The following is a 54,621-nucleotide window of genomic DNA, read 5'->3' on the forward strand; positions in this document are numbered from 1 at the left end:
CGGGGGCTTGGAGCGCGGCTCGCCCCGGTGGCCCTCGATCGAGTTGAACAGGGCCGTCTCCTCCCCGCAGACGTAGGCGCCCGCGCCGCGCCGGATCTCGATGTCGAAGGCGTAGCCCTGCCCGAGGACGTCGTCGCCGAGCAGACCACGGGCGCGGGCCTGGGCGACGGCGTGTTCCATGCGGCGCAGGGCGCGCGGGTACTCGCCGCGCAGGTAGAGGTACCCCCGGTGGGCGCCGACCGCGTACGCCGCGATCGTCATCGCCTCCACCAGCGCGTACGGGTCGCCCTCCATCAGCACCCGGTCCTTGAAGGTGCCGGGCTCGGATTCGTCGGCGTTGCACACCAGATAGTGCGGGTGGTCGGGCTGGGACGCGGTGGCCTGCCACTTGCGGCCGGTGGGGAAGGCGGCGCCGCCACGCCCGAGCAGCCCCGAGTCGGTGACCTCGCGGATGACCCCGGCCGGGCCGAGCGCGAACGCGCGGCGCAGCGCCGTGTAGCCGCCGTGGGCGCGGTAGTCGTCGAGGGAGGCCGGGTCGACGACGCCGACCCGGCGCAGCAGGACCAGCCCGGCCTCGCCCGCCTGCGGTACGGCGTCGACGGCCGCCGGCTCCTCGGGCGCCGAGTCGGGGGCGGTCGCGGCCAGGGCGGCGCCGTCCACGCTCGCAGGTGCCGCCACGGCCGTACGCACCGCCTCACCCGCCCTGATCGCCAGGGCGGCCGGGGCCCGCTCGCACAGGCCGAGGCAGGGGCTGCGCTCGACGTGGACGCCGCTGCCCGGGCCGCCGAGCCGGGACTCGACACCGGCGCACAACTGCTGCGCCCCGGCGGCCGTGCAGGCCAGGTCGGTGCACACGTGCAGCACGGTCGCCGGCCGGGGTCGCACCGAGAACATCGCGTAGAAGGTGGCCACGCCGTACGCCTCGGCCGGCGGCACGGTCAGCCGGCGGCACAGGTAGTCCAGGGCGCCCGGGCTGATCCAGCCGATCCGGTCGTTGAGCGCGTGCAGCCCCGGCAGCAGCAGGTCGCGGCGCTCCCGGGCCACGCGCCCGCCCCGCGCCCAGCGCAGGTCCGCGTCGGTGCGGCCGGCGCCCTCCCAGGAGGACTGCGGTGGGCCCAGCAGGGCGTCCACGGCGGCGCGTTCGTCGTCGGTCGGTTCGCTGTCGCCGAAGTGCAGGTCCACGTGCGCTCACCTCACGTAGGTCACGACCGGAAGCTTCTCGATGCGGATCGCCGACGCCTTGAACTCCGCCGTCCCCGCGATCGGGCAGTTCGCCTCGATCGTCAGCCGGTTGGTGTCCACCTCGTCGGGAAAGTGGAACGTCATGAAGGCGAGCCCCGGCCGCAGCGCCGGGTCGACCCAGACGGGCGCCTCCACCGACCCGCGCCGCGAGGTCACCCGTACCCGCTCACCGACCACCACGCCGTACCGCTCGGCGTCCTCCGGGCTCAGCTCGATGGACTCGCCGCGCCGGAGCGGGGAGGCGTAACCGCCGCTCTGCACCCCGGTGTTGTAGGAGTCCAGCCGCCGGCCGGTGGTGAGCCGGATCGGGTAGGTCTCGTCGGTCAGATCGACCGGCGGGTCGTGCCGCACGATCCCGAACGGTGCCGGCCTGCCCCGCAGGGCGGGGTCCTGTTCCCACAACCTGCCGTGCAGATACGTCGGTTCCAGCCGGTCGGTGCTCGGGCACGGCCACTGGATCCCCTGGTGCTCCTCCAGCCGCGCGTACGTCATGCCGTGGTGGTCCGGGGACAGGGCGCGCAGCTCGTTCCACACGGCCTCGGCGTCGGCGTACTTGAAGTCGTGGCCGAGGCGGGCGGCCAGGTCGCACAGGATGTCGATGTCCTCGCGCGCCTCGCCGGGCGGGGTCACCGCGCGCCGCACGCGCTGCACCCGGCGCTCGCTGTTGGTGGTGGTGCCCTCGGTCTCCGCCCAGCCGGCGGTCGCGGGCAGCACGACGTCCGCGAGCTCGGCGGTCCTGGTCAGGAAGATGTCCTGGACGACGAGGAAGTCCAGCGCGCTCAGCCGCCGTACCGCCTGCTCGCTGTCCGCCTCGGACTGGGCCGGGTTCTCGCCGACGCAGTACACGGCCCGCAGCGAGCCGTCCTCCATCGCCTCGAACATCTCGGTCAGGGTCAGCCCGTAGTGCGGCTGGATCACGGCGTCCCAGGCCGACTCGAACTTCGCCCTGATGTCGGCGTCGAGGATGTCCTGGAAGCCGGGAAGCCGGTTGGGGATCGCGCCCATGTCGCCGCCGCCCTGCACGTTGTTCTGCCCGCGCAGCGGCTGCAGACCGGAGCCGTAGCGGCCGACGTGACCGGTCAGCAGGGCCAGGTTGATCAGCGCGCGGACGTTGTCGGTGCCGTTGTGGTGCTCGGTGATGCCGAGCGTCCAGCACAGCTGGGCGCGCTCGGCGCGGGCGTAGGCGTGGGCCAGCTCGCGGATCGCGCCGGCCGGTACGCCCGTCACCTTCTCGGCGAGGGACAGGGTCCAGGGCTCGACCAGGGCCCGGTACTCGGCGAAGCCGGTCGTCGCCCGCTCGATGAACGCCTCGTTCGCGAGCCCCGCGTGGATGATCTCCCGGCCGACGGCGTGCGCGAGCGCGATGTCGGTGCCGACGTTCAGGCCGAGCCAGCCCTCCGCCCACTCGGCGGTGGAGGTGCGGCGCGGGTCGACGGCGTACATCCGGGCGCCGTTCCTGATGCCCTTCAGCACGTGCTGGAAGAAGATCGGGTGTGCGAAGCGGGCGTTGGAGCCCCACATCACGATGACGTCGGTGTGCTCGACCTCCTCGTACGACGACGTGCCGCCGCCGGAGCCGAACGCCGCTGACAGGCCGGCGACGCTGGGGGCGTGGCAGGTGCGGTTGCAGGAGTCGACGTTGTTGGTGCCCATCACGACCCGGGCGAACTTCTGCGCCACGTAGTTCATCTCGTTGGTGGCGCGGGAGCAGGAGAACATCCCGAAGGCGCCCCGGTTGCGGGCCAGTCCGCGGGCGGTGCGGTCCAGCGCCTCCTCCCAGGTCGCCCGGCGCAGCGGCTCGTCGCGGGAGTCGCGCACCAGGGGGTGGGTGAGGCGGGTGTAGGTCTTCGGTTGCCGTTTCCTCATGCGGCGCTCCTCAGCGCGAGCAGGTCCGACAGGGCGTGCACGGTGCGCAGGGTGGGCACCGGCACACCGGTGATCTCCGCGAGTTCGACGACGGCCGCGAGCAGCACGTCGAGTTCGAGCGGCTTGCCGCGCTCCAGGTCCTGGAGGGTGGAGGTGCGGTGGTCGCCCACGCGTTCGGCGCCGGCGAGGCGGCGTTCGACGGAGACGCCCGGTTCGCAGCCGAGGGCGCGGGCGACGGCGAGCGTCTCGCTCATCATGATCTCGATGACCCGGCGGGTGCCGCCGTGCCGGCACATCTGCGCCATGGTCGCCCGGGACAGGGCGCTGATCGGGTTGAACGAGATGTTGCCGAGCAGCTTGACCCAGATGTCGTCGCGCAGGTCGGGTTCGACGGGGCACTTCAGGCCGCCCGCCCGCATCGCCTCGCTGAAGCGGACACAGCGGTCCGAGACGCCGCGGCCGGGCTCGCCGACGGAGAACCGCGTGCCCTCCAAGTGCCGTACGACACCGGGGGCTTCGAGCTCGGTGGCCGCGTAGACCACGCAGCCGACGGCCCGCTCGGGCGCGAGCACCGCACTGACCGCGCCGCCGGGGTCCACGCTCTCGATGCGGCGGCCGTCGTGGGGGCCGCCGTGCCGGTGGAAGTACCACCAGGGGATGCCGTTCTGGGCGGCGACGACCGCCGTGCTCTCGTGCAGCAGCGGCCGGATCAGCGGCCCGCACGCCGCGTAGGAGTTGGCCTTCAGACCCAGGAAGACGTAGTCGGCGGGGCCGACCTCGGCCGGGTCGTCGGTGGCGTGCGCGCGGGCGGTGAAGTCGCCGCGCGGGCTGCGCACCCGTACGCCGTGCCGCCTCATGGCCGCCAGGTGCGGTCCACGGGCAATGAGATGGACATCGGCGCCCGCGCGGTGCAGAGCGGCGCCCACATAGGCGCCGATCGCTCCGGCGCCGAGGACTGCGACTTTCACGTGGGGCTCTCCGTTCGGTCGAGGGATACCGCGGAGGGGAGGCGGACGGACGGCTGAGGAGAGGCACATCCCCGCATCCTGTCGACGAAATATTGTCTACAGTATGGAAGGAGGGTGGGCAAGGGTTCGCGCAGCGGCTGCCCGGGACCGCCCCGCACGTCTGACGGAAGCCGACAACCCCCGCGTCCGTTTCCTGTCGCTTCGCCTGCCCTCGTACCCGCGAGTCACTGATCAGACTGGGGGGTCCGTGTCCGAGGCAACGAGGGGGACCCATCCAGATGAACGGCTCGCGGATCGCCGCCGTCGGCCACTACCAGCCCGCCAAGGTGCTCACCAACGAGGACCTGGCCGGTCTGGTCGACACCAGCGACGAGTGGATCAGGAGCCGGGTCGGCATCCGGACGCGGCACATCGCCGGGCCCGACGAGCCCGTCGACGAACTCGCCGCGCACGCCGCCGCCAAGGCGCTCGCGGCGGCCGGCCTCACGCCCGGCGACATCGACCTCGTCCTGGTCGCCACCTCCACCGCCGTCGACCGCTCCCCGAACACGGCCGCCCGGGTCGCCGCCCGGCTCGGCATCCCGCAGCCCGCCGCCATGGACGTCAACGTGGTCTGCGCCGGCTTCACCCACGCGTTGGCCACCGCCGACCACACCGTGCGCGCGGGCGCCGCCCGGCGTGCCCTCGTCGTCGGCGCCGACAAGATGTCCGACGTGACCGACTGGACCGACCGCAGCACCTGCGTCCTGGTCGGCGACGGGGCCGGGGCCGCCGTGGTGGAGGCCTGCGCCGAGGGGGAGGAGCCCGGCATCGGGCCGGTGCTGTGGGGATCGGTGCCCGAGATGGGGCACGCCGTGCGCATCGAGGGCCAGCCGGCCCGGTTCGCCCAGGAGGGGCAGGCCGTCTACCGGTGGGCGACGACCCAGCTGCCGCCGCTGGCCCGGCAGACCTGTGAACGCGCCGGCATCGCCCCGCGGGACCTCGCGGCTGTCGTCCTCCACCAGGCCAACCTGCGCATCATCGAACCGCTCGCCGAGCGCATCGGCGCCCCGCAGGCCGTCGTCGCCCGGGACGTGACCGAGTCCGGCAACACCTCCGCCGCGAGCATCCCGCTGGCCCTGTCGAAGCTGGTCGAGCAGGGCCGGATCACGACCGGCGACCCCGTCCTGCTGTTCGGCTTCGGCGGCAACCTGTCGTACGCGGGGCAGGTCGTGCGCTGCCCCTGACCAGGGGAAGCGCAGGGGGCGTGGCACGGGGGACCCGGGGGGCTCGTGCCGAGGGGACCGCACGCCGCGGTGGCCATTGTGCGCCGTAGACTGTAGACGAAAGACAATCGATACTGATGGTCTTCCGGCGTGCCGTCCCACCGAGTCCCGCGAGGGGGAGCGATGTTGTCGACCGGACTGCCGCAGGGCGCGGTGCCCCGACTGGAGCGGCCCGGCCCGCTGCGCGAGCGCGTCTACGAGGCCCTGCTCGAACTCATCACCACCCGTGCCCTGCGGCCCGGCCAGCACCTCGTGGAGAGCGAACTCGCCGGGCATCTCGGCGTCTCCCGGCAGCCGGTGCGCGAGGCGCTGCAGCGGCTCAACACCGAGGGCTGGGTCGATCTGCGGCCCGCGCAGGGCGCGTTCGTGCACGAGCCGACCGAGGAGGAGGCTGACCAGCTGCTCACGGTGCGCACGCTGCTGGAGGCCGAGGCCGCCCGGCTGGCCGCCGCGAGCGCGGACGACGCCGGGGTCGCCCGGCTGGAGGAGCTGTGCGCCCAGGGCGAGGAGGCCGTCGCCGCCGACGACGTGGACGGCGCCGTCGCCCTCAACGCCCGCTTCCACGCCACGATCATGGAACTGGCCGGCAACGCGGTCCTCGCCGACCTCGCCGCCCAGGTCGACCGCCGGGTGCGCTGGTACTACACACCGGTGGCCCGGCAGCGCGGGCAGCAGTCGTGGATCGAGCACCGCGCGCTCATCGCCGCCATCGCCGAGGGCGACGAGCAGCGCGCCACCCGGCTGATGCGCGAGCACACCGAGCACACCCGACGCTCGTACCACGAGCGCCCGAGCGCCTGACGCCTGTGCGGGTGCCTGACTCTTGGGCGGGCGTCTGACGCCTGCGCGGGTGCCTGACTCTTGGGCGGGCGTCTGACGCCTGCGCGGGTGACTGGCTCTTGGGCCGGTGCCTGACGCCTGCGCGGGTGCCTGACTCTTGGGCCGGTGCCTGACGCCTGCGCGGGTGCCCGACTCTGGGGCGGGTGTGGTGTCCCCTACGCGGGTGCCGGCGCGTCCTCGGTGGCCGGTGTGCGGTCGCCCGCCCAGCGGGCCTCGGTGGCCAGCATCGCCACCACCACGGCCACCAGGCAGGTCAGTTCGACCGCCGCCGAGGTGCGCACGCCCAGCAGGGCCGTCGCCGCCGCCACCGGGGCCGCCGTGAGGCGGTAGCGCACGGGACGCAGGCCCAGGGCCGCCCGGAAGGCCGCGTCCCCGGCGAGGAACAGCGCGACCCCGCCGGCAAGCGCCAACGCCGGTCCCGTGTGCGGGTGTTCGGTGAGATGGCCGAGCGTCTTCTTCACCCCGGCGGCCAGGAAGGCGATGCCCAGCAGCATCGGCAGGAAGGCGTAGTAGTACGCGTTCATCGCGCGCCGCCAGCGCGCCGGCGCCGGAGTCGCGGCGAACGCCGCCTCGGCCGCCTCCTCGTCGCGCACGAAGTACGTCCACCACAGCGACACCGCCAGCGCCAGCGCCAGGAACGCGCCGCCGACCAGACCCGGGGTCAGCGGCAGATCCCCGATGCCGATCCCGATCGCGATCACGGACTCGCCGAACGCCACGATCAGCAGCAGCCCGTGCCGCTCCACGAAGTGCGCCGCGTCCAGCGCGCCCAGCTGCTCGCGCAGCACCTCGGCCGGCCGTCCGTCGGCGCGTCGCGGCCCGTGCTCCGCGAACAGCGGGGTGACGAACTGCAGTACCAGCGCCAGCAGCCACAGACCGTCCGCGGCCAGGCCGTCGACCAGCCCGGCGCCGGTCACCGACAGCGCGGCCAGCGCGTTCGGCACGCCGTACCAGATGGTGTCCCGGCCGTGGCTGCGGGTGTACAGCGTCGTGTGCACCACGACCACGCCGAGGAAGCCCAGCCCGAACACCACCCCGGTGTCGTCGAAGACACGCGGGATCGCCAGCGCGCACACCAGGAACGCGGCCATGCCGAGCATCAGCAGCAGCCGGCGTGACGGACGGTCGGGCGGCACCTGGTTGGTGAGGTAGGCGTAGGCGCCGTACATCCAGAACAGCACGACGAGGATCAGCGCCACCCGGCCCGCCGTGGCGAACGACAGGTCGGCGGTGAGCAGCACGGTGAGCTGCGTGAGCGTGAAGACGAAGACGAGGTCGAAGAACAGCTCCAGGGTCGTGACCCTGCGACCCGGCTCCGGCGGTGCGGCGTTCATGTGTCCCCCCAGGTGAACGGTGTGCCCGCCGATCGTAAGGGCCGTGCCCGGCTGGGCTGTTGGCGACCAGGCCTTTGTCCTGTGAGTGGAAAAAGTCGGCGGGAATCCGTGCGCGACTTCTTCCCACATTCAACAGTCACTGCTACGTTCCCCTCGAAAGCCCGACGACGGTGGCCGAATTGAGGCGGGGAGGGGCACGTGAGACGCATGACCGCACGACCCGCGAACACGCATCAGGCCCGGCTGCTGAAGCTGCTGCGCGACGGGGGACCCAACTCCCGTGCGCAGCTGGGCGATCAGGTCGACCTCTCGCGGTCCAAGCTCGCCGTGGAGGTGGACCGGCTGCTGCAGACCGGCCTGGTCGTGGCCGACGGTCTCGCCGCCTCGCGCGGCGGGCGCCGCTCCCACAACGTCCGGCTCAACCCGCAGCTGCGCTTCCTCGGCGTGGACATCGGCGCGACGTCCATCGACGTCGCCGTCACCAACGCCGAGCTGGAGGTCCTGGGCCATCTCAACCAGCCCATGGACGTCCGCGAGGGACCCGTCGCGGTCTTCGAGCACGTGCTGGCCATGGCCGCGAAGTTGCGTGACTCCGGGCTCGCGGAGGGGTTCGACGGCGCCGGCATCGGCGTCCCGGGCCCGGTCCGCTTCCCGGAGGGCGTCCCGGTGGCTCCGCCGATCATGCCGGGCTGGGACGGCTTCCCCGTGCGGGAGGCGCTCAGCCAGGAACTCGGCTGCCCGGTCATGGTCGACAACGATGTGAACCTGATGGCGATGGGGGAGATGCACGCGGGCGTCGCACGCTCCGTGGGCGACTTCCTCTGCGTCAAGATCGGCACCGGTATCGGCTGCGGCATCGTGGTGAGCGGGGACGTCCACCGCGGTGTCACGGGCAGTGCGGGCGACATCGGCCACATCCAGGCCGTGCCCGACGGCCGCCCGTGCGCCTGTGGCAACCGGGGCTGTCTGGAGGCGCACTTCAGCGGCGCCGCCCTCGCCCGCGACGCCGTCGAGGCGGCCGGGCAGGGGCTGTCGCCGGAACTGGCCTCGCGGCTGGAGACCAACGGCACGCTGACCGCCGTCGACGTGGCCGCGGCCGCGTCCGCCGGTGACGCCACCTCCCTCGACCTCATCCGGGAGGGCGGCACCCGCACCGGGCAGGTCATCGCCGGCCTGGTCAGCTTCTTCAACCCCGGCCTGGTGGTGATCGGCGGCGGGGTGACCGGACTCGGCCACACCCTGCTCGCCGCGATCCGCACCCAGGTCTACCGCCAGTCGCTCCCGCTCGCGACCGGCAACCTGCCCATCGTCCTGGGGGAGCTGGGACCCGCCGCCGGAGTCATCGGCGCGGCCCGGCTGATCAGCGACCACCTGTTCTCACCGGCGTAACCGACGACACCGGTCCGCACCACCAGCACAGCGCACGGCTCCACCCTGCCCTGAACCACAGCTTCCCCCCTACCGCCCTGCCCTCTTCCCGCAAGGCCCCTTCTCCGCTCCGCCCTGCCCTGAACCGGCCCGCACGCCCGCCGAGGGGATCCACGCATGGCACCACAACCACCTCTGCTCAGCATGTCCGGCATCACCAAGGCCTTCCCCGGCGTCCGCGCACTGGACGGCGTCGACCTCGACGTCCTGCCCGGTGAAGTGCACTGCCTGCTCGGCCAGAACGGCGCCGGGAAGTCCACCCTCATCAAGGTCCTGGCCGGCGCCCACCAGCCGGACACCGGCACCATCCGCTGGCGCGGCGAGGAGGTCACCCTCCGCTCGCCGATCGCCGCCATGCGCCTCGGCATCGCCACCATCTACCAGGAACTCGACCTGGTGGAGCACCTGTCGGTGGCCGAGAACGTCCACCTCGGACACGAGCCCACGGCCGCCGGGTTCGTCGTACGGCGCAGGGCCGCGAAGGAGTCGACGGCGGCGCTGCTCAAGCGACTCGGGCACCCGGAGATCGACCCGGGCCGGCTGGTCGGGGAGTTGTCCGCGGCGCAGCAGCAGATCGTGTCCATGGCCCGCGCGCTGTCCCACGACGTACGGCTGATCGTGATGGACGAGCCGTCCGCCGCGCTCGACCCCGACGAGGTGGACAACCTGTTCCGGATCGTGGGCGACCTCACCGCCGACGGAGTCGCCGTCGTCTACATCTCGCACCGCCTGGAGGAGATCCGCCGTATCGGCGACCGCGTCACCGTGCTGAAGGACGGGCGCGCGGTGGCCGGCGGACTGCCCGCGAAGACCACCCCGACCAGCGAGGTCGTCGCCCTGATGACCGGCCGGAACGTGGCGTACGTCTTTCCCGAGCGGCCGGCCGAGCCACCGGCGGGCACCCCGGTGCTGCAGGTGCGCGGCCTCGCCCGGGACGGCGAGTTCGCCCCGCTCGACCTGGATGTGCACGCCGGGGAGATCGTCGGGCTCGCCGGACTCGTCGGCTCGGGGCGCTCGGAGATCCTGGAGACCATCTACGGCGCCCGCAAGCCGACGGCAGGTCAGGTACTCGTCGATGGAAGCCCGTTGAAGGCCGGCAGCGTCCGCGCCGCCGTCCGTGCCGGGCTCGGGCTCGCCCCCGAGGAACGCAAGGCGCAGGCCCTGCTGATGCTGGAGTCCGTCACCCGAAACGTCTCCGTCTCCTCGCTGTCCCGCTTCTCGCGCGCCGGCTGGATCGACCGCGGAGCCGAAGCCGGCGCCGCCCGCGCCGCCGTCCGTGAGCTGTCGCTGCGGCCCGACAACCCGTCCGTGCCCGTGCGCACCCTGTCCGGCGGCAACCAGCAAAAGGCCGTCCTGGCCCGCTGGCTGCTGCGCGGCTGCCGCGTCCTGCTGCTCGACGAACCCACCCGCGGCGTCGACGTCGGCGCCCGAGCCGAGCTGTACGCGGTGGTACGGCGCCTGGCCGACGAGGGCCTCGCGGTGCTCCTCGTCTCCAGCGAGGTGCCCGAGGTGCTCGGCCTCGCCGACCGCGTCCTGGTCCTGCGCGAGGGCCGGGTGGTGCACACCGCGCCCGCCCGCCGGCTCGACGAACACCGCGTCCTCGACCTCGTCATGGAAGGAAGCCCGGCGTCATGACGCAGCACGTCTCCCCGCCACGGGACGGCACCGGAAAGGTGCCGCCGGTCCAACTGCCCGCCTGGCGCACCCTGATGGCCCGCGCCGACGTCCGCACCCTGTCCCTGCTCGGCGTGCTCGCCGTGCTCGTGGTCATCGGCGGTGTCACCAAGCCCGACGAGTTCCTCGACACCCGCAACCTGCAACTCGTCCTCACCCAGGCGTCGGTGATCGGTGTCGTCACCGTCGGCATGACCTTCGTCATCACCTCCGGCGGCATCGACCTGTCGGTCGGCGCGATCGTCGCGCTGGCCTCGGTGTGGGCGACGACGCTCGCCACACAGGAGTTCGGCTTCGCCGGCATCCTGTTCACGGCGGTCGTCGTCGGCCTCGGCTGCGGCCTGGTCAACGGCCTGCTCATCGCGTACGGCGGGATGGTCCCGTTCATCGCCACCCTCGCCATGCTGGCCTCGGCCCGCGGCCTCGCCCTGCAGATCACCGACGGCAAGACGCAGATCGTCACCATCGACAGCGTGCTGAGCCTCGGCGAGCGCGACTCCTACGTCCTCGGCATTCCGCCGCTCGTGCTGGTCTTCGCACTCGTGACGATCCTCGGCTGGCTGCTGCTGAACCGCACCACCTTCGGCCGGCGCACCGTCGCCGTCGGCGGCAACGCCGAGGCCGCCCGGCTCGCCGGCATCGACGTCCGCCGCCAGCGGCTGTATCTGTACCTGCTGTCCGGACTGTGCTGCGGCATCGCCGCCTTCCTGCTGATCGTCCTGTCCGGCTCGGGACAGAACACCAACGGCAACCTCTACGAACTCGACGCCATCGCCGCCGCCATCATCGGCGGAACCCTGCTCAGCGGGGGGCGCGGCACCATCACCGGGTCCGTGCTCGGCGTCCTGGTCTTCACCACGATCACCAACATCTTCGCCCTGAACAACCTGCAGAGCGACGTCCAGCAGATCGCCAAGGGCGCGATCATCGTCGCCGCCGTGCTGGTCCAGCGCCGTACCGCAAGCACGACCTGAGGAAAGGGTTCCCCGCCATGCCCCAGCTGCCCACCCGCAGAGGACTGCTCTTCGGATCCGCCGCCGTCTCCGCCGGAGCCCTCCTCACGGCTTGCACCAGCAACGAGCCGAAGGACTCCAAGCCGGCCGCGGACAGCCGGCCGGCCGCCGACGACAAGCCCGGCAAGCACGTCACCATCGGCTTCGCCGGACCGCAGGCCGACCACGGCTGGCTCAACGCCATCAACGACAACGCCAAGAGCCGTGCCAAGAAGTACTCCGACGTCACCCTGGAGATCACCGAGGGCTCCAACGACACCGCCCAGCAGATCGGCCAGATCGAGACCCTCATCAACAAGAAGGTCGACGTCCTGGTGGTGCTGCCCGCCGACGGCAAGGCCCTCACCCAGGTCGGCCTGAAGGCGATGCGGGCCGGAATCCCGGTCGTCAACCTCGACCGGGTCTTCAACACCCCGCAGGCCTACCGCTGCTGGATCGGCGGCGACAACTACGGCATGGGCCTCAACGCCGGCCACTACATCGGCGAGAAGCTCAAGGGCAAGGCGAACGCCAAGGTCGTCGAACTGGCCGGCCTGGACAACCTGGAGCTGACCAAGCAGCGCACCCAGGGCTTCGACGACGCGCTGAGGAACTACCCGAACATCCGCAAGGTCGCCCGCCAGGCCGCCGAGTTCACCGTGGAGTCCGGGCAGGCCAAGATGGCCCAGCTGCTGCAGGCCCAGTCGGACTTCGACGCGCTGTGGAACCACGACGACGACCAGGGCGTCGGCGCGCTGCGCGCGATCGAGCAGGCCGGGCGCGACGACTTCCTGATGGTCGGCGGCGCGGGCGCGCTGTCCGCCCTCCAGGCCATCAAGCAGGACAACGGCGTGCTCAAGGCGACCGTGCTCTACCCGCCCACCATGGCCGCCTCCGCCATCGACCTCGCCCGCGCCCTCGGCCAGGGCAAGGGCGTCGGCGGCCTCGCCGAGTTCGAGATCCCGGCGTCGATCACGCTCTACTCGGCCGTCGTCGACAAGACCAACGTCGACCAGTACATGCCCATCGGCTTCCGCTGACCGGCGGGCCAGGGCCGCACGCCCCGCACCCCCCACCACACCGCCACACGTCGTCAGGACGAGGACGGAGGACTTACCCCATGGCACAGCCGCAGCAGTCAGACGGGACCCAGAGCCCGACGAGCCCGGCCGGCTCACCGGGCCGGGACAGACCGCCGCTGCGCGTCGGCATGGTCGGCTACGCCTTCATGGGCGCCGCCCACTCCCAGGGCTGGCGCACCGCGGGCCGGGTCTTCGACCTGCCCCGCCGCCCGGAACTGGCCGTGATCTGCGGCCGCGACGGGGCGGCCGTGCGCGCGGCGGCCGACCGGCACGGCTGGGCGGCGGCCGTCACCGACTGGCGGGAGATGGTCGAGCGCGACGACGTCGACCTCGTCGACATCTGCACCCCCGGCGACAGCCATGCCGAGATCGCGCTGGCCGCGCTCGCCGCCGGCAAGCACGTGCTGTGCGAGAAGCCCCTCGCCAACACCGTCGCCGAGGCCGAGGCGATGGTCCGCGCGGCGCGGGAGGCCGAGGCACGCGGCCAGGTCGCGATGGTCGGCTTCAACTACCGCCGGGTCCCGGCCACCACGCTGGCCCGCCGCATGGTCGCCGAGGGCCGGCTCGGCACCCTGCGCCACGTGCGGGTGACGTATCTCCAGGACTGGCTGGTGGACCCGGCCTTCCCGCTGACCTGGCGGCTGCGCAAGGAGCAGGCGGGCTCCGGCTCGCTCGGCGACCTCGGCGCGCACATCGTCGACCTCGCCCAGTACCTCGCGGGGGAGCACCTGGCCGGGGTGTCCGCCCTGACGGAGACGTTCGTGCGGGAGCGCCCGCTGCCCGCCGGTGCCGTCACGGGCCTGTCCGCCGGGACCGCCGCCGCCCGCACCGGCACGGTCACCGTGGACGACGCGGCCCTGTTCACCGGCAGGTTCACCTCCGGCGCCCTCGCCTCCTTCGAGGCCACCCGCTACGCCACCGGCCGCAAGAACGCCCTGCGCATCGAGCTGAACGGGGAGCGCGGCTCGCTCTCCTTCGACCTGGAGCGGCTCAACGAGCTCTGGTACCACGACGGCACCGAGCCCGGCGAGCACGCCGGCTTCCGCCGCATCCTCGTCACCGAGCCCGAGCACCCCTATCTGGACGCCTGGTGGCCGCCCGGCCACGGCCTCGGCTACGAGCACACCTTCGTCCACCAGGCCCGCGACCTCGTCCACGCCGTCGCCGAGGGCCACAGCCCCGAACCCTCCTTCGCCGACGGGCTGCAGGTGCAGCGCGTGCTCGCGGCGGTGGAGGAGAGCGCCGAGAAGAACTCCGTCTACACGCCCGTCGCGCTCTGAGGAGAAGCCACCGACATGCCGCGCCCGTTCACGCTGTTCACCGGCCAGTGGGCCGATCTGCCCCTGGAAGAGGTCTGCCGCCTGGCCCGCGACTTCGGCTACGACGGCCTGGAACTCGCCTGCTGGGGCGACCACTTCGAGGTCGACAAGGCCCTGACCGACCCCGCGTACCTCGATTCCCGGAAGACCCTGCTCGACAAGTACGGCCTGAAGTGCTGGGCGATCTCCAACCACCTGGTCGGGCAGGCCGTGTGCGACGCCATCATCGACGAACGCCACCAGGCCATCCTGCCGGCCGCGATCTGGGGCGACGGCGACCCCGAGGGCGTACGCCGGCGGGCCGCCGCCCGGATGAAGGACACCGCGCGTGCCGCGGCCGCGTTCGGCGTCGACACCGTCATCGGCTTCACCGGCTCCGCCATCTGGCACCTGGTGGCGATGTTCCCGCCCGCACCCGAGGCGATGATCGAGCGCGGCTACCAGGACTTCGCCGACCGCTGGAACCCGATCCTGGACGTCTTCGACGCCGAGGGCGTACGGTTCGCGCACGAGGTCCACCCCAGCGAGATCGCCTACGACTACTGGACCACCCAGCGCGCCCTGGAAGCGGTGGACCACCGCGCCGCGTTCGGCCTGAACTTCGACCCCTCCCACTTCGTGTGGCAGGACCTCGACCCGGTCGGTTTCCTGTGGGACTTCCGCGACCGGATCTACCACGTCGACTGCAAGGAAGCCCGCAAGCGCCTCGACGGACGCAACGGCCGCCTCGGCTCCCACCTGCCCTGGGGCGACCCCCGGCGCGGCTGGGACTTCGTCTCCGCCGGCCACGGCGACGTCCCCTGGGAGGACGTCTTCCGCATGCTGCGCTCCATCGGCTACCAGGGCCCCATCTCCGTGGAGTGGGAGGACGCCGGCATGGACCGGCTCCAGGGCGCCCCCGAGGCCCTGACCCGCCTCAAGGCGTACGACTTCGAACCCCCGTCGGCCTCCTTCGACGCGGCGTTCGGCAACTGACCACCCCGTAAGAGGCACCTCTCCGGGATGACGGCGCATCCCGGCGTTCGCACCCGCCCGTACAACCGGCCCCTTTCTGGAGGCAATTCGTGCACGGGAACGACCGCACCACCAGATCCCCCCGCTCACGTCTGCGCACGGCACTCGCCCTGTTCGGCGGCGCCCTGCTCGCGGGCGCCACCCTCACCCTCACCACACCCCCGGCCGGCGCAGCCGTCGCCGACCAACAGGCCCTCGCCGGCGAGGACTTCCAGCAGGTCACCCTCGCCAAGGGCGAGGCGGAGGTCGGCGAGCCCATGTCGCTCGCCGTCCTGCCGGACCGCTCCGTCCTGCACACCTCCCGCGACGGCGAGCTGCGCCTGACCGACGCCGCCGGCAACACCAAGCTGGCGGGCAAGCTCGCCGTGTACTCCCACGACGAGGAGGGCCTGCAGGGTGTCGGCATCGACCCGGACTTCGCCAGCAACCGGTTCGTCTACCTGTACTACGCGCCCCCGCTGAACACCCCGGCGGGCGACGCCCCCGAGAACGGCACCGCCGCCGACTTCGCCCCCTTCGAGGGCGTCAACCGGCTGTCCCGCTTCGTGCTGAAGACCGACGGCACCCTCGACACGGCCAGCGAGAAGCAGATCCTCGACGTCCCCACCACCCGCGGCCTGTGCTGCCACGTCGGCGGTGACATCGACTTCGACGCGGCCGGCAACCTCTACCTGTCGACCGGCGACGACACCAACCCCTTCCAGTCCGACGGCTACACCCCGATCGACGAGCGAGCCGACCGCAACCCCGGCTTCGACGCCCAGCGCACCGCCGGCAACACCAACGACCTGCGCGGCAAGATCCTGCGCATCAAGGTCAACGCGGACGGCTCGTACTCCATCCCCGAGGGCAACCTCTTCCCGCCGGGCACGGACAAGACCCGCCCCGAGATCTACGCGATGGGCTTCCGCAACCCGTTCCGGTTCAGCGTCGACAAGAAGACCGGCATCCTCTACGTCGGCGACTACGGCCCCGACGCCGGCTCCGCCAACCCCAGCCGCGGACCGGCCGGCCAGGTCGAGTTCGCCCGCGTCACCGCCCCCGGCAACTTCGGCTGGCCGTACTGCACCGGCGCCAACGACGCCTACGTCGACTACGACTTCGCGACCAGGACCTCCGGCGCCTCCTTCGACTGCAACGCGCCGAAGAACACCTCCCCGCACAACACCGGCCTGACCGACCTGCCCCCGGCCCAGCCCGCCTGGATCCCGTACAACGGTCCGTCCGTGCCCGAGTTCGGCGACGGCTCCGAGTCCCCGATGGGCGGCCCGGTCTACCACTACGACCCCGCCCTCGACTCGCCCGTGAAGTTCCCCGAGGCCTACGACGGCGACTTCTTCGCCGGTGAGTTCGGCCGCCGCTGGATCAAGCGCATCACCAGCGACGCCGACGGCGCCGTGCAGTCGATCAACGACATCCCCTGGTCCGGCACCCAGGTGATGGACATGGCCTTCGGCCCCGACGGCGCCCTGTACGTCCTGGACTACGGTCTGTCCTGGTTCGGCGGCGACGACAACTCCGCCCTGTACCGCATCGAGAACGCCACCGACGGCCACTCCCCGGTCGCCCAGGCCGCCGCGGACCGCACCAACGGGCAGGCCCCGCTGAAGGTGCAGTTCTCCTCCGCCGGCACCAGCGACCAGGACGGCGACGCCCTCACCTACAGCTGGGACTTCGGCGACGGCACCAAGTCCACCGAGCAGAACCCGGTGCACAAGTACAAGAAGAACGGCACGTACACGGCCACGCTGACCGCCGGGGACACCACCGAGCGCACGGGCAGCGCGAGCGTGCAGATCGTGGTCGGCAACACCGCGCCCAAGGTCACCCTGGAACTCCCGCAGGACGGCCAGCTGTTCAGCTTCGGCGACGCCGTGCCCTTCAAGGTGAAGGTCACCGACCCCGAGGACGGCACCGCGGTCGACTGCTCCAAGGTCACGGTCACCTTCGTCCTCGGCCATGACACCCACGGCCACCCGCTGACCTCGGCCAACGGCTGCGCAGGCACCATCCAGACCACCGCCGACGGCGGCCACGACCAGGACGAGAACATCTTCGGTGTCTTCGACGCCCAGTACACCGACCTCGGCGGCGGTGGCCAGGCCCCGCTCACCACGCACGCCCGCCACGTCACCCAGCCCAAGCACCGCCAGGCCGAGCACTTCGGCGACAGCTCCGGTGTCGGAGTCATCGACAAGGCCGGTGCCAACGGCGGCAAGACCGTCGGCGACATCGACAACGGCGACTGGATCTCCTTCACGCCGTACGTCCTGAGCGACGCCACCAAGATCACCGCCCGGGTCTCCTCCGGCGGCGCGGGCGGCACCCTTGAGGTGCGCGCCGGCTCCCCGACCGGCACCCTGCTCGGCAAGGCGGCCGTCCCGGTCACCGGCGGCTGGGAGACCTTCCAGGACGTCGAGGCCGGCCTCTCCCGCGCACCCCGTGGCACCACCACGCTCTACCTGGTGTTCAAGGGCGGCACCGGAGCCCTGTTCGACGTGGACGACTTCACCTTCACGACCGGCTGAGAGGAGGCCGCCATGCGAACCGTCACCACCCTCACCACCGCCGCCGCGACCGCGGCGCTGCTGCTCGGCTGCGCGACCGGCCCGGCGGCCTCCCAGCCGGGCGCGGACGGCAAGCGGGTGCTGGTCTTCTCCAAGACGGCCGGTTTCCGCCACGACTCCATCCCGGACGGCGTCGCCGCCGTGAAGCAGCTCGGCGCGAGCGGTGGCTTCACCGTCGACGCCACAGAGGACGCAGGCGCGTTCACCCCGGGCAACCTGCGCCGGTACGACGCGGTGGTGTTCCTGTCCACGACCGGTGACGTCCTGGACGCCGCCCAGCAGAGCGCCTTCGAGGACTACGTCCACCACGGCGGCGGCTACGTCGGCATCCACGCCGCCGCCGACACCGAGTACGACTGGGCGTTCTACGGCGGCCTGGCCGGCGCGTACTTCCAGTCGCACCCGGCGATCCAGCCCGCCACCGTGAACGTGGAGGACCGCGCCCACCCGGCGACGGCCCACCTCGGGCCCACCTGGGACCGCACCGACGAGTGGTACAACTACCGCACCAACCCCCGCGAGCGGGCGCACGTCCTCGCCTCGCTGGACGAGTCGTCGTACAGCGGCGGCACCATGAACGGCGACCATCCGATCGCCTGGTGCCAGGAGTACCAGGGCGGCCGTGCCTTCTACACCGGCGGCGGCCACACCAAGGAGTCCTACGCCGACCCCGCCTTCCGGCAGCACCTGCTGGGCGGCATCCGGTACGCCATCGGCGCCGCCCAGGCCGACTGCCGCCCGGAGAACGGCTACCGGCCGCTCTTCGACGGCACCTCCCTGGAGGGCTGGCGGCAGGCCGGGCCCGGCTCCTTCACCCTGTCCGACGACGGCACGCTCACCTCGTCCGGCGGGCTGGGCCTGCTCTGGTACGCGGGGCAGAGCTTCGGGTCGTACTCCCTGAAGCTCGACTGGAAGGTGGCCGGCGACGACAACTCCGGTGTGTTCGTCGGCTTCCCGCCCTCGGACGACCCGTGGTCGGCCGTGAACAACGGCTACGAGGTCCAGATCGACGCCACCGACGTCCCGGAGAAGACCACCGGGTCCGTCTACGGCTTCCAGTCCGCCGACCTGAACAAGCGCGACCGTGCGCTGAACCCGCCGGGGGAGTGGAACACCTACGAGATCCGGGTGCAGGGCGAGCGCCTGCGCGTCTGGCTCAACGGGGTGAAGATCAACGACTTCACCAACACCGATCCGGCCCGGAGCCTGAAGGACGGGCACATCGGCATCCAGAACCACGGAGCCGGTGACGAGGTGTCCTTCCGCGACATCCGGATCAAGGAACTGCCCGCCAAGGGCGACTGAACGGCGGCGGGCGGGGGACGCCGGACTCCCGCCCGCCGTCTCTTCCCCCACCCCTTCCCCGGGGTTCGCACGCGACAAGGAGGCTGCCCATGTCCGCGTCCCGTACCGGAGTCTGGCTCATCGGCGCCCGCGGTTCGGTCGCCACCACGGTGGTGGCGGGCTGCGCCGCGCTGACGGCGGGCCTGCACCCGCCGACCGGGATGGTCACCGAGACCCCGGCGTTCGCCCCGGCCGGTCTGCCCGCACTGGGCTCCCTGGTCTTCGGTGGTCACGACACCGTCGACTGCCCGCTGCCCAAGCGGGCCGAGCACCTGGCCTCGGCCGGGGTGCTGCCGCACGGACTGCCGTCGGCCGTCGCCGCCGAAGTGGCCGCCGCCGACCGGGAGATCCGGCCCGGCGGACCCCTGCCCGGCGACACCAGGGACGCGGACGAGCTGATCGAGACGTTCGCGGCCGACCTCACCGGCTTCCTGCGCGGAAACGATCTGGCACGGGCGGTCGTGGTGAACGTCGCCTCCACCGAACCGGCCCCCGCCGACGGCGAGTTGCCGCCCAGCTCCCTCTACGCGGCCGCCGCCCTGCGCGCCGGCTGCCCCTACGTCAACTTCACCCCCTCCACCGGACTGCACCACCCCGCGCTGGCGGCTTCGGCCGCGGCGAGCGGACTGCCGTACGCCGGACGCGACGGCAAGACCGGGCAGACCCTGCTGCGGTCCGTGCTCGGGCCGATGTTCGCCCAGCGCTCGCTCACCGTGCGGGCCTGGTCCGGCACCAACCTGCTCGGCGGCGGCGACGGCGCCGCCCTCGCCGACCCGGCCGCCGCGGCCGCCAAGAACGCGGGCAAGGAACGCGTCCTCACCGACACCCTCGGCGCCGTCCCCGAGGGCGAGGTGCACATCGACGACGTACCGGCCCTCGGCGACTTCAAGACCGCCTGGGACCACGTCGCCTTCGACGGCTTCCTCGGCGCCCGCATGGTCCTGCAGACCATCTGGCAGGGCTGCGACTCCGCCCTCGCCGCCCCCCTCGTCCTCGACCTGGCCCGGCTGACCGCCCGCGCCCACGAGGCGGGCCTGGCCGGCCCGCTCACCGAACTCGGCTTCTACTTCAAGGACCCGGTCGGGGACGGCCCGGCCGCCCTCGGGGAGCAGTACGCGGCCCTGCTGCGGTTCGCCGGGCGGCTGAGCGGGGGACAGCGGTGAGCCCCCGGCTGCGCGCCTGGGCCGAGCTGCTGCGGCTGCCCGCCCTGTGCACGGTCCCCGGCGACGTCCTGGCGGGGGCCGCGGCCACCGCCGTACGGCCCGACCGGCGCACCCTCCTGGCCGTCGGCGCCTCCGTGTGCCTGTACGAGGCAGGCATGGTCCTCAACGACTGGGCGGACCGCGCCGAGGACGCCGTGGACCGCCCGCACCGGCCGCTCCCGTCCGGCCGCGTCCGCCCCGCCGCGGCCCTCACGGCGGCCGGTGCGCTCACGGCGGCCGGCCTGGGCCTCGCGGCCCGCGCCGGCCGCCCCGCCCTCACCGTCGCCGCCCCGCTCGCGGCCACCGTCTGGGCCTACGACCTCGCCCTGAAACACACCCCGGCCGGCCCCGTGGCCATGGCGGCGGCCCGCGGACTCGACCTGCTGCTCGGTGCCGCCGCCACCGCCGGCCGTACCCGCGCCGCCGTGCCGTCGGCGGCCCTGCTCGCCACCCACACCCTCGCCGTCACGACGGTCTCCCGCACGGAGACCCGCGGCGGCTCCACCGCGGCCCCCCTGGCCGCCCTGGCCACCACCGCCCTGCTCGCCCACCGACTCCCGGCAGCCCGCGGCGACGCAGCCACCCGCGGACTGCCGGGCCCCACGCAGGCCTCCGGCACCGGACAGCACTCGACCGCCGCCCTCGGCGCGGCGGGGCAGGCCGGGGCGGCGGGGCGTGCCACGGCTGCCGGAGCTCTCGCCGCGGCAGTCCATGCCAGGGCGGCCCTGCTTGCCAAGGGCGCCGAGGCACCCGCCGTGGCGGAGCCCGCCGCCGGGTTGCGGCCCGCCGCCGCGACCGCCGCCCCCGGCCCTGCCCGCCACGCCCCGCGCCTCGGCGAGGCCCTGGTCCCCGCCCTCGCCGCCCTCTACGCCGCCACCGCCGTCCGCCCCTACACCCACGCCGCCCTCAACCCCTCACCGGCGCTCACCCAGCGCGCCGTCGGCGCCGGCATCCGGGCCACCGTCCCGCTCCAGGCCGCACTCGCCGCCCGCTCCGGCGCCCGGGCCGGCGCGCTGCTGGTCGCCGCCCTCGCACCCCTGGGCGCCCGCCTGGCGAGGAAGGTGAGCATCACATGAGCCTGAGCTTCGGCTACGGCACCAACGGCCTCGCCGACCTGCGCCTGGACGACGCCCTCGCCCTGCTGGCCGACCTCGGCTACGACGGCGTGGGTCTCACCCTCGACCACATGCACCTCGACCCGCTGGCCCCCGACTGCGCCCGGCGCACGTCCGCGATCGCCCGGCGCCTGTCCGCGCTGGGCCTGACGGTCACCGTCGAGACCGGCGCCCGCTACGTCCTCGACCCGCGCCGCAAGCACGGCCCGTCCCTGCTCGACGCCGACCCCGACGACCGTGCCCGCCGCACCGACCTGCTGCTGCGCGCCGTACGGATCGCCGCCGACCTCGGCGCGCACGCCGTGCACTGCTTCAGCGGCGTCACACCGGCCGGCACCGACGAGGACACCGCATGGAAGCGGCTCGCCGAGGCCCTGGCGCCCGTGCTGGACGCGGCCGGCGCCGCCGGCGTCCCGCTCGCCGTGGAACCCGAACCCGGCCACCTGCTGGCCACGCTCGACGACTTCCACCGCCTGCGCCGCGCCCTCGGCGACCCCGAACCCCTCGGCCTCACCCTCGACATCGGCCACTGCCAGTGCCTGGAGCCGCTGCCGCCCGCCGACTGCGTCCGGGCCGCCGCCCCCTGGCTGCGGCACGTGCAGATCGAGGACATGCGCCGCGGCGTGCACGAGCACCTCCCCCTCGGCGACGGCGAGATCGACTTCCCACCCGTCCTCGCCGCCCTCGCCGGCACCGGCTACCAGGGCCTCACCGTCGTCGAACTGCCCCGCCACTCCCACGCCGGCCCCCACTTCGCCGCCCTCTCCCTGCCCTTCCTCCGGCACGCACAGGAGAGCACCACATGACCCACCTACCCGTGGACGACCTGCGCGAGCGCCTCCCCGGCGCCGCGCGCGCCTGGCTCGACCAGGCCCTGGACGAGGCCGCCGCGCACCCCGGCGCGCACGGACCGATCTCCGTGTGGGAGCTGCGCCTGGCCGAGGCCGGCCGGCGCTGCGGCCCCGAGCACGCGGCGGCCGCCCGCGCCCTCATCCTCGACGCGGCCCGCCCCGACCCGGACACCCTGACCCGCGTCTACGTCCAGGGCACCGCCGAGGAACGCCTCGCCGTGCTGCGCGCGCTGCCCCGGCTCGTGCCCGGGCCACAGGCCGTGGCGCTGGTCGAGGACGCGCTGCGCACCAACGACACCCGGCTGCTGGCCGCCGCCGTCGGTCCGTACGCCGCCCGCCACCTCGATCAGCACGGCTGGCGGCACGCCGTACTGAAGTGCCTGTTCACCGGTGTGCCCGTGGACGCGGTCGCCGACCTGGACCGCCGGGCCCGCGGCGACGCCGAACTCGCCCGCATGCTGGGAGACTTCGCCGCCGAACGCACCGCCGCCGGCCGCTGCGTACCCGACGACCTGCGCCGCGTGCTCGCCCTGACCGAGGAGGGGGATCAGTGATGCGCATCTTGGACCCGCACATCCACATGACGTCCCGCACCACCGACGACTACGCGGCCATGCACGCCGCCGGGGTGCGCGCCGTCGTCGAGCCCGCCTTCTGGCTGGGCCAGCCCCGCACCGCGCCCGCCACCTTCTACGACTACTTCGACTCCCTGCTCGGCTGGGAGCCGTTCCGCGCCGCCCAGTACGGCATCGCCCACCACTGCACGATCGCCCTCAACCCGAAGGAGGCCAACGACCCGCGCTGCCTGCCCGTCCTCGACGAACTGCCGCGCTACCTCGTCAAGGACCGCGTGGTCGCCGTCGGCGAGATCGGCTACGACTCCATGACACCCGCCGAGGACAAGGCCCTGGCCGCCCAGCTCCAGCTCGCCGCCGACCACGGCCTGCCCGTGCTGGTGCACACCCCGCACCGCGACAAGCTCGCGGGACTGCGCCGCACCCTCGACGCCGTGCGCGAGTCGGCGCTGGAGCCGGAGCGGGTGCTGGTCGACCACCTCAACGAGACCACGGTGAAGGAGGCCAAGGACAGCGGCTGCTGGCTGGGCTTCTCCGTCTACCCGGACACCAAGATGGACGAGGCCCGCATGGTCGCCGTCCTGCGCACCTACGGCCCCGAGCGGGTGCTGGTGAACTCGGCCGCCGACTGGGGACGCAGCGACCCCCTCAAGACCCGCAAGGTCGCCGACCTGATGCTGGCGCAAGGGTTCACCGAGGACGACGTCGACCGGGTGCTGTGGCGCAACCCGGTCGAGTTCTACGGCTTGAGCGGCCGCCTCGACCTCGACGTCACCGCCACCGGCCCCACCCATGAGGGCAACTCCGTGCTGCGCGGCGGGGAGTGACGCCGATGCGCTTCCGCCACCCCGACGGATCCACGATCCACCTCGCCTACTGCACCAACGTCCACCCCGCCGAGACCCTCGACGGCGTCCTCGCCCAGCTGCGGGACCACTGCGAGCCGGTGCGCCGCCGCCTGGGCCGCGACCGCCTCGGCATCGGCCTGTGGCTCGCCCACGACGCCGCCCGCGCCCTGGCCGCCGACCCGGCCGCGCTGCGCGCCCTGCGCGACGAACTCGACCGGCGCGGCCTGGAGGTCGTCACCCTCAACGGCTTCCCCTACGAGGGGTTCGGCGCCGAGGAGGTCAAGTACCGGGTGTACCGCCCCGACTGGTCGGACCCGGAGCGCCTGGACCACACCACCGCCCTCGCCCGCATCCTCACCGCCCTGCTCCCGGACGACGTCACCGAGGGCAGCATCTCCACGCTGCCGCTGGCCTGGCGCACCAGAGCGGACGCCCACCGGGCCACGGACGCGCTGCGTGTCCTGGCCGAACGCCTCGACGCTCTGGAGGAGCTGACCGGCCGCAGCGTGCGGATCGGCCTCGAACCGGAGCCCGGATGTGTCGTCGAGACCACCGGTGACGCCCTCGCCCCGCTCGCCGCGATCGGGCACCCCCGCATCGGCGTGTGCGTGGACACGTGCCACCTCGCCACCTCGTTCGAGGACCCGGACACCGCCCTGGACGCACTCACCGCCGCCGGCGTCCCCGTCGTCAAGACCCAGCTGTCCGCGGCCCTGCACGCCGAGCAGCCGCACCTGCCCGAGGTCCGCGACGCGCTGGCCGCCTTCGCCGAACCCCGCTTCCTGCACCAGACCCGCACCATGACCACGACGGGCCTGCGCGGCACCGACGACCTCGACGAGGCCGTGACCGGCGGCACCCTGCCCGACGCCACGCCCTGGCGGGCCCACTTCCACGTGCCGCTGCACGCCGACCCCGCCCCGCCGCTGACCTCCACCCTGCCCGTCCTGAAGGCCGCCCTGGCCCGGCTGGCCGGCGGACCGCGCCCGCTCACCCGCCACCTGGAGGTCGAGACCTACACCTGGCAGGCCCTGCCGCCCGAGCTGCGCCCCCGCACCCGCGACCGGCTCGTGGAGGGCATCGCCGCCGAACTCACCCTGGCCCGCGACCTGCTGACCGACCTCGGCCTGAAGGAGCTGCCATGAGCACCGCCGAGCCGACCCCCCTCCTCGTCCTGGACGTCGTCGGCCTCACCCCGCGCCTGCTGGAGCACATGCCCCGCCTGCGAGCGCTCGCCGAGGCCGGCTCCCGTGCCCCCCTGGACACCGTCCTGCCCGCCGTCACCTGCTCCGTCCAGGCCACCTTCCTCACCGGCGCCCACCCCGCCGGGCACGGCATCGTCGGCAACGGCTGGTACTTCCGCGACCTCGGCGACGTCCTGCTGTGGCGCCAGCACAACGCCCTGATCGAGGGCGACAAGGTGTGGGACGCCGCCCGCCGCGCCCACCCCGGCTACACGGTCGCCAACGTGTGCTGGTGGTACGCCATGGGCGCCGACACCGACTGGACGGTCACCCCCCGCCCGGTCTACTACGCCGACGGCCGCAAGGAACCCGACTGCTATACCTGGCCCCCGGCCCTGCACGACGAACTCACCGAGCGGTTCGGCACCTTCCCCCTCTTCCACTACTGGGGCCCGACCGCCGACCTCACCTCCAGCCGCTGGATCATCGACGCCACCCGGCACCTCAACCGCACCCGACGGCCCGACCTGACGCTCTGTTACCTGCCCCACCTCGACTACGACCTCCAGCGCCACGGCCCCGACGACCCGCGCTCCCACCGCGCCGCCGCCGAGCTGGACGCCGCCCTCGCCCCGCTGCTGGACGACGCCCGCGATGAGGGCCGCACCGTGCTCGCCCTGTCGGAGTACGGCATCACGTCCGTGCGCCGCCCCGTGGACATCAACCGGGCCCTGCGCCGCGCCGGACTGCTCCAGGTGCACACCCAGGACGGCATGGAGTACCTCGACCCGATGGCCTCCCGCGCCTTCGCCGTCGCCGACCACCAGATCGCCCACGTCTACGTCCGCCGCCCCGAGGACCTGGCCGCCACCCGCGCCGCCCTCGACGGCCTGCCCGGCGTCGCCCAGCTGCTCGACGACGAGGGCAAGAAGGCCCACCACCTGGACCACCCCCGCGCCGGCGAACTCGTCGCCGTCGCCGAGGAGGAGGCCTGGTTCACGTATTACTACTGGCTCGACGACGCCCGCGCCCCCGACTTCGCGCGGCTCGTCGACATCCACCGCAAACCCGGCTACGACCCGGCCGAGCTGTTCATGGACCCGCTCGACCCGTATGTGCGACTGCGCGCGGCCGGCGCCCTGGCCCGCAAGAAACTCGGCATGCGCTACCGCATGGCGGTGGTGCCCCTCGACCCGGCACCCGTGCGCGGCAGCCACGGCCGCCTCCCCACGAGCGACGACGACGGTCCGCTCCTTGTGTGCTCCACCCCCCGCGCCGTCGGTGACCGTGTCGCGGCCACCGACGTGAAGTCCCTCCTGCTCCACCTCGCCGGTCTGGACGGACCGGCGCACACTGGCGAAGAGAGGCACCCGTGAACGACACGCACACCCCCGACGAGCAGCTGCGCCGCTCCCTCGGCATCGGCCGCCGCTCCTTCCTGAGCACCTGCACCGCCGTCGCGGCGGGCGCGATCGCCGCACCCGTCCTCGGCGCGGCCCCCGTGCACGCCGCCACCCCGGCGGCCGAGGACGGCGGCGCCGCCAGAGGGCACGAGCTGGTGCCCGCCGACCGGCGCGGCATCATCCTCTACACCGTCCGCGACGCCATCGGCCGCGACCCGCTGACCACCACCCTGCCCTCCGGCTTCCGCGCCGTCTTCGAGCAGCTGGCCCGGTTCGGCTACCGGCAGGTCGAGTTCGCGGGCTACGGCCAGCACGCCAACGCGCCCGGCGGTGCGAACCTGGAGTCCGTGCAGGGCGCCCGGCTGCTGCGCGGCTGGCTCGACGACTACGGGCTGCGCGCCCAGGGCAACCACGGCTTCATCCCGCCGTCCTGGCCGCTGACCAGCGCCGACCTGGACACCTTCAAGAAGCACCTGGAGATCGCCAACATCCTCGGCATGGCGCACATGGGCACCGGTGGCGACCCCACCTCCAGTGCCGTCAAGTCCGACTGGGACGTGGCCGCCGACAAGTGGAACGCCCTCGGCGAGATCGCCCGTGCCGCCGGGATCAAGCTGTACACCCACAACCACGACGCGGCCTACGGCTTCCTGCTGGACGGCGGCCCGCTGGACGCCCAGGGCCGGCCGACCCGCAGCTCCGGCCTGCGCAAGCTGGAGTACTTCCTGACCGTCACCGACCCGCAGCTGGTCTGGCTGGAGATGGACGTCTTCTGGGCCCATGTGGCGCAGTACAAGTTCCGCACCTACACCGCCCACGACGGCTCCACGCAGACGGACATCTTCGACCCGGCCGGCCTGGTCGAACGCAACAACCTGCGCTACCCGCTCTTCCACGCCAAGGACGGCGTCGTCAACACCACCAACGGCATGGGCTACGACATGGTGCCGTTCGGCACCGGCGTGATCGACTACACCACGTTCTTCTCCCGTGTCGGGCACCGCAACTACCACAACCCGATGGTCGAGCAGGACAACGCGCCCAGCGCCACCAACCCGGGGCAGTCGCTGGAGCACGCCGCGATCGGCTACCGCAACATGGCGGCCCTGCGCCGCAAGTAGCGCACCCATGAGGAGGGGCCTCCCCGGCGTCGCGGGGGAGGCCCCTCCTCAGGTGTCGAGCCGTGATCTCAGCCGGTGGACGCGCGCCCCGGCTGGCGCAGCAGCAGCGCGATCGCCGCCGCCACCATCGACACCCCGCCGGCCAGCGCGTACGCGCCGTTGTAGCCCCACGCCGAGACCACCATGGAGCCGAGCCCGCCGCCGAACAGGCCGCTGATCAGCTTGCCGCTGTACACCAGGCCGTAATTGGTGGCGTTGAAGTTCTCGCCGAAGTAGTCCGGGGTGAGCGCCGCGAACAGCGGGTAGAACGCGCCGCCGCCGAAGCCGGACAGGAACGCGAAGAACAGGAACAGCCACTCGCTCTTGACGTCCCCGGCCCAGATGACACCGAACTGGGCGAGGCCCAGCACCACGATGACGAACACCAGGGTCGTCTTGCGGCCCCACAGGTCGGACAGCCAGCCGACCACCGCGCGCCCGATGCCGTTGATGACGGCCATCACGCCCATCGAGGACGCCGCGACCAGCGGTCCGAAGCCGACCTCCTTGGCGAAGTCCACCTGGAAGGAGATGCCGAAGATGGACACACCCGCGGTCATCACGATGGTGATCCACATCAGCGGCAGCATGCCGGTCCTGATGGCCTCCTTCGGCGTGAACTGCCGTACCGCGGGCGGGTTCTTGGCCAGGCTCGACGCGCTCTTGGTGGCGCCGGAGTGCGACAGCGGGTCGATGTCGGCCGGCCACCAGTTCTTCGGCGGGTCCTTGAAGAAGAACGCGCAGACCGCCACCACGACCAGCACGTACACGCCGATCAGGTCCAGCACCTCGTCGTAGTTGCCGGTGTCGAAGGCGTAGTTGAAGATGAAGATGAAGGGCAGCGAGCCGTAGGCGAAGCCGCCGTTGACGAAGCCGGTCTTCGCGCCGCGCCGCTCCGGGAACCACTTGCCGACCATGTTGATGCAGGTCGCGTAGATCAGCCCGGAGCCCACCCCGCCGACCACGCCGAAGCCGAGGATCGCGAGCAGCACGTCGTCCAGGTGGGACAGGGCCAGGAAGCCGAGCAGACACAGCACCGAGCCGGCGTACATGGCGCGGCGCGCGGTGAGGATGCCGCGCTCGCGCAGCCAGCCCGCCGGGAAGGCGATGCCGGCCTGGAAGAACACCCAGACGCTGAGGATCCAGAAGGTGTTGCTCTGCGTCCAGCCGTGGGCCTCGGAGAGCGTGTCCTCGGCGGAGCCGTAGGCGTACTCCGAGACGCTGATCGCCATCATGGATATCCACGGCAGGTACACCATGAGCCTGCGCGAGTGACCGAGGATGTCCCGGTCGGTCTCGCCGACGCGGTAGACCCGTCCCCGGGCGTCGGTGACTTCGCGGTACGAGCGGTTCGCCGCGCCGGGGTCGGCCGGCGTGTTCCTTGCTGCCATCGGATCAGCCGTCATGTGGCCATCTCCTCGCCGAGAGGGTGGGGGTTGGGGACGATGCGCCGGGCACCGAGCCGGCCCGGCGGAGTGAGGAACAGCGCCAGAGCGGCGCAGGCGAGCCCCGAGCAGCCCGCCAGGACGAAGGCACCGTGGGGGGAGCCGAGCAGGAGGGGGAGCGGCAGGACGCCGGCCGGCAGTCCGTTCACGCTCGCGACGTGGTTATCACCGAAGTGGTCCGCCGTCATCGCGGTGACCAGCGTCAGGACGGCCGAGGCGGCGAGCCCCACGACCCCGGCACAGACCGCCGCCGGCCAGGCCGCGCTCGCCCGGCCGGCGGCCGGCAGCGCGAACTGTACGGCGCCCAGGACCGCCAGCGCCGCGACCAGCGTGACGCGCCGGCCTGCGAGGTCGGACAGGACCCCGGCCCCGCCCGCGGCGAGGGCCGCCGCGAGCACGGCCGCCCGGCCGGACGGGGTGAGCACATGGACGTCCAGGACGGTGATCCCGGCCGCGCCGAGCAGGCACAGCCCCGTCAGCCACCACACCGGGGTGCGGGCGGCCTCACCGGCGGTGTGCTGCCGTACCGCGGGCGGGTTCTTCGCCAGGACACGCCGGGCGACGGGATCGTCCGGCACCCGGAGCGGATGGGGGTGCGGCGGCCACCAGTCGCGCGGCGGCTCGCGCAGGAACCGTCCGGCCACCGCCACCACCAGGCACACTCCGGCGCCCGTCGCGGCGAGCCCGGCCGGTTCCAGGCCGAGCAGAAGAGGTACGGCCGCGACGGCGCACCCGCTCACCACGAACCCCGTCGGCCCGCCCCGGCGCTCCGGGCACCACCGGCCGGGCGACGTCAGACAGGTCGCACACACCAGCCCGGCACCGGCGCCACCGACCGCACCGGCGACCGCGAGCCCCGGTGCGAAGGTGAGCGCGAGGCACGCGAACAGCATCCCGAGCGCCCCGCCCGTGACGGCCGTACGCGCCGGGAGCCGGCCGCCGTCCCGCAGCCACCCGGCCGGGAAGGCGACGGCTGCCTGGGCGAGCACCCACAGACGCGGATCACCGGCGCCGGCCACGGCGTAGGCAGCCCCGGCACAACCGACACCCGCCATACCCACCCAGGACAGGACGACCATCCGGATCCGGCCGCACCCCAGCAGATCGGTGTCGCTCTCGCCGACCCGGTACACGCGGCCCCTGCGGTCCCGCACCTCCCGGCAGTCCGGGGAGGCGGGGGGATCGGTGGTTCTCACGACTACACCCCTTGCGTCGAAAGTTCTGGCCAGCGCCCCCTGTCCATTGCCTTTCGTGCGCGCGCGGGTCCCGGGACCGGCCGACGCGCACCGCCGGCCGGCCCCTTCGTCACTCACCTCATGAACCACCCCCCAGCAGCCCCGCCGCCCGCGCCCACCGGTACTTCGCGCCGAGCACCGCCACGGGCTTCTCCGTCGTGTACGGGTAGGCCACGACCCCCCGCTCGAAGAGGTACTGGCAGGCCGCCTCGACCTCCACGTCCCCGGCGAGCGAGGCCACCACGGGCTTGTCGATGCCGCGCTCGCGGAACTCGGCGACCACCCGCGCGGTCAGCTCCGCGAAGACCATCGGCGGTGTGACGATGGTGTGCCAGTAGCCGAGCACCAGCGCGTGGATGCGCGGGTCCTCCAGCCCCAGCCGGATCGTCGCCTCGTACGTCGACGGCGGCTCGCCCCCGGTGATGTCGACGGGGTTGCCGGCCGCGCCGAACGGCGGGATGAAGCGGCGGAACGCCTCGTCCAGGTCAGGCGGGATCTCCATCAGAGACAGCCCGTTGTCCGTCACCGCGTCCGACAGCAGCACCCCGCTGCCCCCGGCCCCGGTGATGATCACGACGTTGTCGCCGCGCGGGGTGGGCAGCACGGGCAGCGCGCGGGCGTACTCCAGCATGTCGTTCAGGCCCGGCGCCCGGATGACACCGGCCTGCCGCAGGATGTCGTCGTACACCGCGTCGTCGCCCGCGAGCGCCCCGGTGTGCGACCCGGCCGCTCTCGCCCCGGCCGCCGTACGGCCCGCCTTGAGCACCACGACCGGCTTCTTCGGCACCGTCGCCCGCGCCGCCTCCACGAAGGCACGTCCGTCCTTGAGGTCCTCCAGGTGCATGGCGATGCACTCGGTGTGCGGGTCCTCGCCGAACCAGGTCAGCAGGTCGTCCTCGTCGAGGTCGCACTTGTTGCCGAGCCCGACGATCGCCGACAAACCCGTCTTCGTGGTGCGGGCGAACCCGAGGATCGCCATGCCGATCCCGCCGGACTGCGAGGTCAGCGCCACCCCGCCCTTGACGTCGTACGGCGTGCAGAACGTGGCGCACAGGTCCTGCCAGGTGGAGTAGTAGCCGTAGATGTTCGGGCCGAGCAGCCGTACGCCGTGCCGCTCGGCGATCGCCACGATCTCCGCCTGGAGCGCGTGCTCGCCGGTCTCCGCGAACCCGGAGGGGATGAGGACGGCGTTGGGGATGCCCTTGCGCCCGACCTCCTCCAGGGCGCCCGCCACGAAGCGGGCGGGGATGGCGAAGACGGCCACATCCACCTCACCGGGAACGTCCGTGACACTCTTGTACGCCTTGCGGCCCAGAATGTCATCGGCCCGGGGGTTCACCGGATGGATGTCCCCGGCGAAACCGCCGTCGACGAGGTTGCGCATCACCGAATTGCCGATCTTGCCCTGCTCGTTGGAGGCGCCGATCACGGCGACCGAACGGGGCTGCATCAGCCGGCGCATCGAGGTGAGGATCTCCTGGCGCGTGTAGGTGCGGCGCGGCGCCGGCTGCCGCTCGGCGAGGATGACCCGGATGTCGGCGGCGACCGCGCCGTCCGGTGTGGCGATCACCGGGTTGAGGTCCACCTCGGCGATCTCCGGGAAGTCCGCGACGAGATGGGACACGCGGCGGATCTGCTCGGCGAGCGCCCACCGGTCCACGCCCGCCTGCCCGCGCACCCCGCGCAGCACGTCGGCCGCCTTGATGGAGTCGAGCATGGACAGCGCCTCGTCGGCGCCGACCGGCGCGAGGCGGAACGTCACGTCCTTGAGCACCTCGACGAGCACCCCGCCGAGCCCGAACGCCACCACCTTCCCGAAGGTCGGGTCGGTGACCGCGCCGACGATGACCTCCTGCCCCGGCGGCAGCAGCTCCTGCACCTGCACGCCCTCGATGCGGGCCCGCGCGTCGTACGCCCGCGCGTTCTGCACGATCCGGTGGAAGGCGGCCCGTACCTCCGTGGCGCCCTCCACGCCGACGACGACCCCGCCGGCGTCGGTCTTGTGCAGGATGTCCGGCGAGACGATCTTCATCACCACCGGCCCGCCGAAGCGCGCCGCGGCCGCCACCGCCTCGTCGACGTCCCGCGCCAGCGCCTCACCGGGCACGGCGATGCCGTACGCGTCGGCGATCACCTTCCCCTCGGGCGCGGTGAGCGCGGTGCGCCCCTCGGCGCGCACACGCTCCAGCAGTGCGCGCACCCTCAGCTCTCGGTCCTCGGCCATCACCTCAGATCACCCCGTCCGACTTCAGCAGCCGCAACTCCTCGTCACCGAGACCGAGTTCGCCGACGTAGACCTCCGCGTTGTGCTCGCCGAGCAGCGGGGAGCCGGTGACCTCGACGGGGGAGTCGGACAGCTTCAGCGGGCTGCCGACCGTGACGAACTCGCCGCGCTCGGGGTGCGGGACGCGCACGATCATCTCGTTGGCCACCAGGGAGGCGTCCTCGATGATCTCCTTGGTGGACAGGATCGGCCCGCACGGGATGTTGTGCGCGTTCAGCCGCTCCAGCACCTCCCACTTGGGCAGCGTCGAGGACCACTCCTCGATCAGCTGGAACATCTTGTTCAGCTTCGGCAGCCGGGCCTCGGGCGTCGCCCACTCGGGATCGTCGGCCAGCTCGGGCCGGCCGATGAGCTCGCTGATCGGCCGCCAGCCGACCGGCTGCACGATGACGTACACGTAGTCGTTGGGGCCGCCCGGCGCGCACTTGACCGCCCAGCCGGGCTGGCCGCCGCCGGAGGCGTTGCCGGAGCGGGGCACCTCGTCGCCGAAGTCCTCGTTCGGGTACTCGGCGAGCGGTCCGTGCGCCAGGCGCTGCTGGTCGCGCAGCTTGACCCGGCACAGGTTGAGCACCGCGTGCTGCATGGCCACGTTGACCCGCTGTCCGCGCCCGGTGCGCTCGCGCTGGAACAGCGCCGCGAGAATCCCGGCGACGGTGTGCACACCGGTGCCGGAGTCGCCGATCTGGGCGCCGGTCGCCAGCGGCGGGCCGTCCTCGAAGCCGGTGGTGGCCATCGACCCGCCCATGGCCTGCGCGACGACCTCGTACGCCTTGAAGTTGGTGTACGGCCCGTCGCCGAAGCCCTTGATGGAGGCGTAGACGATGCGCGGGTTGATCTCCTGGATGCGCTCCCAGGTGAAGCCCATCCGGTCGACCGCGCCCGGCCCGAAGTTCTCCACCATCACGTCCGAGCGCCGGATCAGCTCGGTGAGGATCTCCTTGCCGCGCTCGGTCTTGGTGTTCAGGGTGATGCTGCGCTTGTTGCAGTTGAGCATCGTGAAGTAGAGGGAGTCCACGTCCGGCAGGTCGCGCAGCTGCTTGCGGGTGATGTCCCCGGTCGGCGCCTCCAGTTTGATCACGTCGGCGCCGAGCCAGGCGAGCAGCTGGGTCGCGGACGGCCCGGACTGGACGTGCGTCATGTCGAGCACGCGGATGCCGTCAAGTGCCTTGGCGGTCATGGCCGTTCACCTCACTTGTACATCGTCTGGTTCATGGTTCCGGGGGCGTACGCGTCCGGGTCGACCCACACGTTGATCAGCGAGGGCTTGCCGGACTCGCGGGCGCGGCGCAGCGCCGGGCCGATGTCGGCGGGGTCGCGGACCTCCTCGCCGTGACCACCGAGGATCTGCGCGAACTTGTCGTAGGGGACGTCGCCGAGGGTGTTGCCGACGCGCTCGCGCTGCTTGCCGTACTTGGCGGCCTGGCCGTAACGGATCTGGTTCATCGAGGAGTTGTTGCCGACGATCCCGACGAACGGCAGGTCGTAGCGCACGAGCGTCTCGAAGTCCCAGCCGGTCAGGGAGAAGGCGCCGTCGCCGAAGAGGGCGACCACCTCCTTGTCCGGGCGGGCCTGCTTGGCGGCCAGCACGAACGGGATGCCGACGCCGAGGGTGCCGAGCGGGCCGGGGTCCATCCAGTGGCCGGGCGACTTGGGCTGCACGACCTGGCCGGAGAACGTGACGATGTCGCCGCCGTCGCCGATGTAGATCGAGTCCTCGGTGAGGAAGTCGTTGATCTCGCTGACCAACCGGTAGGGGTGGATCGGCGAGGCGTCGGAGCGCAGCTGCGGCAGCCGCTTGTCCAGCGCGGTCTGCTCGGCGGCGCGCAGCTCGTCCAGCCACTCCTTGCGCCTGGCCGCACCGCCGTTGATCCGTCCCGAGGCCGCCTCGGTGACCGCCTTCAGCACCAGCCCGGCGTCGCCGACGATCCCGAGGTCGATGTCGCGGTTCTTGCCGACGGTGCGGTAGTCCAGGTCGATCTGCACGACCGTGGCCTCGGGGGAGAGGCGCTTGCCGTAGCCCATGCGGAAGTCGAAGGGGGTGCCGACGATCACGATGACGTCGGCGTGGGAGAAGGCGTACCGGCGGGAGAGCTGGAAGTGGTGCGGGTCGCCCGGCGGGAGGGTGCCGCGGCCGGCGCCGTTCATGTAGGCGGGGACGTTCAGGGTGCGGACCAGCCCGATGGCGGCCTCGGTGCCCCGGGTCGTCCACACCTGGCTGCCCAGCAGGACGGCCGGCTTCTCGGCGTGCACCAGCAGGTCGGCGAGCCTCTCGACCGCCTCGGGGTCGCCGGCCGAGCGGGTGGAGGCCCGGTAGGCGCCGGACCGGGGCACCCGCGCCGTGGAGGCCGGCACCTTGGCGTCGAGCACATCGCGTGGGATCTCCAGGAAGGAGGGGCCCGGTGCGCCGTGGAAGCACTCGCGGAACGCCATCGACACCATGTCCGCCGCGCGGGCGGTGTCCGGCACGGTCGCCGCGAACTTGGTGATCGGCGCCATCATGTCGACGTGCGGCAGGTCCTGCAGGGACCCCATCTTGTGCTGGGTGAGCGCCCCCTGACCGCCGATCAGCAGCATGGGTGACTCGGCCCGGAAGGCGTTGGCGACACCGGTGACCGCGTCCGTGGTGCCGGGGCCCGCGGTGACGACCGCACAGCCCGGCCTGCCGGTGATCCGGGCGTAGCCGTCGGCGGCGTGGGCGGCGACCTGCTCGTGGCGGACGTCGACGACTTCTATGCCCTCGTCGACGCAGCCGTCGTAGATGTCGATGATGTGGCCGCCGCACAGGGTGTAGATGCGGTCGACCCCCTCTGCCTTGAGCGCCTTGGCGACGAGGTGACCACCGGAGACCAGGTCCTGGTTGTCGTCGGGCATGGCGACGTCGTCCCTTCGATAGGGGGCTCGCTTCGTACATTGCATACAGTCGACGAATACTGTATGAAGCTTGTTATCCCGCATCCGGTGGGTGGTGTCCAGGGGGCGTGCGGCACTTTCACGACAGGAGCCGGAATGGACCTGTACGAACACCAGGCAAGGGAACTCCTCGCGGAACACGGCGTCTTGGTGCCGAGGGCGGAGGTCACGGACTCGGCGGCTCAGGCCCGCCGGATCGCCCGCGCGCTCGGCGGGCGCGTGGTGGTGAAGGCCCAGGTGAGGACGGGCGGGCGCGGCAAGGCGGGCGGAGTGAGCATCGCCGCCGACCCGCCCGCCGCCGAACGCACGGCACGCCGGATCCTCGGCATGGACATCAAGGGCCACAGGGTCGGGAAGGTGATGCTCGCCGAACCCGTCGACATCGACGCCGAGTTCTACGTCTCCTACGTCCTCGACCGCGCGGCGGGCCGCTTCCTCGCCATCGCCTCCGCCGAGGGCGGCATGGACATCGAGGAGGTCGCCGCGAGCCGCCCGGACGCGGTGGCCCGCATCCCCGTGGACCCGGCCGAGGGCGTCACCCCGGCGAAGGCCGCCGAGATCGCCGCGGCGGCGGGGCTGCCCCCGCAGACGGTGGACGTCCTCGTACGGCTGTGGCAGGTACTGGTCCGCGAGGACGCGCTGCTCGTCGAGGTGAACCCGCTCGTGCGCACCCGGCAGGGGCGGATCGTCGCACTCGACGGCAAGGTGACCCTGGACGACAACGCCCGCTTCCGGCAGGCGCGGTGGGGCTCCGACGACCCGGGTCACCACGACCCGCTGGAGGCGGCGGCCGCCGCCAAGGGCCTGAACTACGTCAGGCTCGACGGCGAGGTCGGCGTCATCGGCAACGGCGCCGGGCTGGTGATGTCGACCCTGGACGTGGTCGCCGGCTGCGGCGCCCGGCCCGCCAACTTCCTGGACATCGGCGGCGGGGCGTCGGCCGAGGTCATGGCCGCCGGGCTGGACGTGGTCCTGTCCGACCCGGCCGTGCGTGCCGTCCTCGTCAACGTCTTCGGCGGCATCACCGCCTGCGACGCGGTCGCCGACGGCATCCTGCGGGCCGTCGACCGCATCCGGCCGGCCAAACCGCTCGTGGTGCGCCTCGACGGCAACAACGCGGTCCGCGGCCGTGCCCTGCTGGACGAGCGTGCCCACCCCCTGGTCCAGCAGGTCCCCACCATGGACGGCGCCGCCCGCCGCGTCGCCGACCTCGCCACCGCCGGCTGAAGGAGCCCGACATGGCCATCCACCTCACCCAGGAGAGCAAGGTCCTCGTCCAGGGCATGACCGGCGGCGAGGGCATGAAGCACACCCGCCGGATGCTCGCGGCCGGCACGGACGTCGTCGGCGGCGTCAACCCGCGCAAGGCGGGCCGCACCGTCTCCTTCGACGACAGGTCCGTCCCCGTCTTCGGCTCCGTCGCCGAGGGCATCGCCGCAACCGGCGCCGACGTCACCGTCGTCTTCGTCCCGCCCGCCTTCGCCAAGGCCGCCGTCATCGAGGCCGCGGACGCCGGGATGGGCCTCGCCGTCGTCATCACCGAGGGCATCCCGGTCCACGACACGGTCGCCTTCACGGCGTACGCGAGGACCAGGGGCACCCGGATCATCGGCCCCAACTGCCCCGGTCTGATCACGCCCGGTCAGTCGAACGCGGGCATCATCCCCGCCGACATCACCAAGCCCGGCCGCATCGGCCTGGTCTCCAAGTCGGGCACGCTCACCTACCAGCTCATGTACGAGCTGCGCGACATCGGCTTCTCCACCTGCGTCGGCATCGGCGGCGACCCGGTCGTCGGCACCACGCACATCGACTGCCTCGCCGCCTTCCAGGAGGACCCCGGCACCGACCTGATCGTCCTCATCGGGGAGATCGGCGGCGACGCGGAGGAGCGGGCCGCCGCCTACATCCGCGACCACGTCACCAAGCCGGTCGTCGGCTACATCGCCGGCTTCACCGCGCCCGAGGGGAAGACCATGGGCCACGCCGGCGCGATCGTCTCCGGTTCGTCGGGTACGGCCGTGGCGAAGAAGGAGGCGCTTGAGGCGGCCGGGGTGCGGGTCGGTGACACCCCGACCCGCACGGCACGGCTGGTCCTGTCCCTGCTCGACGGAACCACGTGAGGGAGGTCCCCGTGGCCCTGACCCTGAAGACCGGCACCTCCTGGGCCGACGCCTGGCAGCGCAGCCTCGCCACCGCCCCGGAGGCCTTCCGCGACGACCGTGTGCTCAACCTCTGGGACGCGGGCTGGCGGGCCGACGGCCGCGTCCTGCCCGCCACCAGCCCGGTCGACGGCACGCCCGTCGCCGGCCCGCCCCGCCTCGACGGGGACACCGCCCGCCGTGCGGTGCGCGCCGCCCTCGACCAGCACCGCGCCTGGCGCCACGTGCCGCTCGCCGAGCGGCGCGCGCGCATCGCCGCCACCCTCGACGCCCTCGCCGCGCACCGCGAACTGCTCGCGCTGCTGCTGGTCTGGGAGATCGGCAAGCCCTGGCACGCTGCGCAGGCGGACGTCGACCGGGCGATCGACGGGGTGCGCTGGTACGTCGACGGCATCGAGCCGATGCTGGCCGGCCGGGCCCCGCTGGACGGCCCGGTGTCCAACATCGCCAGCTGGAACTACCCGATGAGCGTTCTCGTCCACGCGCTCCTGGTGCAGGCCCTGGCGGGCAACGCGGTCGTCGCCAAGACCCCGACCGACGGCGGAGTCGCCTGCCTCACCCTGGCCTGCGCGCTCGCCGCCCGCGAGGGCGTGCCCGTCACCCTCGTCAGCGGCAGCGGCGGCGAGCTGTCCGAGGCGCTGGTGCGGGCGCCGGAGATCGGCTGCGTCTCCTTCGTCGGCGGGCGCGACACCGGCGCCGCGGTGGCCACGGCCGTCGCCGACCTGGGCAAGCGGCACGTGCTGGAACAGGAGGGACTCAACACCTGGGGCATCTGGAAGTGCTCGGACTTCGACGCGCTCACCGCCGTGCTCCCCAAGCTCTTCGACTACGGCAAACAGCGCTGCACCGCCTACCCGCGCTTCGTCGTCCAGCGGGAGCTGTTCGACGCGTTCCTGGCGGCCTACCTGCCGGCCGTGCGCACCCTGCGGTTCGGCCACCCGCTGGCCGTCGAGCAGCCCGGCGGCCCCTTCCCACGGCTCGACTTCGGCCCGCTGATCAACGCGGCCAAGGCCAAGGAGCTGACCGACCAGGTGGCGCTCGCCGTGGACCGGGGCGCGGTGCCGCTGTACCGCGGCAGCCTTGCGGGCGCCCGCCTCCTGCCCGGCCAGGACACCTCGGCGTACGTGCCCCCGGTCACGCTCCTGGACCCGCCCCCGTCCTCGCCGCTCCATCACGCGGAACCCTTCGGCCCGGTCGACACGATCGTCCTGGTGGACACCGAGGCGGAGCTGCTGGCCGCGATGAACGCCTCCAACGGCGCGCTGGTGGCCACGCTGTCGACGGACGACCGGGCCACCTTCGACCGGCTGGCCCCGCAGATCCGCGCGTTCAAGGTCGGCCACGGGGTGCCCCGCTCCCGGGGCGACCGCGAGGAGCTGTTCGGCGGCTTCGGCGGGTCGTGGCGGGGCGCGTTCGTCGGAGGGGAACTGCTGATCCGGGCCGTGACATGGGGGCCGGCGGGGGAGCGGCTGCCGGGGAACTTCCCGGAGTACCACCTCATGCCGTGACGCGCGGTGACTCAAACGGCCTCGGCGATGATCTCGTCGGCGAGCCACCGCGCGACCCCCTGCGGGTAGGGCCGGGGGAGGCTGAGCACGATGTGGTTCATCCCGGCGGCGACCAGAGCGGCGACCGTGTCCCGGGTCGCCGCCGGGTCGTCGTAGGACACGAGCACCTGCACCGAGCGCTCGATCGTCCGGGGGTCGCGTCCGAGGTCCGCGCAGTGCGCGTCCAGGACGCCGGCCCGCTCGGCGACGAACGCCACACTGTGGTGCGGCGGCCCGGGGATGTTCCAGGCGTCCGCGTGCTCGGCCACCAGCCGCAGCAGCCGGGTGCCCCAGCCGCCGATCAGCAGCGGGGGCCCCGGCCGCTGCACGGGCTTGGGCTCGTTGCGCGTGCCCCTGAGCCGGTAGTGGCGGCCCTCGAAGTCGAACACGTCCCGGGTCCACATCCGCTTCAGGATCTCGGCGGTCTCCGCGAGCCGGGCGATGCCCTCGGCGGGCGGGACCAGGTCGAGCCCGTACGCCTCGTACTCCGCGATCGCCGGATTGGGCCCGGCCATCCCGCCCGCGCCGGGCGGCTGGTGGGTGCCCCCGACACCGAGCCCGAGGACGAGCCGGCCGCCGGAGATCACGTCGAGGGTGGAGGCCATCTTGCCGAGGAGCGCGGGCGGCCGTATCCGGTTGCTGGTCACCAGCAGCCCGAGCCGCAACCGCCGGGTCTGCGCGGCGAGCGCGGTCAGCAGCGTCCAGCCCTCGTGTATCTGGCCGTCGGCAGGACCCGCGACCGGCAGCAGATGGTCCCACAGCCACGCGTCCTCGATCTCCGGCACGGCGTCGGCCTCCAGCCAGACGCGGCGGATGTCCTCGTAGGAAACGTGCATAGGGGTGGTCTTGAGACCGAAACGCACAGCAGTCATGACGATCAGCGTAATAAATCATCAGTAACACTGACAGTCAGTTCCCCTAATATAGTCGGGGAATGGTCAGCGAACACCAGCCCGCGCCGCTTGAGTCCCGGCTCGGTTATCTCCTCAAGCACGCACAGGCCCGGTTCGCCCGCGTGTCCGCCGAGGCCCTCGCCCCCCACGGCGTGGACGGCCATGAGCTCGCCGTCCTGGTCGTCCTCGCCGGCGACGAGCCGCTGTCGCAGGTGGAGGCGGCGGCCCGGCTCGGCGTCGACCGCACGACGATGGTGTCGCTGATCGACGGACTGGAGGACCACGGCCTGGTACGCCGCCGGCGCAGCCCTCAGGACCGGCGCAAGAACATCGTCGAGCTGACCGAGGCCGGCCGGGACTGCCTGAGCCGTGCGGAAGAGGCCCGCCGCGCGGCCGAGCACAGCTTCCTGGCCCCTCTGGACGAGGGCACGGCGGCGACCCTGGTCCGAGCGCTGCGGACGCTGGTCACCGGCGAGGAGTGAGCACCCTGACGCGCTGGGTGACACCCCGCCGGTGCCCGCCCGCACCGCCCCCAGCGCACGGATACGCAGGTGAAACGCACTGCGAAACCTTGGTATGGTTGTCCTCGTCGCCGCGGGGAAGACCCCGCGAGCCGACAAACACCTGGTCCGGGTGGCGGAATGGCAGACGCGCTAGCTTGAGGTGCTAGTGCCCTTTATCGGGCGTGGGGGTTCAAGTCCCCCCTCGGACACCAGCGAGACCCCTGCGATGCAGGGGTCTTTCTTCTTGTCCGGCTACGCCGACAGCATCCGCTCCCCGTCCGTGTCGCCGTGGCGGTCGCGCCAGGCGTCGCGGTGGGCGCGGGCCGCCGACTCCGCGCGGTGGACGGCCGCCGCCGGGACCGGCAGGTGGCACAGAGCGTCCAGGGTGGCGAGCATGCGGCCCGCGAACCGGTGACCCAGGGGGGTCAGGCGGTCCGAGGCGAGCAGGACCAGCGTGGCCTCCCGGGCGGCCAGGCGCCAGCGCGCGAACTGCACGTGCGCCTCGAAGCGCCCTTGCGGGTCGGCCTCGCACTCACGGCGGCGGTTCCAGAAGCGGGCCACGCCCAGATGTGCGTACGCCCCGTGGAACAGTCCGAGCAGCGGACGCGGATCGGGACGCCAGGGGGCGTAGAAGCGCTCCGGGCCGCCCGGGTGGAACAGGTCGAAGAGGTGCAGCAGCGCCGCGAACTTGTTGTGCTGCATCTCGTGCGCCACGGTCACCGCGAACCCCGCCGCCGTGCGCGGCAGCGACAGCGCCAGACAGCCGAAGGTCTCCGCGCTGCTGCCGCTGACGATGCCGGGGCCCGGCCGGGTCAGCGGCACCAGCAGGCGCTCGCCGGCCGCCAGTTCCTCGTACACCTCCGGATGGTCGGCCCGCAGCAGCGCGCACGCCTCACGCGCCACGGCGGCCCACGCCCCGGCCTCCTGCGGGCCGATGCCGTCGGGGCGGTCGGCGGCGTGCGGGAAGGACGGCCGGTCGACGACGTCCAGCAGCAGCCGCGCGCCGCCCTCCAGCGTGGTCAGCAGGTGCGCGCCGTGCCAGCGGCCCCTGCTGCGGTACGGCGCCGGCGGCACCGGTACGCCGTCCTCGGCGCCGTCGGCCGTCCGTACGACGATGCGTGCCGCGCCGCCGGGGCCGGTGCGCACCTCGGCCCGGTCGCCGTCGCCCGCGCCCGGGAAGCGGGCCCGGCCCAGGGAGGGCAGCGCGACCCACGCCCCGTCCATGGGCAGCGCCGCACGCCCCGGCAGCCCCGCGCGCACGGCGGCCGCCGCGGCCAGCGCCGTGAACCGGCCCATCGGCGGCTCCTCGCCCGGGCGCGGGTGTGTCAGCCGGGCCAGCACCTCGAACAGGGCCGGCCCGGCGGTGGGGTGGGTCAGGACGGCCGCCGCCGCGTCGGGCGCGGTGCGCGCGGCCGATGTCAGCAGCTCCCAGGCCCGCGTGGCCTCCTGCGCGACACGTCCGCCGGTCCGGTTCGCCGCGTCGGTCACGGCCCAGGCGCAGGCCAGGCGCCGGCTGTGCTCGGCGCGGGCCAGCAGCCGCAGCGCCTCGGCCCCGCCGCCGCCCGCGGCGACCGCGTCGAACAGCGCCCCCGGCATCCGGTGCGGCGACGGCCTCATCCCACCTCCGCGATCATCGGAGCCCGGGTGCCGCAACCGTGACCGGTGCCGGGCGGTCCGCCCGCGGTCCGGGAGCCGTCGGCGCGAGCGGTGGGGCGTGCCGCGGTCCCCGCCGGGGTGGTGCGCGGCGGGGTGTTCGCGGCGGCCGTCGCGGGGGGTGCCGGTGCCGCTGGGGCGGCAGTGACGGTGAGTGCGGGCGCCGCCGTGGCCGCCGTGGCGGGGAGTGCGGGCGTCTCCGGGGCGGCCGTGGCGGGGAGTGTCGGCGTCTGCGGGACGGCCGTCGCGGGGAGCGCCGGCGTCTCCCGGGCTCCGGTGGCGGGGGGTGCGGGCGCCTCCGGGGCCGCCGTGGCGGGGAGTGTCGGCGTCTCCGGGGCGGCCGTCGCGGGGAGCGCCGGCGTCTCCCGGGCTCCGGTGGCGGGGGGTGCGGGCGCCTCCAGGGCCGCCGTGGAGGGGGGTGCCGGCGTCTCCGGGGAGGCGATCGGGGGGAGCGTCGGCGTCTCCCGGGCGGCCGGCGGTGCCGGGCGGCGCGTGGCCGTCGCCCGCGCCGTGCCGGTGTCGCGTCGGACGGTCCCGGCCAGGTCCGTGGCCAGTCGCCGCCGTACCCGGACGATCAGTTCCGCCAGCTCCGCGCAGTACACGCTCGGGTTGGCGAAGCCCGTCGGGCGGCGGTAGCGGGTGGCGTAGTGGCCGCCGCCGCACACGGGGTGCAGCGGGCAGGCGCGGCACCGGCCGCACAGGCCGTCCGCTCCCCACTGGCGCGCTGCGATCCCCGGGTGACCGAGCAGCGTGTCGAAGGAGTGCCGCCACACGTCCAGACCGGTGCGCGCGGCACCGTCGTACGCCGTGCGCAGCGCGTCGTCCTGCGCGAGCGAGCCGTCCGTCTCCACGACCGCGTAGCGCACCGGGGACAGACCCAGCGACTCGGTGCGCACCGGGGTGCCGAGCAGCAGCGCCATCAGGTCGTCCAGCAGGCGCACGCCGGTCTCCTTCACCGGGGCGCCGTACCAGCGTTCGAAGACGGCCCACAGCCAGTCGGCGTACGGGGTGCGCCGTCCCGTGGGGTCCAGGCCGGGCGGCGGGGTGTGCCAGGTGCCGAGCGGCAGCAGGAAGTCGACGGACGGCGGGGCGTACGCCAGCAGCTCCTCGTACGTGCGGACCGGGTCGTTCGCCAGGTCGATCGTGCACAGCAGCCCGGCGAACAGGGGCCGGTACGGCTCGCTCGCGAGCAGCCGCAGCGCCGCGCTCACCCGGGCGTGGCTGCCACGGCCGTCCGCGCCGCGCCGGTGCCGGTCGTGGGCGGCACGCCCGCCGTCGGTGCTCACCCCGACCCGCAGCCCCAACTCGCCGCACAAGTCGAGGCGTTGGCGGGTCAGGCGCACCCCGTTGGTCTGTACGGACAGGCGCAGCCGCACCCCGTCACCGACGGCCGCCCGCAGCGTCTCCACCGTGCGGGTCAGCGCGCGCTCGCCGAGCAGCAGCGGTTCGCCGCCGTGCAGCACCACGCCCGCCTCGCTCAGCCCGTGCGCGCTCAGATGCTCGGCGATGCGCCGCGCGGTGCGCTCCACCGTCGCCGGTGCCATGGCGCGCGGCTGACGGCGCCAACCGGTGTCCTGCGCCCGGTACATGTAGCAGTAGTCGCAGGCCAGGTCGCAGCGGCTGTGCACCTTGAGGACGAAGGAGTCCAGCGGGTACGGCCGCCAGCCGGCCGCCCGGCGCGCGGCCACGTCGGCGGCGGTGGGCCACGGCGGCTCGGCGCGGCGCAGTGGCGGTCGACTCATCCGCTTCCCCCCGACGGCCTCGCCACGGGCCCCGCTCCCAGGACCGGCGGCACACCCGTCCGGCCCGTATGCCGACCAGTTTCCGGGGTCGTCCGTGCACCGTCAACATCGCTAATGAGACAACGCAGGTGAGAGACGGGGCAGTTGGCCATGGTGAAAGTCACGCCGATGCCGCCGGACGCTGCCGCCGCCGGGTGCCCCGGGTTTACGCTGAAACGATGGACGCCGGCGCGGCCCGCGGCCGCACGGTGCTCCACGAGTCCACCAGACCCCAGGGAGTGACCCCGTGGAAGCAGCCGAGGGCACCGCCCCCGCCGAGGTGCGCGCTGCGGACGCCGACGCCGTCGCGGGCGACGTCGAGTCCGTCGTACTGGACCTCGCCGCGCTCTCCCCCGAGGACGTCGCCGCCCTGCCCGGATCCGTGCTGGGCGCGCTGCTGCGCCGGGTCCACGACAGCTGTGCCGAGGGCGACCCGTTCGTCACCGGACACAAAGAGAGCCAGTGAACGCCGGGACACGGACCGGCGGCCGTGACGCCACCGGCCACGCCCTGTACTGTCACCCCCCGAGCGTCCGTTTTGTCCTTCGGTGGGGCGTCTCCGGGCCCTTCCGGCACCGCCCCCGCCCCGCCCGCACACCGCAGTTCCCTTCGCACCGTCCCGTCGTGCCGCGCCGAGCGGAGAGGTCATGCCCGACGTCAACTCCCCTGACCGCACAGGTCCGTTCGCCGTCTTCGTCGCCGCGTCCGAGAACCTCGGCCTGAGCACGACCCTGCGCAACGTCGCGGACATCCTCGCCGAGGCCGGCCGCAGCGTCCTGCTCGTCGACGGCCGTACCGGCGCCCCGGGCTCGACGGACCTGCCCGAGCCCGTGCCCGGCCAGGTCAACACGGTGTCCCAGCCCACCGGCCGGCCCCTCGCCGACGACCCCGTCGCCGCCGCCTACGACCACGTCCTCATCGAGGCACCCGTCCCGGACACACCCGACGCGGACGAACCCGCCCGCACCGCGGCACCCGCCGACGCGCTCGTCGTCTGCTTCGCGATGACCGCGTGGTCCATCGACGGCGCCGCCGCCCTCGCCGAGGACCTCACCGGGCGTGCCCAGCAGCCCGTGCGGCTGCTCACCCTCGGCCTCAAGAGCGACGTACGCGTCCACGACCGGCTGCGCGACGCCCGCGAACGGGTCCGCCGCAGGTTCGGGCCGCTCGCCGCGGCGCTCGGCGAAACGGACATCCCCTTCCTGGAGATCCCCTACAACCCGCTGTACCAGGACATGCGCAGCCTCGCCGTGCAGTCCGAGGACGTGGGCACGGTCATCGGGCTGCGCCCCTACTACGAGCGGCTCGCCGACTGGCTGCGCGCCCGCCGCGCCCCCCGGCTCGGCGAGGTCACCGTCGTCCACTCCGGCCGGCACGCCCCGTGGGCCGCGTGGGTGCGCGACCGGCTCGCCGCCAAGGCCGTACGCGTGCGGCTGCGCCGGGCCGACACCTACACCGGCGAACGTCCCGACCGCGGCGCCGCCCTGCTCTTCCTGGCGCCCGACGGCACCGACGAGACCCTGCTGGCGCAGATCGGCGCGCTGTCCCACACCGATGTGCGCATCGTCCTGGTCGACGAGCCGTTCCCGTACGCGGAGGCCGCCCACCACGAACGGATCGACCTGCGCGAGGCCGGGGAGGAGGAGGCGCTGCGGCTGCTGTACACCGGCCTCGGGCTCGACCCCCGGTCACCCGGCGAACTGCCGGGCGCGGCGCGCTTCCCGCGACTGCCCGAGACCAGCAACATCGGCCCCCGCAACAGCGGTTTCATCGACCGCGACGAGCTGCTCGCCACCGTGGAGGACCGGCTGCGCGGCGCCGGGCAGGACGGCGCGTGCCTGGTGCTGCACGGGCCCAGCGGCTGGGGCAAGAGCGAGGCCGCGCACGAGCTGTGCCATCGCTACGGCGCCGGCTACGACGTGGTGTGGTGGGTGCGGGCCTGGGAACGGCAGCGCGTCGAACGCGGCCTGCGCCGGCTCGCCGGCCGCCTCGGCACCCCGCAGGACCGCCTGGGGTCCGCCGACACCGCCGACGACACGGTGCCGCGCCTGCTGGGTCGGCTGTCCCGGCCCGAGGAGCCGATCAGCTGGCTCCTGGTCTACGACGGCGTCTGGGACCTGTCCGACCTCGACGGCCTCCTGCCGTCCCCGCACCAGCGCGGCCACGTCCTGATCACCAGCCGGATGGCCCCGGCTGCGGCCGAACAGGCGGGCGCGCGGGGGGACGCCGGGACCAGCGACGGAGTACCGGCCGACAGTGGGGCACCGGTCGATGGGGGAGTGACAGAGGCCGACCGGGACACGCTTGGCGCGGTGGGAGTGCCGGGCGGCGTGGACGGGCGTGGCGCGGGGGCGGAAGTGCCTGGCGCTGATGCGCTGTCCGGCGAGGGCGGGCTGCCCGCTGGGGGCGCGCTGCCCGGTGCGGATGGGCTTTCCCACGGGGGCGCTGTGTCCGGCGGGTACGTGCTGCCCGGTGGGGATGCGCTGTCCGGTGGGCGGGGGCTCCCTGATGGGGGCGCCGTGTCCGGCGTGGACGGAGTCCCAGGAGGAGAAGCGCTCCTCGGCGGGGACGGGGCTCCCGGTGGGGAAGCGCCGCCCAACAGGGGCGCCGTGTCCGGCGGGGGCGCGTCGCCCGACGGAGGCGCAGTGCCCGGCCCCGGCAGGGGCGGGTCCCCCAACGGGGACGCGGCGCCCGACGACGGGGCGCCCAACAGGGACGCGGCGTCCGACAGCGACGCGGCGCCCCCCAGCGACGCCCCGCCCGGCGCGCAGACCGGCGCTCGCTCGACGTCCCGTCAGGGCGCCGGCGTCCATGACGACGCGCCGGCACTCCAGGGCCCGGCGGCCCGCTCCGACGCCGTACGCCGGCCGGCCCTCACGCCGTACCCCATGCCCGCCATGACCGCCGACGAGAGCCGGGCCGTGCTCGCCGAGCGGGTGCCGGAGATCAGCGAGCAGCAGGCCGCGCAGGTCGGCAGCGTGCTCGACTTCGTGCCGCACGCCCTGCACCTGGCCGCCCACTGCCTGGCCGAGCGCGCCGCCGGGCACGGCCGGCACGACCACCTGACCCGCGACGCCGCCGTGCGCGACGCGGTGCGCGACCTGCTCGCCGAGTACCGGGCCGGGAAGTCGGAGCTGCTGCGGCGCGGCGAGGCCGCCACCCCGGTCGCCGTGATGGTGCGGGTCGCCCGGCGCGTCGCGCAGACCACCCCCGGTGCCGCCGCCTGGCGCTCGGAGTCACCGCACCGCGACGCGCTCGGCTGGCTGCTGGACGCCGCCTCCCTGCTCACCGGCCGCGGCATGGGCCTGGAACTGCTGCGCTCGCGCCGCATCCTGTCCGAACTCGCCCGCGACGTCGACACCGAGCGCACCGTCGGACCCCGCCACCCCGACGAGGTCCAGCTGCCCGACGAGCACATGGTCAGCGTCGCCCTGTGGGCGCTGGCCCAGGTCGGCCTGCTCGACGTCGACTTCGACCGCACCGCCCAGCCGCTCGCCCAGCACCACGGCCTGCGCGACCTGATCCGCGCCGGCATGAGCGACACCGAGCGGCAGCACATCGAGTCCGTGCTGCGCGGGGTCCTCGCCGAGTACGTCCCGCAGGAGAGCCAGGGCCTGCCCGCCGACTGGGCGCGCGAGGTGTACTCGCTGCGGCTGTGGGAGGACACCCGCCCCCGGGTGCGCCGCTCCCTGCTGCGCCACCTCAACGCGCTCAGCCAGCGCGCCGAGGCCGCCGACCTCGAACGCCTCCTCGACATCGCCGACCAGGCCCGCGCCGCCTGGCACTCCGACGGCGACGAGCAGTCCCCCGAGTACCTGCGGCTGCTCAACTTCACCGCCCGCGCCCACCGGCTGCGCGGCGACTACGACACCTCCCGCCGACTCGCCCAGGACGCCCTGCACGGCCACCGCAGGCTGCTGGGCATCACCCACCCGCGCACCCTGCTGTCCGCCGACTCCTACGCCGCCACCCTGCGCGCCCTGGGCCGGTTCGAGGACGCCCTGCTCGAACTGCGGCCCGCCCTGGACGGGTTGACGCTGCTGCTCGGCTGGAAGCACCCCGCGACCGTGCAGGTCGAGCACAACCTCGCCCTCACCGAGGCGCTCACCGGCCGCGCCGCCGCCGCCCTGACCCGGCTCCAGGAACGCTTCCGCTACCGGCAGGCCGTCGGCGGCAAGGACGACCCGGTCGCCTGGGACTCCGCCGACCTGCTCGCCTATCTGCTGCGGGCCACCGGCCGCGACGGCGAGGCCCGCGACCTGCTGCGCCAGCGGCTGCGCCGGCTCGGCGACGCCTGGGACCGCGACCGGCTGTGGACCGAGGTCGGCCTCGCCGTCAGCGAGCGCCGCCTCGCCGACGGCTTCCCCGCCGTCAAGGACCCCCGCTACGGCTACGAACGCGCCCACGAACGCGACCGGCGCGCGCTCACCGAGTACCTCGCCCGGTTCGGCGCCGCCCGCTTCGACACCCTGCGCTGCCAGTTCAGCTACGCCGCCGACCTCGGCGCGCTCGGCAAGTCCGAGGAGGCCGAGGCGCAGGCCCGACAGTGCGCCGGCGCCTTCGCCCGCACCTTCGGCGCCGGGCACCCCTACACCGGCCTGTGCCATGTGCGCCACGGCGTCCATCTGCGGGCGATCGGCGAGCTGCGGCCCGCCGAGGAGGTGGGCCGCGCCGGGCTGAACCTGCTCACCCACAAGCTGGGCGGCGCCCACCCCTGGGTCGCCGCCGCCGAGAACTCCCTGGCCGCCACCCTCGCCGCGGCCGGCCGCACCGACGAGGCCGTCGAACTGGCCGGCTCCGCCCTGACCCGGCTCGGCGACCTCGGTGTCGCGGACCGGCCCGACGGACGCCGGGTCGCCCTCCACCTGGACCACCTCACCGGCACCGGCACCGCCCGGCCGGCGCCGCCCTCCGGCTACGACATCGACCTGGAGCTGCCCGGCCTGTGACCCCACCCGGCCGGGGCACCGGCGCCGTACCGCAGCACCGCCAGCCAAGCCCCACCCCACCGAAAGGCGCGTACCCGTGGCAGCTCCCGCACCCCAGCGCACCAGCACGCTGCACCAGCCGCACTGGACCGCGACGCGGCACGGCGTGATCACCGAGATGTGCGAGCAGACCGTCGCGGCCACACCCGCGATACGCAGCCTGAGCCACTTCAGCAACGGCATCCTCGACTTCGCCGTGCTGCGCGCCCCGCTGGCCCCGCTCAGCAGCCTGGTCATCGAGCCCGGCGACGAGGAGACGGGCGAGTCGCTGCCCGGCAGCCGGCTGCTGCTGTGCACCCAGGACCTCGGCCTGGTGCTGCGCCCGCTGGGCACCGGGGAGCTGATGCGCACGGTGGCCGAGGGCCCGCGCGGCGGTCTGTGGGGCGGCCGGGCCCGGCCCGGTGAGTACCTCGCCGCGGTGACCGACGCCGGCGACGGCATGCCGGACGCCGACGCCGCCATGAACCGGCTGGTGACCCGCATCCGTACCGAGGTCCACTCCCTGCCCGACGAGCTCCTCGGCGGCGACCCGGTGGCCAAACCGCACCTCACCTCGATCCCCGCCCCCGAGGGGCCCCGGATCGACTTCGGCACGGCCGCGGCGGCCGACACCGGCTACGAGGAACGCCTGCGCCACCTGTGGCGCAGCCACATCAACCCGACGGACCTGCACTACGCCGGCTACTACCGCAACTGGACGCTGGTGTGCGTCGGCGACGTCTTCGACGCCCCGGAACTCGGGCCGCGCTTCATCGACGTCAGCGTGCGCACCCGGCGCACCGCCTACCGCGACCTGTCCCGCGGTCTGCGCGGCCATGTCGTGCGGCTGACCGACGCGCTCGGCCTGGTCGCCCCCTCCGCTCCCGGCCGGGCCCCGCTCGACCGGCTCGTCCTGGACGTGCAGGAGGGCGCCGTCTACGTCCACTGGATGTCGCCGCAGTCCTTCCTGCTCGGGGTCACCCTCGACCAGCGCCAGGTCGGCAACGCCGAACAGCGGCTGCGGGGGCTGGCCCGCGCCCTGGAACGCCAGGCGGGCCCCGAGCGGTTCACGACGCCGCGCTGAGCGTCCCCCACACCTCCTCCGCCAGCGACTCCACGGTGCGGGCCGGGGTGAGACGGTGGCGCTGGTCGGCACCACCCAGCAGATGGACCGGCAGCACCTCGACGGCGGACTCGTACTCCCGGCAGATACGGCGCAGTTCGCCCAGCTCGTCCTCGGACGGCGCGGCACCGGGCGCGGTGGCCGCGGCCCAGGCGGCGACCGCGCCACGGAACCGCTCCGTCAGCTCCCGCACCAGCGTGGCGCAGCCCAGCACGCTCAGATCGGCCGGCGTCGCCGCCGCACGCCCCGCCGCCCGCCCGGCGACCCGCCCGGTCACCGCCTCCAGCATCGCCAGCGCGTCCCGGAACCGGCGCCGCACCGGACCCGGCAACCGCGCGGTGTCCGGCTCCGGTTCACCACGGGGCAACGAGGCCGGCTGCGCCACCACGGGCCGGGTGTCCAGGGCCAGCGCGGTCAGCGTGCGGTGCATCTCGTCCAGCCGGGCGGTCTGCTGCTCCAGGTCCCGGCGCATCCGCTCGCCCAGCTCCACCAGGTCGCCCTCGCGCCGCTCCTCCACCAGGCGCCGCTCCAGCTGCAGCAGCGCCTCGTGCGCGCTCAGGCCGAAACCGCCCTGCCGGTACACCAGCGGCCGGGAGCCGATCGCCCGCCCGAGCCGGTCCTGCATCGCGTGCGACACCAGGCCGTTGACCACCAGCAGTGCCTCAAGCCGGCCCGGCCGCACCGCGCTGCGCAGCCCGAGCACCAGCGCGGCGACCCGCTCGGCGTCGTCGGCGAGCAGCACCGAACGGCCGTAGATCACCGCGATGTAGGCGTCCGGGGCGGGCGAGAGCCAGTACACGACATCCTCCCGGCCGCCCGGCGAGCGGGCCAGCCGGGCCGGCACCGGGTCGCGCGAGGCGATCCGCCACTGCCCGAGGTCCAGCGCCTCGTGGATGTCGGCGAGCACCTGCCGGTACGCCACCCGCTCGTGCAGCTGCCGTACGGCCGCGAGCACCGCCGAGCCCGGCACCCGCTCGACGGCGCCCTCCTCGTTCTCGGCGAGCTGCCAGGCCTGCCGGCACGTCTTGAGGACCTCCCGGGGCACGCCCTCGGTCAGCTCCGGCAGCAGCCGCAGCGCCTCCTCGTCGAACGGCCCGGTGCCGCTCGTCCCGGCGGCGGCCAGATAGCGGGAGACCAGCTCCCGGGTGTCGCGGCGGCCCAGCCCGTTCGCCCACAGCTGCACCACCCGCTCGTGCACACTGGCGCGCAGCGCCTGCAGCCCCTCCGGGGAGGTGCAGAACACCAGCAGACCGCCGTGACTGGTGCAGATGTTGACGAGGCGTTCGAATGCGTCGAAGAAGGTGCGCCGGGTCTCCTCCGGCCACTCCAGCACCTTCTCCAGCGAGTCCAGCAGCAGCACGTACGGGTTGCCGACCCGGCCGTGCAGGAAGCCCTGGACGGCGAGCGCGTCGAAGACCCGGTCGATGCCGGCCGCGGTGTCCGTCCGCCCGGGGTGCGGGCCGATCGCCTCGGTGATGCCCCGCTCGCGCAGCGGTTCGGCGGGTTCCTCGCCGCTCAGCCAGTTCCACACCATGCGCCGGAACGGCGGCTGCAGCAGCAGCGCGAGCGCGGTCGCGAACCGGCGGTGCTCGGTCACCTCGCCCAGGGTGCCGCGCAGGTCGGCGTGGATCACCTCGGGGTCGTAGCGCAGCGCCGACACCACCTTGTCGGGGTCCAGCGTGCGGTCGCGCAGCCCGGCCGCGATCTCCTGCAGGGTGTCGCGGCGCGGGTCGTCCTCCTCGCCGCCGACCCACTCGGCGGTGACGTAGGCGTAGTAGTCGCGCACGAGTTCCTCGAAGGCCTGCCGGCCCTGCGGGGTGTCGGCGGGGCCGCGCAGCCGGTCGCGGTAGAGCCGCCCCATGTCCTGCGCCGGCTCGTCCACGATCCACATCGCGGCCTCCCCGTGCCGCTCGCGCACCGTCTGGTAGACGCGGCGCAGCGCATGGCTCTTGCCCAGTCCGAACCCGCCCACCAGGGCGATGACCCGCCCGCGCCGGCCGCCCGCGGCGGGTGGCGCGAAGTAGTCGGCGACCAGGGCCTGCAGGTCGGTGACGAGCGGGGTGTCGAGGTGGGCGTTGCCGGAGTCGGCCGCCACCGCCGCCGACTCCCCGAGGTCGGTCGTCGGGCCGAGGCGCACGACCGGGCTCAGCGGGAAGGGGTTCTCGTGCCAGATGTCTCCACGCTCTGGGACCATGATGGCACTCCTCGGGTTCTGACGGTCGTGTCGGCGGGCGAGCGGCGGCGGGTGCGGGGACGGGGGCCGGCGGTTCCGGGGCGCCGGGGGGGCGCTCCAGGGCCGGTCGACGGCCGGACGGCCGGTCAGCGGCCCGGCGGCAGCGCGGGCGGCCGGTCCGGGGGCGGCGCCGGCCACTGCCCCGTCGGGGGCGCGGAGGGCTGACCCGTGGGTGGCGCGGAGGGCTGACCCGTCGGTGGCGCCGAGGACTGATCCGGCAGTGGCACGGACGGCCCCGTCGGCGGCCCGGAAGGCTGACCCGGCAGTGAGACGGACGGCCCCGCCGGGGGTGCGGAGGGCTGACCCGTGGTCGCGGCCGGCGAGCCCGTGGGCGGCGGTGCGGACCGCCGGCCCGGCGGCCGGGGGGACTGCCGGGCCGTCGTACGCAGCAGGTCGTCCCGGCTCAGGGTGGGCGCGCTCACGTCGGCCGCGGTGACCCGCACGCGTCCACCCTCTCGTCTCTGCCGCTCGGCGGCCTCGAAGCACGCCTTGCGCAGCTGCCGCACGTCCAGCCGCATCCACGCGTCGCCGCCCGGGAGCGGCGGGGTGTCCACGTCGGGGTGTCCGCCGCGGACGGCATCGGTGAACTTCACGGGGTCCTCCGCTTTCAGGCAGCTGAGCGAGAGATGGGTGACCTCCGGGTAGGAGAGCAGGTCCCCGACCACCTCACGCGCGGTGTCCGGATCCTGATGACTGATCTCGACGAACAGTACGATCCGGCTCTGAGCGTGTCTCAGGCACGTTCTGAGGAACTTGCCCCGCACCTCGCCGCCGGCGTCCCGCCAGTCGATGTGGGGCACGATCGCGAACAGCAGACGGTTCTCCTGGGCGAGCAGCGCACTGATCGCGCTGAACGCCTTGTGCACATCGGCGCCGTCGATCACCGGGTCGAGGGGCATCCCGGGGAAGTGCTCGCGCAGAGCCTCCACGATCTTGTCCCTTATCGCCGCGTTGATGCCCGGCGTCTCGGCGAAGTCGCCGCGCTCGTCCCAGCTGACGTCGTTGCCGTAGTTGACGTATCCGCCGGTCATCGCCACGACCGGACGCGGCGGCCGGCGCCCCTGGGCGTAGGCGGGGGAGCGGCGGGCTTCCGCGTCGAGGCGTTCGAGGTACTCGTGGGCGACGTGGATGCACCGGTGGATCAGCGTGGTCTTGCCCATGCCGACCGGGCCGGTCACCACGACCAGATGACCGCGGTCCACATGCGGCATGATCATCTCGGGCAGCCGGGCCAGACAGCGCCTGAACTCCTCCACCTGCTCCCGGGCATGGTCGACGTCGACCCACTGCCCGTCGTGCTCCTCCTCCGCCCAGGGCACCAGCGGATGGTCGTCCCTCGGCACGGCCCGCATCCCGGGCACATGGCTCCTGCTGCCCGGCACGTACACCCCGAACGGGTTCGTGTGGATCTCACCGCCGTTCATCGGCCCGCCCCCGGTGCGCCGCGCCGCGCGAGCCGGGCCCGCACGGTCCGCCAACCCCAGTACACCGTCCTGCCGTTGAGTCCGGATATCAGCCGCAGCTTGTCCTCCACGGTGCCTCGCTGCTCCTCCGCCCAGACGCCGCGGGACTCGGTGTCCAGCAGGTAGCCGTCCCGTTGCCCGGGCAGCGGCCGGGCCAGGGGCAACGCGTCGGCGGCCGCCCGCGCCGCGTCCCGGCGCGCTCGCGGACCCGGCACCCGGCCGAGCGTGCCGACCAGCGCCGTACGCGCCGCGCGTACCGCGCTGTGATCGGCCCGCGGGTCGATCTCGTACCCGGCGAGGTAGTCCTGCACCGCCGTCCGGTAGGCGCTCTCCTCGGTCTCCAACTGCTGTCCGAGCTGGCGCCGTTCGGCCGAGATCCGCTCGGACGACTGGCCGGCCAGGGTGAGCAGCGCACCGGCGGCCAGCAGCGGCAGCTGCTTGAGGAAGTCCGTGAACCAGCCGCCCCCGCCACCGCCCTGCGCGGCCGTCCCCGGTGACTCGGAGGCCGCCGCCATCAGCGCGGAACACGCCCGCCCGAAGTCCTCCGTCCGCCGCTCGGCCCACTGCTGAAGGGACATCGCCCCGCCGGGCCCCTGCGCCGGGCGCACGGCGTCCGGGGCGGCCGTACTGCCCGGGGCGAGCAGCCGCAGACGTAACGCCGCGGAGACCAGGCCCGCCCTGTGCGGGCCGTCCAGGCAGTACACCAGCTGCACGTCCCGCTCCGAGGAGGCGCCCGGCGCCGCCCACGCCGGGCCGGCACCCGCGGCGAGCAGCACCAGAGCCGCCCCGCAGGCCGCCGTGAGCGGCGGACGGAGCCGGGGCCGGCGGCGCGGGGGAGCCCCGGCCCGCACCGCGGGCCGGACGCCGGGCGGACGGCCCCCGCGCGCTGCCCTCGGCCGACCGTGTCCCGTCCCCTGCCTCATACGCCTCTCCCCGTCCGGCCACCGCCGTGGCCGGTACTCGCCGTGCCTTCCGTCCCCTGCGACCACGCCCGTATCGGGTGCCGCCCGACCCCGCCGTGGGCACAGTCCATTGCCGCAAGTCCCGTACCCGTTGTCCGGCCCTGTCCTCCCCTCCGCACCCGCGCCATCCACACCCCTGGCCGCGCCTACGCGGCCGTCCGCTCGTCCGCCGGCTGCGCCTCCGCGA

General features: G+C 73.7%; 40 protein-coding genes and 1 tRNA gene. 26 read left to right on the forward strand and 15 right to left on the reverse strand.

Going from position 1 to position 54,621, the window contains the following annotated elements; translation table 11 throughout:
• The 3 genes from C3489_RS25920 to C3489_RS25930 form a co-directional block, all read right to left on the reverse strand.
• Positions 1 to 1,182: NAD(P)H-dependent oxidoreductase subunit E (locus C3489_RS25920; protein ID WP_181139844.1), on the reverse strand; the 1,182-nt coding region annotated here is incomplete at its 3' end.
• Between the two features lie 6 nt (positions 1,183 to 1,188).
• Positions 1,189 to 3,108 (reverse strand): molybdopterin oxidoreductase family protein, encoded by a 1,920-nt coding sequence (locus C3489_RS25925; RefSeq protein ID WP_103784485.1) that lies wholly within the window; start codon positions 3,106 to 3,108, stop codon positions 1,189 to 1,191.
• Complete coding sequence (locus C3489_RS25930; RefSeq protein ID WP_103784486.1) at positions 3,105 to 4,076, reverse strand: 2-dehydropantoate 2-reductase; 972 nt, start codon at positions 4,074 to 4,076, stop codon at positions 3,105 to 3,107. Before C3489_RS25930 ends, C3489_RS25925 begins: the two co-directional genes overlap by 4 nt.
• 278 nt (positions 4,077 to 4,354) lie before the next feature.
• Here C3489_RS25930 and C3489_RS25935 point away from each other — a divergent pair, with 278 nt between their 5' ends.
• Entirely contained in the window at positions 4,355 to 5,302 is a 948-nt protein-coding gene (locus C3489_RS25935) for a beta-ketoacyl-ACP synthase III (protein ID WP_103784487.1), read from the forward strand.
• 162 nt (positions 5,303 to 5,464) lie between these two features.
• Complete coding sequence (locus tag C3489_RS25940; protein ID WP_103784488.1) at positions 5,465 to 6,142, forward strand: GntR family transcriptional regulator; 678 nt, start codon at positions 5,465 to 5,467, stop codon at positions 6,140 to 6,142.
• Between the two features lie 194 nt (positions 6,143 to 6,336).
• Here the strand turns inward: C3489_RS25940 and C3489_RS25945 are convergent, their stop codons facing one another.
• The gene (locus C3489_RS25945; RefSeq protein ID WP_103784489.1) at positions 6,337 to 7,515 is read right to left on the reverse strand and encodes a low temperature requirement protein A; all 1,179 of its coding nucleotides are present in this window, start codon (positions 7,513 to 7,515) and stop codon (positions 6,337 to 6,339) included.
• A 207-nt stretch (positions 7,516 to 7,722) separates the two neighbouring features.
• On the opposite strand from C3489_RS25945, the gene C3489_RS25950 reads away from it, so the two are divergent.
• The 16 genes from C3489_RS25950 (at position 7,723) to C3489_RS26025 (ending at position 27,234) form a co-directional block, all read left to right on the forward strand.
• Positions 7,723 to 8,904, forward strand: coding sequence for an ROK family transcriptional regulator (locus tag C3489_RS25950; protein ID WP_103784490.1), 1,182 nt, complete (start codon positions 7,723 to 7,725; stop codon positions 8,902 to 8,904).
• Between the two features lie 156 nt (positions 8,905 to 9,060).
• Entirely contained in the window at positions 9,061 to 10,578 is a 1,518-nt protein-coding gene (locus C3489_RS25955; protein WP_103784491.1) for a sugar ABC transporter ATP-binding protein, read from the forward strand.
• Positions 10,575 to 11,591: an ABC transporter permease gene (locus tag C3489_RS25960; protein WP_103784492.1), complete on the forward strand. Its 1,017-nt coding sequence runs from the start codon at positions 10,575 to 10,577 to the stop codon at positions 11,589 to 11,591. The genes C3489_RS25955 and C3489_RS25960 overlap by 4 nt, the downstream gene beginning before the upstream one ends.
• A gap of 17 nt (positions 11,592 to 11,608) precedes the next feature.
• The gene (locus tag C3489_RS25965) at positions 11,609 to 12,649 is read left to right on the forward strand and encodes a substrate-binding domain-containing protein (protein WP_103784493.1); all 1,041 of its coding nucleotides are present in this window, start codon (positions 11,609 to 11,611) and stop codon (positions 12,647 to 12,649) included.
• A gap of 80 nt (positions 12,650 to 12,729) precedes the next feature.
• Entirely contained in the window at positions 12,730 to 13,971 is a 1,242-nt protein-coding gene (locus C3489_RS25970; protein ID WP_103784494.1) for a Gfo/Idh/MocA family protein, read from the forward strand.
• Between the two features lie 15 nt (positions 13,972 to 13,986).
• Positions 13,987 to 14,985: a sugar phosphate isomerase/epimerase gene (locus C3489_RS25975; RefSeq protein WP_103784495.1), complete on the forward strand. Its 999-nt coding sequence runs from the start codon at positions 13,987 to 13,989 to the stop codon at positions 14,983 to 14,985.
• An 89-nt stretch (positions 14,986 to 15,074) separates the two neighbouring features.
• Complete coding sequence (locus C3489_RS25980) at positions 15,075 to 17,552, forward strand: PQQ-dependent sugar dehydrogenase (RefSeq protein ID WP_103784496.1); 2,478 nt, start codon at positions 15,075 to 15,077, stop codon at positions 17,550 to 17,552.
• A gap of 12 nt (positions 17,553 to 17,564) precedes the next feature.
• The gene (locus C3489_RS25985; RefSeq protein WP_103784497.1) at positions 17,565 to 18,896 is read left to right on the forward strand and encodes a ThuA domain-containing protein; all 1,332 of its coding nucleotides are present in this window, start codon (positions 17,565 to 17,567) and stop codon (positions 18,894 to 18,896) included.
• Positions 18,897 to 18,985: 89 nt separating this feature from the next.
• The gene (locus C3489_RS25990) at positions 18,986 to 20,098 is read left to right on the forward strand and encodes an inositol-3-phosphate synthase (RefSeq protein ID WP_103784498.1); all 1,113 of its coding nucleotides are present in this window, start codon (positions 18,986 to 18,988) and stop codon (positions 20,096 to 20,098) included.
• Positions 20,095 to 21,213, forward strand: a complete 1,119-nt coding sequence (locus tag C3489_RS25995; protein WP_103784499.1) for an SCO3242 family prenyltransferase — start codon at positions 20,095 to 20,097, stop codon at positions 21,211 to 21,213. The genes C3489_RS25990 and C3489_RS25995 overlap by 4 nt, the downstream gene beginning before the upstream one ends.
• The gene (locus tag C3489_RS26000) at positions 21,210 to 22,058 is read left to right on the forward strand and encodes a sugar phosphate isomerase/epimerase (RefSeq protein WP_103784500.1); all 849 of its coding nucleotides are present in this window, start codon (positions 21,210 to 21,212) and stop codon (positions 22,056 to 22,058) included. The genes C3489_RS25995 and C3489_RS26000 overlap by 4 nt, the downstream gene beginning before the upstream one ends.
• Positions 22,055 to 22,657, forward strand: a complete 603-nt coding sequence (locus C3489_RS26005; RefSeq protein WP_181139845.1) for an EboA domain-containing protein — start codon at positions 22,055 to 22,057, stop codon at positions 22,655 to 22,657. The genes C3489_RS26000 and C3489_RS26005 overlap by 4 nt, the downstream gene beginning before the upstream one ends.
• On the forward strand, positions 22,657 to 23,505 hold the full coding sequence (locus C3489_RS26010) for a TatD family hydrolase (RefSeq protein ID WP_103784501.1): 849 nt from the start codon (positions 22,657 to 22,659) through the stop codon (positions 23,503 to 23,505). The genes C3489_RS26005 and C3489_RS26010 overlap by 1 nt, the downstream gene beginning before the upstream one ends.
• Before the next feature lie 5 nt (positions 23,506 to 23,510).
• Positions 23,511 to 24,671, forward strand: a complete 1,161-nt coding sequence (gene eboE, locus C3489_RS26015) for a metabolite traffic protein EboE (protein WP_103784502.1) — start codon at positions 23,511 to 23,513, stop codon at positions 24,669 to 24,671.
• A complete protein-coding gene (locus C3489_RS26020; RefSeq protein WP_103784503.1) occupies positions 24,668 to 26,086 on the forward strand; it encodes a nucleotide pyrophosphatase/phosphodiesterase family protein in 1,419 nt (472 codons plus the stop codon). The genes eboE and C3489_RS26020 overlap by 4 nt, the downstream gene beginning before the upstream one ends.
• Positions 26,083 to 27,234, forward strand: a complete 1,152-nt coding sequence (locus C3489_RS26025) for a sugar phosphate isomerase/epimerase (protein WP_103784504.1) — start codon at positions 26,083 to 26,085, stop codon at positions 27,232 to 27,234. Before C3489_RS26020 ends, C3489_RS26025 begins: the two co-directional genes overlap by 4 nt.
• A gap of 68 nt (positions 27,235 to 27,302) precedes the next feature.
• Here the strand turns inward: C3489_RS26025 and C3489_RS26030 are convergent, their stop codons facing one another.
• The 5 genes from C3489_RS26030 to C3489_RS26050 form a co-directional block, all read right to left on the reverse strand.
• Positions 27,303 to 28,679 carry an OFA family MFS transporter gene (locus tag C3489_RS26030; protein ID WP_181139846.1) on the reverse strand — a complete coding sequence of 459 codons (1,377 nt, stop codon included), beginning with the start codon at positions 28,677 to 28,679 and terminating at the stop codon, positions 27,303 to 27,305.
• Positions 28,676 to 29,914 carry an MFS transporter gene (locus tag C3489_RS38815; protein ID WP_181139847.1) on the reverse strand — a complete coding sequence of 413 codons (1,239 nt, stop codon included), beginning with the start codon at positions 29,912 to 29,914 and terminating at the stop codon, positions 28,676 to 28,678. Before C3489_RS38815 ends, C3489_RS26030 begins: the two co-directional genes overlap by 4 nt.
• Positions 29,915 to 30,032: 118 nt before the next feature.
• On the reverse strand, positions 30,033 to 32,177 hold the full coding sequence (locus C3489_RS26040; RefSeq protein ID WP_103784519.1) for an acetate--CoA ligase family protein: 2,145 nt from the start codon (positions 32,175 to 32,177) through the stop codon (positions 30,033 to 30,035).
• A 4-nt stretch (positions 32,178 to 32,181) separates the two neighbouring features.
• Entirely contained in the window at positions 32,182 to 33,414 is a 1,233-nt protein-coding gene (gene frc / locus C3489_RS26045; RefSeq protein ID WP_103784506.1) for a formyl-CoA transferase, read from the reverse strand.
• An 11-nt stretch (positions 33,415 to 33,425) separates the two neighbouring features.
• Complete coding sequence (locus C3489_RS26050; protein ID WP_103784507.1) at positions 33,426 to 35,108, reverse strand: thiamine pyrophosphate-binding protein; 1,683 nt, start codon at positions 35,106 to 35,108, stop codon at positions 33,426 to 33,428.
• Between the two features lie 135 nt (positions 35,109 to 35,243).
• Between C3489_RS26050 and sucC the strand changes: the two genes are divergently transcribed.
• The 3 genes from sucC to C3489_RS26065 are packed head-to-tail and all read left to right on the forward strand — an operon-like array spanning position 35,244 to position 38,817.
• Positions 35,244 to 36,374, forward strand: a complete 1,131-nt coding sequence (gene sucC / locus C3489_RS26055; protein WP_103784508.1) for an ADP-forming succinate--CoA ligase subunit beta — start codon at positions 35,244 to 35,246, stop codon at positions 36,372 to 36,374.
• 11 nt (positions 36,375 to 36,385) lie between these two features.
• Entirely contained in the window at positions 36,386 to 37,270 is an 885-nt protein-coding gene (gene sucD / locus C3489_RS26060) for a succinate--CoA ligase subunit alpha (RefSeq protein WP_103784509.1), read from the forward strand.
• Positions 37,271 to 37,281: 11 nt separating this feature from the next.
• A complete protein-coding gene (locus tag C3489_RS26065; RefSeq protein ID WP_181139848.1) occupies positions 37,282 to 38,817 on the forward strand; it encodes an aldehyde dehydrogenase family protein in 1,536 nt (511 codons plus the stop codon).
• 11 nt (positions 38,818 to 38,828) lie between these two features.
• Here C3489_RS26065 and C3489_RS26070 read toward each other — a convergent pair whose 3' ends face one another.
• Positions 38,829 to 39,728: an LLM class flavin-dependent oxidoreductase gene (locus C3489_RS26070; RefSeq protein WP_219821979.1), complete on the reverse strand. Its 900-nt coding sequence runs from the start codon at positions 39,726 to 39,728 to the stop codon at positions 38,829 to 38,831.
• 62 nt (positions 39,729 to 39,790) lie between these two features.
• Here C3489_RS26070 and C3489_RS26075 point away from each other — a divergent pair, with 62 nt between their 5' ends.
• Together C3489_RS26075 and C3489_RS26080 are read left to right on the forward strand one after the other, a co-directional pair.
• Positions 39,791 to 40,231, forward strand: coding sequence for a MarR family winged helix-turn-helix transcriptional regulator (locus C3489_RS26075; RefSeq protein WP_103784512.1), 441 nt, complete (start codon positions 39,791 to 39,793; stop codon positions 40,229 to 40,231).
• Positions 40,232 to 40,376: 145 nt separating this feature from the next.
• A tRNA-Leu gene (locus C3489_RS26080) sits at positions 40,377 to 40,464 on the forward strand.
• A 40-nt stretch (positions 40,465 to 40,504) separates the two neighbouring features.
• Here C3489_RS26080 and C3489_RS26085 read toward each other — a convergent pair.
• Both C3489_RS26085 and C3489_RS26090 read right to left on the reverse strand, forming a co-directional pair.
• Positions 40,505 to 41,869, reverse strand: a complete 1,365-nt coding sequence (locus tag C3489_RS26085) for an HEXXH motif-containing putative peptide modification protein (protein ID WP_103784513.1) — start codon at positions 41,867 to 41,869, stop codon at positions 40,505 to 40,507.
• Entirely contained in the window at positions 41,866 to 43,647 is a 1,782-nt protein-coding gene (locus C3489_RS26090; protein ID WP_103784514.1) for an FxsB family cyclophane-forming radical SAM/SPASM peptide maturase, read from the reverse strand. Before C3489_RS26090 ends, C3489_RS26085 begins: the two co-directional genes overlap by 4 nt.
• Positions 43,648 to 43,933: 286 nt before the next feature.
• On the opposite strand from C3489_RS26090, the gene fxsA reads away from it, so the two are divergent.
• From fxsA to C3489_RS26110, 3 genes are all read left to right on the forward strand, one after another.
• Complete coding sequence (fxsA, locus tag C3489_RS26095; RefSeq protein ID WP_103784515.1) at positions 43,934 to 44,152, forward strand: FxSxx-COOH cyclophane-containing RiPP peptide; 219 nt, start codon at positions 43,934 to 43,936, stop codon at positions 44,150 to 44,152.
• A gap of 181 nt (positions 44,153 to 44,333) precedes the next feature.
• Positions 44,334 to 48,635: an FxSxx-COOH system tetratricopeptide repeat protein gene (gene fxsT, locus C3489_RS39535; protein ID WP_258054949.1), complete on the forward strand. Its 4,302-nt coding sequence runs from the start codon at positions 44,334 to 44,336 to the stop codon at positions 48,633 to 48,635.
• Positions 48,636 to 48,711: 76 nt separating this feature from the next.
• The gene (locus C3489_RS26110; RefSeq protein WP_103784516.1) at positions 48,712 to 49,737 is read left to right on the forward strand and encodes a hypothetical protein; all 1,026 of its coding nucleotides are present in this window, start codon (positions 48,712 to 48,714) and stop codon (positions 49,735 to 49,737) included.
• Here C3489_RS26110 and C3489_RS26115 read toward each other — a convergent pair.
• The 3 genes from C3489_RS26115 to C3489_RS26125 all read right to left on the reverse strand — a co-directional run bounded on the left by C3489_RS26115 (position 49,721) and on the right by C3489_RS26125 (position 54,248).
• Positions 49,721 to 51,970 carry a hypothetical protein gene (locus C3489_RS26115; RefSeq protein WP_103784521.1) on the reverse strand — a complete coding sequence of 750 codons (2,250 nt, stop codon included), beginning with the start codon at positions 51,968 to 51,970 and terminating at the stop codon, positions 49,721 to 49,723. The two genes, C3489_RS26110 and C3489_RS26115, sit on opposite strands and share 17 nt — an antisense overlap.
• A gap of 125 nt (positions 51,971 to 52,095) precedes the next feature.
• Positions 52,096 to 53,433 (reverse strand): hypothetical protein, encoded by a 1,338-nt coding sequence (locus C3489_RS26120; protein ID WP_146075349.1) that lies wholly within the window; start codon positions 53,431 to 53,433, stop codon positions 52,096 to 52,098.
• The gene (locus C3489_RS26125) at positions 53,430 to 54,248 is read right to left on the reverse strand and encodes a hypothetical protein (RefSeq protein ID WP_103784518.1); all 819 of its coding nucleotides are present in this window, start codon (positions 54,246 to 54,248) and stop codon (positions 53,430 to 53,432) included. The genes C3489_RS26120 and C3489_RS26125 overlap by 4 nt, the downstream gene beginning before the upstream one ends.
• Positions 54,249 to 54,621 lie beyond the last annotated feature (373 nt).

Origin of the sequence: Streptomyces sp. Ru71 (genome assembly GCF_002920535.1) — a bacterium.
In the GTDB taxonomy this organism is placed as follows: Bacteria; Actinomycetota; Actinomycetes; order Streptomycetales; family Streptomycetaceae; genus Streptomyces.

What these genes read in the sequence shown, in the direction of transcription:
- C3489_RS26010 (WP_103784501.1), top strand. Translation starts at nt 22,657, where the DNA reads ATGCGCATCTTGGACCCGCACATCCACATGACGTCCCGCACCACCGAC.
- C3489_RS25940 (WP_103784488.1), top strand. Translation starts at nt 5,465, where the DNA reads ATGTTGTCGACCGGACTGCCGCAGGGCGCGGTGCCCCGACTGGAGCGG.
- C3489_RS26085 (WP_103784513.1), bottom strand. Translation starts at nt 41,869, where the DNA reads ATGAGGCCGTCGCCGCACCGGATGCCGGGGGCGCTGTTCGACGCGGTC.
- C3489_RS26115 (WP_103784521.1), bottom strand. Translation starts at nt 51,970, where the DNA reads ATGGTCCCAGAGCGTGGAGACATCTGGCACGAGAACCCCTTCCCGCTG.
- C3489_RS25925 (WP_103784485.1), bottom strand. Translation starts at nt 3,108, where the DNA reads ATGAGGAAACGGCAACCGAAGACCTACACCCGCCTCACCCACCCCCTG.
- C3489_RS25975 (WP_103784495.1), top strand. Translation starts at nt 13,987, where the DNA reads ATGCCGCGCCCGTTCACGCTGTTCACCGGCCAGTGGGCCGATCTGCCC.
- C3489_RS26005 (WP_181139845.1), top strand. Translation starts at nt 22,055, where the DNA reads ATGACCCACCTACCCGTGGACGACCTGCGCGAGCGCCTCCCCGGCGCC.
- C3489_RS25990 (WP_103784498.1), top strand. Translation starts at nt 18,986, where the DNA reads ATGTCCGCGTCCCGTACCGGAGTCTGGCTCATCGGCGCCCGCGGTTCG.
- C3489_RS26050 (WP_103784507.1), bottom strand. Translation starts at nt 35,108, where the DNA reads ATGCCCGACGACAACCAGGACCTGGTCTCCGGTGGTCACCTCGTCGCC.
- C3489_RS25985 (WP_103784497.1), top strand. Translation starts at nt 17,565, where the DNA reads ATGCGAACCGTCACCACCCTCACCACCGCCGCCGCGACCGCGGCGCTG.
- C3489_RS26075 (WP_103784512.1), top strand. Translation starts at nt 39,791, where the DNA reads ATGGTCAGCGAACACCAGCCCGCGCCGCTTGAGTCCCGGCTCGGTTAT.
- C3489_RS26040 (WP_103784519.1), bottom strand. Translation starts at nt 32,177, where the DNA reads ATGGCCGAGGACCGAGAGCTGAGGGTGCGCGCACTGCTGGAGCGTGTG.
- C3489_RS25960 (WP_103784492.1), top strand. Translation starts at nt 10,575, where the DNA reads ATGACGCAGCACGTCTCCCCGCCACGGGACGGCACCGGAAAGGTGCCG.
- C3489_RS25950 (WP_103784490.1), top strand. Translation starts at nt 7,723, where the DNA reads ATGACCGCACGACCCGCGAACACGCATCAGGCCCGGCTGCTGAAGCTG.
- C3489_RS25945 (WP_103784489.1), bottom strand. Translation starts at nt 7,515, where the DNA reads ATGAACGCCGCACCGCCGGAGCCGGGTCGCAGGGTCACGACCCTGGAG.
- frc (WP_103784506.1), bottom strand. Translation starts at nt 33,414, where the DNA reads ATGACCGCCAAGGCACTTGACGGCATCCGCGTGCTCGACATGACGCAC.
- C3489_RS25970 (WP_103784494.1), top strand. Translation starts at nt 12,730, where the DNA reads ATGGCACAGCCGCAGCAGTCAGACGGGACCCAGAGCCCGACGAGCCCG.
- C3489_RS25965 (WP_103784493.1), top strand. Translation starts at nt 11,609, where the DNA reads ATGCCCCAGCTGCCCACCCGCAGAGGACTGCTCTTCGGATCCGCCGCC.
- C3489_RS25955 (WP_103784491.1), top strand. Translation starts at nt 9,061, where the DNA reads ATGGCACCACAACCACCTCTGCTCAGCATGTCCGGCATCACCAAGGCC.
- C3489_RS26120 (WP_146075349.1), bottom strand. Translation starts at nt 53,433, where the DNA reads ATGAACGGCGGTGAGATCCACACGAACCCGTTCGGGGTGTACGTGCCG.
- C3489_RS25935 (WP_103784487.1), top strand. Translation starts at nt 4,355, where the DNA reads ATGAACGGCTCGCGGATCGCCGCCGTCGGCCACTACCAGCCCGCCAAG.
- C3489_RS26070 (WP_219821979.1), bottom strand. Translation starts at nt 39,728, where the DNA reads ATGACTGCTGTGCGTTTCGGTCTCAAGACCACCCCTATGCACGTTTCC.
- C3489_RS26000 (WP_103784500.1), top strand. Translation starts at nt 21,210, where the DNA reads ATGAGCCTGAGCTTCGGCTACGGCACCAACGGCCTCGCCGACCTGCGC.
- C3489_RS26020 (WP_103784503.1), top strand. Translation starts at nt 24,668, where the DNA reads ATGAGCACCGCCGAGCCGACCCCCCTCCTCGTCCTGGACGTCGTCGGC.
- fxsT (WP_258054949.1), top strand. Translation starts at nt 44,334, where the DNA reads ATGCCCGACGTCAACTCCCCTGACCGCACAGGTCCGTTCGCCGTCTTC.
- sucD (WP_103784509.1), top strand. Translation starts at nt 36,386, where the DNA reads ATGGCCATCCACCTCACCCAGGAGAGCAAGGTCCTCGTCCAGGGCATG.
- eboE (WP_103784502.1), top strand. Translation starts at nt 23,511, where the DNA reads ATGCGCTTCCGCCACCCCGACGGATCCACGATCCACCTCGCCTACTGC.
- C3489_RS26090 (WP_103784514.1), bottom strand. Translation starts at nt 43,647, where the DNA reads ATGAGTCGACCGCCACTGCGCCGCGCCGAGCCGCCGTGGCCCACCGCC.
- C3489_RS26030 (WP_181139846.1), bottom strand. Translation starts at nt 28,679, where the DNA reads ATGACGGCTGATCCGATGGCAGCAAGGAACACGCCGGCCGACCCCGGC.
- sucC (WP_103784508.1), top strand. Translation starts at nt 35,244, where the DNA reads ATGGACCTGTACGAACACCAGGCAAGGGAACTCCTCGCGGAACACGGC.